The organism is Candidatus Margulisiibacteriota bacterium, assembly GCA_041658645.1.
In the GTDB taxonomy this organism is placed as follows: domain Bacteria; phylum Margulisbacteria; class WOR-1; order O2-12-FULL-45-9; family XYB2-FULL-48-7; genus JBAZZV01.
Window position 1 is genome coordinate 1 of record JBAZZV010000008.1, and the last position, 55,655, is coordinate 55,655.

At 53.8% G+C, this 55,655-nt stretch carries 63 protein-coding genes (1 of these 63 running past the window's edge); 32 read left to right on the forward strand and 31 right to left on the reverse strand.

From position 1 onward, the window contains the following. Positions 1-245: 245 nt before the first annotated feature. Positions 246-1,814 carry a glycoside hydrolase family 130 protein gene (locus WC903_07045; GenBank protein ID MFA5893693.1) on the forward strand — a complete coding sequence of 523 codons (1,569 nt, stop codon included), beginning with the start codon at positions 246-248 and terminating at the stop codon, positions 1,812-1,814. On the opposite strand, the gene WC903_07050 is transcribed toward WC903_07045, so the two are convergent. The 10 genes from WC903_07050 to trpC form a co-directional block, all read right to left on the reverse strand. Continuing rightward, entirely contained in the window at positions 1,811-2,713 is a 903-nt protein-coding gene (locus WC903_07050) for a Fic family protein (GenBank protein MFA5893694.1), read from the reverse strand. The genes WC903_07045 and WC903_07050 overlap by 4 nt on opposite strands. Before the next feature lie 78 nt (positions 2,714-2,791). After that, complete coding sequence (locus WC903_07055) at positions 2,792-5,029, reverse strand: glycosyltransferase (GenBank protein ID MFA5893695.1); 2,238 nt, start codon at positions 5,027-5,029, stop codon at positions 2,792-2,794. A gap of 153 nt (positions 5,030-5,182) precedes the next feature. Continuing rightward, positions 5,183-5,968, reverse strand: coding sequence for a hypothetical protein (locus WC903_07060; GenBank protein ID MFA5893696.1), 786 nt, complete (start codon positions 5,966-5,968; stop codon positions 5,183-5,185). A gap of 114 nt (positions 5,969-6,082) precedes the next feature. Then, on the reverse strand, positions 6,083-6,547 hold the full coding sequence (locus WC903_07065) for a hypothetical protein (protein MFA5893697.1): 465 nt from the start codon (positions 6,545-6,547) through the stop codon (positions 6,083-6,085). Positions 6,548-6,559: 12 nt separating this feature from the next. Next, positions 6,560-6,976: a hypothetical protein gene (locus tag WC903_07070; protein ID MFA5893698.1), complete on the reverse strand. Its 417-nt coding sequence runs from the start codon at positions 6,974-6,976 to the stop codon at positions 6,560-6,562. 74 nt (positions 6,977-7,050) lie between these two features. Continuing rightward, positions 7,051-7,284 carry a DUF167 domain-containing protein gene (locus WC903_07075; protein MFA5893699.1) on the reverse strand — a complete coding sequence of 78 codons (234 nt, stop codon included), beginning with the start codon at positions 7,282-7,284 and terminating at the stop codon, positions 7,051-7,053. Next, positions 7,284-7,571, reverse strand: coding sequence for a YbaB/EbfC family nucleoid-associated protein (locus tag WC903_07080; protein MFA5893700.1), 288 nt, complete (start codon positions 7,569-7,571; stop codon positions 7,284-7,286). The genes WC903_07075 and WC903_07080 overlap by 1 nt, the downstream gene beginning before the upstream one ends. Positions 7,572-7,587: 16 nt before the next feature. Then, on the reverse strand, positions 7,588-7,926 hold the full coding sequence (locus tag WC903_07085; protein ID MFA5893701.1) for a histidine triad nucleotide-binding protein: 339 nt from the start codon (positions 7,924-7,926) through the stop codon (positions 7,588-7,590). Between the two features lies 1 nt (position 7,927). After that, the gene (locus WC903_07090; GenBank protein MFA5893702.1) at positions 7,928-8,896 is read right to left on the reverse strand and encodes an NHL repeat-containing protein; all 969 of its coding nucleotides are present in this window, start codon (positions 8,894-8,896) and stop codon (positions 7,928-7,930) included. Next, entirely contained in the window at positions 8,893-9,669 is a 777-nt protein-coding gene (gene trpC / locus WC903_07095; protein ID MFA5893703.1) for an indole-3-glycerol phosphate synthase TrpC, read from the reverse strand. The genes WC903_07090 and trpC overlap by 4 nt, the downstream gene beginning before the upstream one ends. Positions 9,670-9,686: 17 nt before the next feature. Here trpC and rsmH point away from each other — a divergent pair, with 17 nt between their 5' ends. From rsmH to gltX, 3 genes are read left to right on the forward strand one after another with little or no spacing between them, the layout of a single operon-like run. Further along, a complete protein-coding gene (gene rsmH / locus WC903_07100) occupies positions 9,687-10,550 on the forward strand; it encodes a 16S rRNA (cytosine(1402)-N(4))-methyltransferase RsmH (protein ID MFA5893704.1) in 864 nt (287 codons plus the stop codon). Further along, entirely contained in the window at positions 10,547-10,834 is a 288-nt protein-coding gene (locus WC903_07105; protein MFA5893705.1) for a hypothetical protein, read from the forward strand. The genes rsmH and WC903_07105 overlap by 4 nt, the downstream gene beginning before the upstream one ends. Before the next feature lie 8 nt (positions 10,835-10,842). Then, positions 10,843-12,279 carry a glutamate--tRNA ligase gene (gltX, locus tag WC903_07110; GenBank protein ID MFA5893706.1) on the forward strand — a complete coding sequence of 479 codons (1,437 nt, stop codon included), beginning with the start codon at positions 10,843-10,845 and terminating at the stop codon, positions 12,277-12,279. A gap of 138 nt (positions 12,280-12,417) precedes the next feature. Here the strand turns inward: gltX and WC903_07115 are convergent, their stop codons facing one another. After that, positions 12,418-12,990, reverse strand: coding sequence for an NAD(P)H-dependent oxidoreductase (locus WC903_07115; GenBank protein MFA5893707.1), 573 nt, complete (start codon positions 12,988-12,990; stop codon positions 12,418-12,420). 61 nt (positions 12,991-13,051) lie between these two features. Here WC903_07115 and WC903_07120 point away from each other — a divergent pair, with 61 nt between their 5' ends. The 7 genes from WC903_07120 to WC903_07150 all read left to right on the forward strand — a co-directional run bounded on the left by WC903_07120 (position 13,052) and on the right by WC903_07150 (position 16,161). After that, positions 13,052-13,945: a VIT1/CCC1 transporter family protein gene (locus WC903_07120; protein ID MFA5893708.1), complete on the forward strand. Its 894-nt coding sequence runs from the start codon at positions 13,052-13,054 to the stop codon at positions 13,943-13,945. Positions 13,946-13,959: 14 nt separating this feature from the next. Beyond that, entirely contained in the window at positions 13,960-14,112 is a 153-nt protein-coding gene (locus WC903_07125; GenBank protein MFA5893709.1) for a YHS domain-containing protein, read from the forward strand. Between the two features lie 13 nt (positions 14,113-14,125). Beyond that, positions 14,126-14,680, forward strand: coding sequence for a zeta toxin family protein (locus WC903_07130; GenBank protein ID MFA5893710.1), 555 nt, complete (start codon positions 14,126-14,128; stop codon positions 14,678-14,680). Between the two features lie 3 nt (positions 14,681-14,683). Then, positions 14,684-14,857, forward strand: a complete 174-nt coding sequence (locus tag WC903_07135; protein MFA5893711.1) for a hypothetical protein — start codon at positions 14,684-14,686, stop codon at positions 14,855-14,857. 41 nt (positions 14,858-14,898) lie between these two features. After that, on the forward strand, positions 14,899-15,093 hold the full coding sequence (dmpI, locus tag WC903_07140; GenBank protein ID MFA5893712.1) for a 4-oxalocrotonate tautomerase DmpI: 195 nt from the start codon (positions 14,899-14,901) through the stop codon (positions 15,091-15,093). Between the two features lie 157 nt (positions 15,094-15,250). Further along, positions 15,251-15,784, forward strand: a complete 534-nt coding sequence (locus tag WC903_07145; protein ID MFA5893713.1) for an ImmA/IrrE family metallo-endopeptidase — start codon at positions 15,251-15,253, stop codon at positions 15,782-15,784. Positions 15,785-15,786: 2 nt separating this feature from the next. Continuing rightward, positions 15,787-16,161, forward strand: a complete 375-nt coding sequence (locus WC903_07150; GenBank protein ID MFA5893714.1) for a hypothetical protein — start codon at positions 15,787-15,789, stop codon at positions 16,159-16,161. Between the two features lie 279 nt (positions 16,162-16,440). Here WC903_07150 and WC903_07155 read toward each other — a convergent pair whose 3' ends face one another. The 6 genes from WC903_07155 to WC903_07180 form a co-directional block, all read right to left on the reverse strand. Continuing rightward, a complete protein-coding gene (locus WC903_07155; protein MFA5893715.1) occupies positions 16,441-18,153 on the reverse strand; it encodes a DUF262 domain-containing HNH endonuclease family protein in 1,713 nt (570 codons plus the stop codon). An 81-nt stretch (positions 18,154-18,234) separates the two neighbouring features. Next, positions 18,235-18,858 (reverse strand): nitroreductase family protein, encoded by a 624-nt coding sequence (locus tag WC903_07160; protein MFA5893716.1) that lies wholly within the window; start codon positions 18,856-18,858, stop codon positions 18,235-18,237. Beyond that, positions 18,855-19,136 (reverse strand): pyrimidine/purine nucleoside phosphorylase, encoded by a 282-nt coding sequence (locus WC903_07165; GenBank protein ID MFA5893717.1) that lies wholly within the window; start codon positions 19,134-19,136, stop codon positions 18,855-18,857. Before WC903_07165 ends, WC903_07160 begins: the two co-directional genes overlap by 4 nt. 10 nt (positions 19,137-19,146) lie before the next feature. Further along, a complete protein-coding gene (locus WC903_07170) occupies positions 19,147-19,506 on the reverse strand; it encodes a sulfite exporter TauE/SafE family protein (GenBank protein ID MFA5893718.1) in 360 nt (119 codons plus the stop codon). A gap of 1 nt (position 19,507) precedes the next feature. Continuing rightward, entirely contained in the window at positions 19,508-19,945 is a 438-nt protein-coding gene (locus WC903_07175) for a GatB/YqeY domain-containing protein (protein MFA5893719.1), read from the reverse strand. Beyond that, positions 19,938-20,117 carry a tautomerase family protein gene (locus WC903_07180; GenBank protein MFA5893720.1) on the reverse strand — a complete coding sequence of 60 codons (180 nt, stop codon included), beginning with the start codon at positions 20,115-20,117 and terminating at the stop codon, positions 19,938-19,940. The genes WC903_07175 and WC903_07180 overlap by 8 nt, the downstream gene beginning before the upstream one ends. Before the next feature lie 125 nt (positions 20,118-20,242). Between WC903_07180 and WC903_07185 the strand changes: the two genes are divergently transcribed. Beyond that, entirely contained in the window at positions 20,243-21,244 is a 1,002-nt protein-coding gene (locus WC903_07185) for a serine hydrolase (protein ID MFA5893721.1), read from the forward strand. Between the two features lie 32 nt (positions 21,245-21,276). Next, positions 21,277-21,945, forward strand: coding sequence for a hypothetical protein (locus WC903_07190; protein MFA5893722.1), 669 nt, complete (start codon positions 21,277-21,279; stop codon positions 21,943-21,945). Positions 21,946-21,948: 3 nt separating this feature from the next. Here the strand turns inward: WC903_07190 and WC903_07195 are convergent, their stop codons facing one another. Further along, positions 21,949-23,028 (reverse strand): isocitrate/isopropylmalate dehydrogenase family protein, encoded by a 1,080-nt coding sequence (locus WC903_07195; GenBank protein ID MFA5893723.1) that lies wholly within the window; start codon positions 23,026-23,028, stop codon positions 21,949-21,951. 81 nt (positions 23,029-23,109) lie between these two features. On the opposite strand from WC903_07195, the gene WC903_07200 reads away from it, so the two are divergent. The 5 genes from WC903_07200 to WC903_07220 all read left to right on the forward strand — a co-directional run bounded on the left by WC903_07200 (position 23,110) and on the right by WC903_07220 (position 28,191). Then, entirely contained in the window at positions 23,110-24,690 is a 1,581-nt protein-coding gene (locus WC903_07200; protein ID MFA5893724.1) for a hypothetical protein, read from the forward strand. Positions 24,691-24,820: 130 nt separating this feature from the next. Beyond that, on the forward strand, positions 24,821-25,756 hold the full coding sequence (locus WC903_07205; GenBank protein MFA5893725.1) for a D-alanine--D-alanine ligase: 936 nt from the start codon (positions 24,821-24,823) through the stop codon (positions 25,754-25,756). Beyond that, positions 25,740-26,483 (forward strand): FtsQ-type POTRA domain-containing protein, encoded by a 744-nt coding sequence (locus WC903_07210; protein ID MFA5893726.1) that lies wholly within the window; start codon positions 25,740-25,742, stop codon positions 26,481-26,483. The genes WC903_07205 and WC903_07210 overlap by 17 nt, the downstream gene beginning before the upstream one ends. Positions 26,484-26,530: 47 nt before the next feature. Beyond that, the gene (gene ftsZ / locus WC903_07215; protein ID MFA5893727.1) at positions 26,531-27,604 is read left to right on the forward strand and encodes a cell division protein FtsZ; all 1,074 of its coding nucleotides are present in this window, start codon (positions 26,531-26,533) and stop codon (positions 27,602-27,604) included. After that, on the forward strand, positions 27,604-28,191 hold the full coding sequence (locus WC903_07220; protein ID MFA5893728.1) for a MarC family protein: 588 nt from the start codon (positions 27,604-27,606) through the stop codon (positions 28,189-28,191). The genes ftsZ and WC903_07220 overlap by 1 nt, the downstream gene beginning before the upstream one ends. Here the strand turns inward: WC903_07220 and WC903_07225 are convergent. Then, positions 28,188-29,750, reverse strand: a complete 1,563-nt coding sequence (locus WC903_07225; GenBank protein MFA5893729.1) for a glycosyltransferase family 39 protein — start codon at positions 29,748-29,750, stop codon at positions 28,188-28,190. The genes WC903_07220 and WC903_07225 overlap by 4 nt on opposite strands. 68 nt (positions 29,751-29,818) lie before the next feature. Here WC903_07225 and WC903_07230 point away from each other — a divergent pair, with 68 nt between their 5' ends. From WC903_07230 to WC903_07265, 8 genes are all read left to right on the forward strand, one after another. Continuing rightward, the gene (locus WC903_07230) at positions 29,819-31,138 is read left to right on the forward strand and encodes an HD domain-containing protein (GenBank protein ID MFA5893730.1); all 1,320 of its coding nucleotides are present in this window, start codon (positions 29,819-29,821) and stop codon (positions 31,136-31,138) included. Continuing rightward, complete coding sequence (locus tag WC903_07235) at positions 31,131-32,183, forward strand: N-acetylmuramoyl-L-alanine amidase (GenBank protein ID MFA5893731.1); 1,053 nt, start codon at positions 31,131-31,133, stop codon at positions 32,181-32,183. The genes WC903_07230 and WC903_07235 overlap by 8 nt, the downstream gene beginning before the upstream one ends. Positions 32,184-32,187: 4 nt before the next feature. Continuing rightward, positions 32,188-33,042, forward strand: a complete 855-nt coding sequence (gene murI / locus WC903_07240) for a glutamate racemase (GenBank protein MFA5893732.1) — start codon at positions 32,188-32,190, stop codon at positions 33,040-33,042. A 43-nt stretch (positions 33,043-33,085) separates the two neighbouring features. Next, positions 33,086-33,439, forward strand: coding sequence for a 6-carboxytetrahydropterin synthase QueD (queD, locus tag WC903_07245; protein ID MFA5893733.1), 354 nt, complete (start codon positions 33,086-33,088; stop codon positions 33,437-33,439). Beyond that, the gene (dapF, locus tag WC903_07250; GenBank protein MFA5893734.1) at positions 33,423-34,220 is read left to right on the forward strand and encodes a diaminopimelate epimerase; all 798 of its coding nucleotides are present in this window, start codon (positions 33,423-33,425) and stop codon (positions 34,218-34,220) included. The genes queD and dapF overlap by 17 nt, the downstream gene beginning before the upstream one ends. Before the next feature lie 127 nt (positions 34,221-34,347). Further along, entirely contained in the window at positions 34,348-35,439 is a 1,092-nt protein-coding gene (locus tag WC903_07255; protein ID MFA5893735.1) for a DUF4116 domain-containing protein, read from the forward strand. An 86-nt stretch (positions 35,440-35,525) separates the two neighbouring features. Then, entirely contained in the window at positions 35,526-35,804 is a 279-nt protein-coding gene (locus WC903_07260; protein MFA5893736.1) for a type II toxin-antitoxin system Phd/YefM family antitoxin, read from the forward strand. A gap of 68 nt (positions 35,805-35,872) precedes the next feature. Then, the gene (locus tag WC903_07265) at positions 35,873-37,039 is read left to right on the forward strand and encodes an LL-diaminopimelate aminotransferase (GenBank protein ID MFA5893737.1); all 1,167 of its coding nucleotides are present in this window, start codon (positions 35,873-35,875) and stop codon (positions 37,037-37,039) included. Between the two features lie 130 nt (positions 37,040-37,169). Here the strand turns inward: WC903_07265 and WC903_07270 are convergent, their stop codons facing one another. Continuing rightward, entirely contained in the window at positions 37,170-37,652 is a 483-nt protein-coding gene (locus tag WC903_07270) for a hypothetical protein (GenBank protein ID MFA5893738.1), read from the reverse strand. Between the two features lie 163 nt (positions 37,653-37,815). On the opposite strand from WC903_07270, the gene ispH reads away from it, so the two are divergent. After that, positions 37,816-38,670, forward strand: coding sequence for a 4-hydroxy-3-methylbut-2-enyl diphosphate reductase (ispH, locus tag WC903_07275; GenBank protein MFA5893739.1), 855 nt, complete (start codon positions 37,816-37,818; stop codon positions 38,668-38,670). A 140-nt stretch (positions 38,671-38,810) separates the two neighbouring features. On the opposite strand, the gene WC903_07280 is transcribed toward ispH, so the two are convergent. Beyond that, the gene (locus WC903_07280) at positions 38,811-40,337 is read right to left on the reverse strand and encodes a sodium-dependent transporter (protein ID MFA5893740.1); all 1,527 of its coding nucleotides are present in this window, start codon (positions 40,335-40,337) and stop codon (positions 38,811-38,813) included. Between the two features lie 25 nt (positions 40,338-40,362). Between WC903_07280 and WC903_07285 the strand changes: the two genes are divergently transcribed. Continuing rightward, a complete protein-coding gene (locus WC903_07285) occupies positions 40,363-41,856 on the forward strand; it encodes a phosphodiester glycosidase family protein (protein MFA5893741.1) in 1,494 nt (497 codons plus the stop codon). 27 nt (positions 41,857-41,883) lie between these two features. Here the strand turns inward: WC903_07285 and WC903_07290 are convergent, their stop codons facing one another. From WC903_07290 to gmk, 10 genes are all read right to left on the reverse strand, one after another. Beyond that, on the reverse strand, positions 41,884-42,189 hold the full coding sequence (locus WC903_07290) for a thioredoxin family protein (GenBank protein ID MFA5893742.1): 306 nt from the start codon (positions 42,187-42,189) through the stop codon (positions 41,884-41,886). A gap of 3 nt (positions 42,190-42,192) precedes the next feature. Further along, a complete protein-coding gene (nrdD, locus tag WC903_07295) occupies positions 42,193-44,292 on the reverse strand; it encodes an anaerobic ribonucleoside-triphosphate reductase (protein MFA5893743.1) in 2,100 nt (699 codons plus the stop codon). Beyond that, positions 44,270-46,369 carry an anaerobic ribonucleoside-triphosphate reductase gene (nrdD, locus tag WC903_07300; GenBank protein ID MFA5893744.1) on the reverse strand — a complete coding sequence of 700 codons (2,100 nt, stop codon included), beginning with the start codon at positions 46,367-46,369 and terminating at the stop codon, positions 44,270-44,272. Before nrdD (WC903_07300) ends, nrdD (WC903_07295) begins: the two co-directional genes overlap by 23 nt. A gap of 10 nt (positions 46,370-46,379) precedes the next feature. Continuing rightward, positions 46,380-46,832, reverse strand: coding sequence for a transcriptional regulator NrdR (gene nrdR, locus WC903_07305; GenBank protein ID MFA5893745.1), 453 nt, complete (start codon positions 46,830-46,832; stop codon positions 46,380-46,382). A gap of 62 nt (positions 46,833-46,894) precedes the next feature. Beyond that, positions 46,895-47,842: a methionyl-tRNA formyltransferase gene (gene fmt / locus WC903_07310; protein ID MFA5893746.1), complete on the reverse strand. Its 948-nt coding sequence runs from the start codon at positions 47,840-47,842 to the stop codon at positions 46,895-46,897. Next, complete coding sequence (gene def / locus WC903_07315) at positions 47,839-48,330, reverse strand: peptide deformylase (GenBank protein MFA5893747.1); 492 nt, start codon at positions 48,328-48,330, stop codon at positions 47,839-47,841. Before def ends, fmt begins: the two co-directional genes overlap by 4 nt. Before the next feature lie 27 nt (positions 48,331-48,357). Then, positions 48,358-50,352 carry a primosomal protein N' gene (priA, locus tag WC903_07320; protein MFA5893748.1) on the reverse strand — a complete coding sequence of 665 codons (1,995 nt, stop codon included), beginning with the start codon at positions 50,350-50,352 and terminating at the stop codon, positions 48,358-48,360. Between the two features lie 332 nt (positions 50,353-50,684). Next, positions 50,685-51,911, reverse strand: a complete 1,227-nt coding sequence (coaBC, locus tag WC903_07325) for a bifunctional phosphopantothenoylcysteine decarboxylase/phosphopantothenate--cysteine ligase CoaBC (GenBank protein MFA5893749.1) — start codon at positions 51,909-51,911, stop codon at positions 50,685-50,687. A gap of 61 nt (positions 51,912-51,972) precedes the next feature. Then, positions 51,973-52,296 (reverse strand): DNA-directed RNA polymerase subunit omega, encoded by a 324-nt coding sequence (gene rpoZ / locus WC903_07330; protein ID MFA5893750.1) that lies wholly within the window; start codon positions 52,294-52,296, stop codon positions 51,973-51,975. Next, entirely contained in the window at positions 52,293-52,904 is a 612-nt protein-coding gene (gene gmk / locus WC903_07335) for a guanylate kinase (protein ID MFA5893751.1), read from the reverse strand. The genes rpoZ and gmk overlap by 4 nt, the downstream gene beginning before the upstream one ends. Before the next feature lie 83 nt (positions 52,905-52,987). Here gmk and WC903_07340 point away from each other — a divergent pair, with 83 nt between their 5' ends. From WC903_07340 to WC903_07355, 4 genes are all read left to right on the forward strand, one after another. After that, complete coding sequence (locus WC903_07340) at positions 52,988-54,079, forward strand: hypothetical protein (GenBank protein ID MFA5893752.1); 1,092 nt, start codon at positions 52,988-52,990, stop codon at positions 54,077-54,079. Between the two features lie 12 nt (positions 54,080-54,091). Next, the gene (locus WC903_07345) at positions 54,092-54,862 is read left to right on the forward strand and encodes a hypothetical protein (GenBank protein MFA5893753.1); all 771 of its coding nucleotides are present in this window, start codon (positions 54,092-54,094) and stop codon (positions 54,860-54,862) included. Positions 54,863-54,941: 79 nt separating this feature from the next. After that, on the forward strand, positions 54,942-55,295 hold the full coding sequence (locus WC903_07350) for a hypothetical protein (GenBank protein ID MFA5893754.1): 354 nt from the start codon (positions 54,942-54,944) through the stop codon (positions 55,293-55,295). After that, positions 55,295-55,655: the start of a translocation/assembly module TamB domain-containing protein gene (locus WC903_07355; GenBank protein ID MFA5893755.1), read on the forward strand. 4,535 nt of this gene lie beyond the right edge of the window; the window shows 361 of its 4,896 coding nt (coding positions 1-361); its start codon is at positions 55,295-55,297; the stop codon falls past the right edge of the window. Before WC903_07350 ends, WC903_07355 begins: the two co-directional genes overlap by 1 nt.

Sequence of the window (55,655 nt, forward strand, 5' to 3'; positions counted from 1 at the left end):
CCTGTGTGCCTAGGTAGACTATATAGGGATGGTGCTGAACGGCCCGGGAAAGACGCACTATAATTGCCCAATATAAATGAATTCCAGGATAGGTTTTAGCCGATGATAGATGTCCCGCCAGGCTTCAGCCATAGGTCTTTATAAAGTAGGTTTTAGGCACGAATTAATTATAACATGCCTTTTCTCCTAACCTTCTTTTAGCGCTGATTGCTTTTTGGCCGCATAAAGTTTAGTATTACACCACCATGACCAAAGAGTCACCCGCCCCTTTTGGCAAAAACGCCGAGATTTTGATCGCCAATAAGCAGCTGGGCAAACCCGCGCTCCATGATCCGGTCATTATTTCGCGCTTGTTCAAGCGCATCACCAACAAAACCTTGAAAAACATCCGCCCGGACCAGCGCCGGGTCATTACCCGCCCTTTCCGTCCCGGCAGTGAAGCCCACACTATTAATATCGTCAATCGCCTCCTGGCGCTGGACGAACCCAAGGTTAAAGTACTGCTCCAGCAAACCCTCCAAGAGTTTGCGCACCGCCACAAGAATATTAAGTCTGTCTTGCTGAATAATTACCAGCGGATCGCCGGATACATTCAGGAGCCGGCGGCGCTATCAGACGAAAGAAAGCTCTTGCTCGGCTCTTGTTTTACGATGGAATACTCGATCGAATCGGCCGCCCTGTTCAATCCTTCGATCGTCATCTATCCCAAGCAGAACCAGATAAAGAAGGGGCAAACGCGCGTTATTTTTAGCTTCCGCGCGACCGGCGAAGGCCATATCTCCTCGATCGTTTTCCGCAGCGCCCTGATCGACCGGGATAATTCAATATTTCTGGAGCCGGTCAGCCCATTTATAGGCACACCCGAGATCGTCTTGAACGCAACCTACGACCGGGAACTTTTTAAGGCCAAACTGGAGGAGATGGGCCAGTTCAGCGAAGCGGCTAAGGCCATCCACCAGCCTTTACCGGCCAGCTTCACGCCGGACGAAATGAATCGGGCGATCAACGGCGTCCGTGACAGCGGCACCTTTACCCCCGCCGACCTGGATGACACCATCGGCCACATCCGCTGGCTGACGGAATCCAATTATGAGGTCTTTTTCCCGCACGGGCAGTTGATCTCGGAACGGGTGATCTTTCCCCTGTCGCAAAATGAAAGCAATGGGGTGGAAGACGCGCGCTTTGTCCGCTTTGTGGATGAGGACGGCAGCATCACCTACTACGCGACCTATACCGCCTATAACGGCCGGGGAATCCTGCCGCAATTGATCGAAACCAAGGACTTCCACCGTTTTAAGGTCTCGACCCTGAACGGCCCCATGGCCCGCAACAAAGGAATGGCCCTTTTCCCGCGCAAGATCAACGGACAATATGCCATGATCACGCGGACCGACGGGGAAAGCCTCTACTTAAGTTATTCCAATAATATCCATTTCTGGTATGAAGGGGTAAAAATCGAAACGCCGGCCAACAGCTGGGAGCTGGTCCAGATCGGCAATTGCGGCTCACCGCTCGAAACCAAAAAAGGGTGGATCATGCTGACGCACGGCGTGGGGCCGATGCGTAAATACTGCATCGGCGTGGCGCTTTTGGACCTGAAAGATCCCTCGAAGATCATCGGGCGGCTCACAGAGCCGCTGCTTATGCCGCGGGAAGAAGAGCGCGAAGGCTACGTGCCGAACGTGGTCTACAGCTGCGGCTCCATCATCCTCAACGGCGAATTGATCATCCCTTACGCCATTTCCGACTCGGAATCGCACGTGGCCAGCATCCCGGTGGACGAACTGCTGGAGAAACTGCTGAAGAAGCGCTAAGCCGCAAACAGCAGATTGTATCCTTTAATAACGCTGTCGCAAACCATCTGGGTTAAATTCTTAAAATCCCCCAGATCTCCCTTGCTTAACGCCAGGTAATACTTATACCTGTCCTCTATTTCGATGATCGCCGGCGGATATCCTCGGCTTAAAAGCTGGGTGTTCATGATGATACGGCCGACGCGCCCGTTCCCATCAAAAAACGGGTGGATACTTTCGAATTCATAATGATCACGGCTGATCTTTCTTATTATCTCTTTGCCATAATTATTCAAATCCTTGGCTAAAAAGCGCATTTTTAGCGGAACCAGTTGAGCCGCAGGTAGCGGTTTTTCCGTGTTCGTCAGATTAACATACCCGGTGCGGTATTTACCGGGAAGTTTATTGTTAAAATTATACATGACGATCGAATGGATCTTAAGAATAAAATCCTCCGTGATCTTAAAGCCAGGCTTAATAACCTCCAGCATATATAGCAAGGCATTGTGATGGTTAACCGCTTCTAAAACCTCAAATAATTCCTTCCCTTTCACTTTTTTCCCTTCTACCGCCATGGCTGTTTCTTTTAAGGTCATACGGCTGCCTTCTATCGCGTTTGAATTGTAAGTCATTGATATGAAGAATTTTTCTCTTATCAGGGGATCTTTTTTCAGGAGCTTGATCGGATCAGGAATATTTTTCCTTATCTTTTCAACCCAATCGGTAATATCAATATGCGCTTTAAAAAGCTCGTCAATATCTTTTGATTGGGAAGAATGGGGATTTACCCCTTTATCAAGCCACCGGTAAACGGTCTTATAGCTAACTTCAAGCGCTTTGGCCAGTTCGCTCCGGTTAAGGCCCGCTTCTTTTATCAGCCTGTTTAATTTATCTTTATCGCTGATCGTGTATTTCGGCATATATAATATTATAGGACATATGTCCTATAATATCAATGGCTATTATTGGGCCATATGTCCTATCGCGAGCCGGGCCTTTTAAGCCACACTGGCGAGCTCATATTCTTCGATCATGGCCAGCAGCGCCATGAGAAAAGAAACGGTGCTCTCGCCGCCCTGGTTCAGACTGACCCCCTCCGGCAGCAAGCCGTCGGCGCACCCCTTGGTCTCGTGATCGTACAAAGACATCCCCATGTCGTTCTCACCAAGGAACCAGCCGAAGGCCTGGCGCATCTTCTTTAAATATTCTTTATCTCCGGTCACCCGGTAAGCCGACTGATAAGCCAGGACCATGGCTGCGGCATCAATGGGCTGCTGGTCATATTTGGCCTTGACCCCGCCTCTTTTATACCAGCCGCGGGAGCCGACGATCGACAGTCGTCCATTGTGAGTAATTGTCTTTTCTAAGAACTCTAATGTTTCCTGGGCAACCTTTAAGTATTTTTCCTCGCGGAGAATGGAATAGGTCTGGAACAGGGCCATCGGCATGATCCCGTTATCGTAACAGATGATATCCTCGAACCAGCGCCAATTGTCGTCCGAAACATCTTTGTACAGATCCAATAAATAGTCGGCGCATTCACGCAGTTTGGCGGTCACGCTCTCATCCCCTTGGTAACAGCGCAGATAGGAGACCAACCCCAGCATGGCCAGGGCTTTGCCGCGCAGGTTCAAGCCGTGGACGTGAGGCAAGGCCTTCTGGAAACACTCATAAGCCAGGGAGCGATAGGCATTGCGCGGCGGCCGCCAGATGATATAGCCGAGCGCCCAGAGCGCCCGGCCGACCGCGTCGTCTGACCCGGTCTCGTCCAGGAAGTGGCGCTGGTAATCAATAAAATTACGGAAGCGCCCGTCGGGGGTTTGCATAAAATGGGTAAAGCTGAAATAGGTGGAGATCAGCTCCTTGGCGTCCTCGCCGCGCAAAAGGAAAAAAGCCCAGGCGCACAACATCAGCGCGCGGGAGTTGTCATCCAGGCAATAACCGGTCTGCCGGTCGGGGACGATATACTTGGCATGCTGGATCAGCCCCGTATCATCGGTCAAACGCTTTAAGTGCGCCAGGTCAAAGGGCGGTTCGCGCAACAGCAGGGCGGGGGTTTTTAGCGTTAACGATCTTTTGGTCGCGGTGGCCGCTGTTTGCTTGAATATTCCCAGATACTTTTCCGCGACTTTTTCCCAACGCATCTGCCGCCCAAATTTATAGGTTTTATCGCGCAGCAGTTTTAACGTCGCCTGGTTCGACAACAGGTCGCGCAGGGCCGCGGCCAGCGCCGCGCTGTCCCCAAAGTTGATCAATCGTCCCCGGCCTTCGGCCAGCAGCTCTTTGGCGTGCCAGTAAGGGGTAGAGATGATGGCGGTCCCCGCCCCGACCGCATAGGAGAGCGTCCCGCTGACGATTTGGGCCTCATTCAAATAAGGGGTAATATATATGTCCGCCGCCATCAGCCAGGCATAGAGCTCCTCCAGGCTGACAAAACGGTCATCAAAGATCACCTGCTCCTGCAGACCCAGCTTATCAACCAGCGCGATCAGTCCCGCCCGGTATTTTTCGCCATATTCCTTCAGGACGTTGGGGTGGGTTTTTCCCAGCACGATATAAATTAATTTAGGAAAGTCCTGGACCAGCTTGGGGAGAGCGTTTATGACCGTCTCGATCCCTTTGTTCGGGCTAAGCAATCCAAAGGTCAACAGGGTCTGTTTCCCTTCCACCTGGAAACGTTTTTTGTAGTGGCCGTTATCCAGCGAGGAAAAATCGGGCGTGCCGTGATAAAGGGTCCTGATCTTCTCGGCCGGCACGGCGTAAACATCCTGCAATAAAGTAACGGCCAGTTTACTCATCACCACCAGATAATTGGCCCGCTGAGCCATCTCCTGGATGATCTTTTTCTGGTTGGGGGTCGGATTTTTGAGCACCGTGTGCAGGACCACGACCACCGGCACGCTAAGGCTGGAGATCAGGGAGAGGATGTAAATGCCATCCCAGCCGCCGTAGATCCCGTATTCGTGCTGGACGCAGACCACATCGGCATTACTGGCATTGATAAAATTGGCCGCTTCAAAATAATCTTTCTGTTGGGTTTGCCGCAGAGTGAAGGCCACTCGACGCGGATAAGCGTAGCCTTGGTCGGTGTCGTTGACGGCGAGCGCGAAGACATTCGACCGGGGAGAGAGGAGTTTAGCGGTCGCCTCGCACAGATCGGTCGTAAAAGTGGCGATCCCGCACAGGCGCGGGGAATAATTACCGACAAAAGCGATATTGAGCTTCGGTTTCAACATAACCTCTAACTTTACCCGTTATCGTTCAGAGTTGCAACCTGCCTGCTCCGGGGAGCGCCGCTCGAGAATAGCGGAAGCAGAAGAAAAGAAACGGGGACCAACCCGTTTAAAGTATCCATGTTCCCTTTAAAAAGAATTAGGTCCCCGCTTTTGCTACAGAGCGATCGGCTGGCAAACTGAGAGACTGATACCCTTGGAAGTGACGGTGTTCGAGCGGACAACACTGTATCCGATCTCAAATCCGGTCTTCCCTAATCCCAGGCCTAAGTCAGCAGTGATGCCAAAGTAGACATCGCCGCCGATCTTACCGCTGGTCTTCCCGTTGCCGTAGACAACGTAGTTCAATCCGCCGGTAAGGTAGCTCTCTTGACCACCCATCCACTGCGGCAAGTTGATAACGCCGCCGCCGTAGACTGGGACAGCCTTTAAGCCTCCTCCGCCCATGACATAACCTGTACCAACCTTGAACTTCACGGCATTGGCCGACAGGCCAACCATGGGCCCAAGACCGATAAAGTCATCCAACACCAGGTTGCCCATCGCCCCGATGGAACCGGAGAGCGATCCCTTTCCAGTGCTGATATACAGACCGGAGAGAGAAGTGTTGAGCCCCATTCCGAACAATCCAGCGGAAGCGGCCGGCTTAACGACGACCGGAGCTGGCGGAACAGGAGCGACTGCCTGTGGTGGCGGTGGTGGCGCGACTTCCAGCGAAGCTTTCAGCTTGTTCCAGCGAGCCAGGGTCGCGGATTTTTCGCCTTTCAGCATAGTGACTTTTGCACTCTGCTTAGCCTTCCGCGCTTTGATGATCTTTGCGTCGATCACCTTCAGATAATCCCTAACCGCTTGCTTTTCCTCATCGATCGTCCGGCCAAAAGCAACGCTGGAGACTGAAGCCATGAAGGCCATGACCACAAATAATATAATAACTTTCTTCATTAATTTTCACCTCCTTTTTGTTTAGATTTTAACCCAAGTAAATTATAGCCCTGACAACTGCAATGTCAAGCCCAATCAAGGGGACATTCTGGCCGAAGGCGCGGGTTTTAATGTTTAATGCTTGCGGCCGCGGCCTTCATTTTTCCTGCCCTGCCCTTTCAACTGCCCGCCCTGCTTTTTCGACTGCCCGTAATTATTTTTCCACTCCCCGTAATTGATGTGCCGCTCATTCTTATAGACCGTACGGTAATTCTTCGGCACTTTGAACAAATATCCGGGAACATAGCTGCGTTGCACGATCCCCCACGGCCCCCGGTACTGGCTTGACCGGTACCAGCGATCGCCTCGCGGCGACCACCAGTAACCGTTATAGAAAAAGACGTCAAAACTGACACCCGGCACAAAATAGATGCCGGTCTGCGGCATCATGACCACCGCCGGAGGCGCCGACACGACTATAGGCGGCGGACCTATATTAACGTTGACATTGACCTCCGCCTGGGCCGTTGCCGCGAGCCCGATAACCAGGAGCGCGAAGATCAAAACAGGTCCAAATAAACCGCCAAGACTTTTACTCATGTTCATCCCCCCTTAAAAGAAATATCCCGCCTGAAACTGCAGTCGGCCGGACTTGACCACGTCTATACCAACTTCCAGGAACAAAGGAGTCACCTCGAGGAACCGTTCAAAAACAAGGGAAATATATGGGCCGGCCGACGTCTGATCGCCCAGATATCCCACCAAGCCGCCGCTCATAAACATCGGGGAGCCGCCCCTTATATTGGTCAGGAACCATTTTCCGCCAACAAAGAGAATACCCGGCGTATTTGACGTATTGGCTTCAAAACCAAATCTTAACGCCGCTCCGTTCGTGAGGCCGCTTTCCGCCATTAGCCCCAGCGCCACGCCGTCCCTTATCCCGCCGATAACAGCCGGTTGAAACGCTAGACTGCTCGATCCCAAAAGAAGGACCATAAACGCGACCACGGAAATTATCTTGTTTTTCATATTCTCTCCTTATTAACTATATAAACTATATTATGTAAAGTATGCGCCGCGTCCCTGGCCTGTCAAGCCCTTACCTAAAGTTTGGGGCGGGGGGGGGCGTACTCGACGATCTTATCCCGGCTCTTGGCGCCGCGAATGATCGTTAAGGCCGAACGTTTGACGCCAAGATGCTCCGCCAGAAATTCGAGCAAGGCCTTATTGGCCTTCCCCTCGATGGCCGGCGCGGTCAGGTAAACTTTGAGGCGGCCGGGTTCCTCTACCGCTTTATTCCGTTTGGCGTTGGGGACGACCCGAATATTTAACCGCATTACATTCCGGGGAGCTGCAAGCCGCCGGTCAGCTTCGACATCTTTTTGGCCATGTCTTCTTTGGCGGTTTTCAGGCCGCGATTGACCGCGTCTTTGACCGATGATTCGATCCGGCGCTGATCGGTCATTTCCGCGGGAATAGACAGTTCCCTGATCTCCATCTCGCCGTTGATCACGACTTTAACGCCGTTCGCTTCGGACTCATACCTGGCCCGTGACATTTCGTCTTTCAACTGCTTCGCCTGTTTCATCATCTCCGCCATTTTTCCTAATTTACCAAAGTCCATATTTTCTCCTCCTTCGTTACCCCGGGGGCCAGTTAAAATCCCGCCCGCCGAGCAAGTGAACGTGTAAATGGTCGACCGCCTGGCCGGCGGCGCGGCCGTTATTGATGACCGTCCGGAACCCTTTTGCCACCAGACCTTTCTCCCTGGCCAGTTGATTAACTATCCGGAAAACCTCGGCCAGGATAGCATGGTCCGTGACACTGGCCAGCGCCGAAATATGTTCTTTGGGGATGACCAGGATATGGGTCGGCGCCTGCGGCGCGATATCGTTGAAGGCCAGCACTTTATCGTCTTCGTAAACCACACTGGCCGGGACCTGTTTGCCAACTATTTTGCAAAAGAGACAGTCAGGCATGCTAATAGCTCACTTTCAGCTCGACGATCCGGTGGTTGCCGGAGTCGGCAACGTACAATTTTCCCTGGTTCCCAACGCATAAGCCGATCGGGTTATTGAATTCGCCCCGCCCCAGCCCTTTCCGGCCAAAAGAGAGGACAAATTTACCCTGCCGGGTAAAAACCGCGATCCGGTTATTACCGCTATCGCTGATGTAGATCAACTTATTATCCAGCGCGATCCCCTGCGGCAGCAAGAGCTCGCCCGGCCCGCTCCCGCCCCGGCCGAACGAGAAGAGCGGGCGGCCGTCATCCGAGAACTTCTGGACCCGGTTGTTCCCGGTATCAACGACAAAGACGCTTCGGTCACGGTCAACAGCGACATCGGTCGGGCGGTTAAGGAAGCCCGGCCCGACGCCGAACCCGCCGATCAAACCGAGGAAATTTCCCGACTCATCAAACTTGAGGATCCGGTCATTGCCGCTGTCGGCGACATAAAAGTTCCCCAGCGGATCAACGTCGAGCCCGGCCGGGTCTTGCAGGAGGCGGTAACCGTATTCGCCGGTCGCCACGTAGTTAAGGAAGTTGCCGCGGATATCGAAGAGCTGGACCCGGTCGTTATCCTTCTCGGCGACATAAAGGCGGTAATTAAAGTCGACCGCGATCCCGGTCGGAGTGTTGAATTTGCCGGCCTCCGCGCCAAAGCCGCCGAATTGGGAGACGAACCCGCCACTCCTATCGAGCCGCTCCACCCGATTATTCCCGGTATCGGTGATGAACATATCCCCCAGTCCTGTTTCCAGATTGCCGACCAGCGGCACCTTAACATCCTGGGGGAAATAGAATTGCCGTTCGCCCGAACCAGGGAGGCCGTAATCCCGCGAGTATTCAACGGTCGGATTGATGACCTCGGTCGTCGTGGGCAATTCCCCCATCGCCAGGACTCCGGAACAGAGAACGACCACTCCAACCAGCGCGAGCAACTTTCTCATCCCAGCAACTCCTTTATTTTGGCTGCGATATCGCCGCTCCGGAGGAGGCTTTCACCGACCAGGAGCCCGGAGACCCCTTTCGCCCGCAAACTACTGGCCTCTTCACCCGTTTTGATCCCGCTTTCGGCAATGACGACCCGCGCCCGCAATTCCGGGAACTTGTCCAGCAAGCGGTGGCTGGTTTGGAGGTCAACGGCTAGCGTGTCCAAATCGCGGTTGTTCAGGCCAATGATCTCGGCGTCGGACTTCAGCGCCCGCTCCACTTCAGGCTCGTCATGGGCCTCGACCAAACAGCTTAGCTGAAGGGTGCGGGCCAGGTCAAGATATTCCGCTAATTGAGCGTCGGAGAGCAACCGGACGATCAGGAGGATGGCATCGGCCCCGGCGACCCTCGACTCATAGATCTGCGCGGCATCGATAATAAAGTCCTTGCGCAGGACCGGGATAGTGGTCGGGTCTTTCACCTCTTTCAAATGCCCGAGCTTTCCCCCAAAATACTTTTCATCGGTCAGGACCGAGAGCGCCCCCGCCCCCGCTTCTTCATACTGCTTGGCCAGGAAGACCGGTTCGAATTTTTCGACGATGACACCGGCCGACGGTGAGGCTTTTTTCACTTCGGCGATCAAGGCAAATTTACCCCGGCCAAACGGCCGGGCAAAGTCGCGCGGCGGGGGGAGGGCCTGGCAGGCTTTTTTGACTTTCTCGACGTTCAGGTGGGCCTGGAGGGCCGCCACTTCACGATGTTTACTAGCCACGATCTCTGCAAGGAGCATAGTGTTATAATACTAACATGACAGCTACCCCCTATCAACACACTCCGGTCATGGCCCGAGAGGTCGTGGAACTCCTCGCCCCAGCCGACGGCAAAACGATCGTTGATTGCACCCTGGGCGGCGGGGGACATACTTACAACCTCAAACTTCAAACTTCAAACCTCAAAATCATTGGGTTTGACCAAGATACGGAGGCGATCACAGCCGCCAAAGAGAAGCTAAAACAGTTCGACGGCATCACTTATATTCACGACAACTTCTCCCAGCTCAAGAAATACCTGAAAGAGCCGGTCGACGGCTTCCTCTTCGATCTCGGGGTCTCTTCTTACCAGATCAACACGCCGGCCCGCGGTTTTAGCCTGCAGCATGACGGGCCGCTCGACATGCGGATGGACCCGGGCGGGGCGATGACCGCGGCCGACCTAGCCAATCATTATTCGCTCGAGGAGCTGACCCAGATCATCGGGGAATACGGGGAAGAACGGTTTGCCGGCCGGATCGCCCGGTCGATCGTCAAATCCCGCCCGCTCTCGACCACCGGCCAATTAAAAGAGCTGATAGAAAAAGCGATCCCGACCTGGCGCAAACGCGAATCGGTCACCCGGGTCTTCCAGGGACTTCGGATCGCGGTCAATGACGAGCTGAATGTGCTAAAGTCCGCCCTATCCGATTCAATCGCCCTGTTAAAACCGGGCGGCCGGATCGTCGTCATCGCCTACCATTCGCTGGAGGACCGGATCGCCAAACACACTTTCCGCGAGGCCGCCCAAGATGGTAAACTTAAAGTGTTGACCAAAAGACCACTGGCCGCGACTGAAGCGGAAAGAGAGGAGAACCCGCGCGCCCGGAGCGCCAAACTGCGGGCCGCCGAAAAGTTATGAACCGAAATAAAGATTTCCGCCTGGCTGTTTCGACCCTCCTCGTCTTTCTTTTGCTCGCCGGGGTCCACCTCTTCATTTACGCCCAGAACATCAACCTGACCTACCGGATCAACGACCAAAAGATCAAGCTGAACGAGACGATCAGCCGCCGGCGCCAGCTCGACAGCCAGGCCGCCCGGGGCGAGGACCTGCCGCTGATCGAAAAGAAAGCCCAGGCGCTCGGCCTGGTCTATCCCGAAAAGGTCCATTACATCATCGTCTCCCGCGAAGCCGGCGTGTTATAATCCTGGTTATGGTACGCGTACGTTTTGCCCCTTCGCCCACCGGCAATCTGCACATCGGCGGCGCCCGCACCGCCCTTTTCAACTGGCTCTTCGCCCGCCACCACGGGGGGAAGTTCATCCTCCGGATCGAGGATACGGACCAGGAACGCTCGACCGCCGAAGCGGTCAAGGCGATCCTCCACGGGCTGGACTGGCTCGGGCTGGACTGGGACGAAGGGCCGAGTGTCGCCGGTCCTCACGGCCCCTACTACCAGACCGAACGGCTCGCCCTGCACCAAAAACATGCCGATCAGTTAGTCAAAGAGGGCAAAGCTTACTATTGCTTTTGTACGCCCGAGGAGCTGAAGAAAAAACGGGAAGAGGCTGAAGCACGCAAAGAAGCGCCGCGCTATGACGGCCACTGCCGCAAGCTCGCCGAAGACGAGATCAAGCAAAAACTGGCCGCCGGCCAACCGCGCGTCATCCGTTTCCTGATGACCCCGGTCGGGGAGACGGTCGTTGATGATATGGTCCGCGGCCCGGTCACCTTCAAGAACGAGGTGCTCGATGATTTCGTCATCTTGAAGTCCGACGGTTTTCCGACCTATAACTTCGCCTGCGTCATTGACGACCACCTGATGGAGATCTCCCACGTCATCCGCGGTGATGACCACCTCTCCAACACCCCGCGACAGATCTTGCTCTACCAGGCATTCGGCTGGAGCCTCCCTCGCTTTGCCCATATCCCGATGATCCTCGGCAGGGACCGGGCCAGGCTGTCCAAGCGCCACGGGGCGACCTCGGTCGTCGACTATGGCGCGATGGGTTATCTCCCCGAAGCGATGCTCAATTACATCGCCAAGCTCGGCTGGGGACATGGCGACCAAGAGGTCTTCACCCGCCTGGAGCTGATCGAAAAGTTCGGGCTCGACGGCGTCACCAAGAACCCGGCAATTTTCGATCTGGACAAGCTCAACTGGCTCAACGGCCAGTATATCCGGAAGATCTTACCCGAGCGGCTGGTCGATCTCTGCGAAGGGCTGCTGCTCGACGCCTACGGCAAAATTGAATTAGAGTATCTGAAAAAAGTTGTCCTCGTTTTCCAGGACCGGCTCGTCCTGATCAAGGATATCGTCGAGTTATCGTCCTACTTTTTCCGGGACGAATTTGACTATGACCCGAAAGGGGTCGAGAAGCACTTTAAAACACCGCACGCCAAGCAAATCCTGACCACGCTAAAAGGGCGCCTGGAAAAACTCGAGCCGTTCACCAAAGAAAACATCGAGCCGATCTTTAAAGGTTTAGCCGAGGAAATGAAGGTTAAACTCGGAGTAATAATCCACCCCTGCCGCCTCGCCCTCTCCGGCCGCTCCGAAACCCCGCCGATGTATGATGTGGTGGAGATAATCGGAAAAGAAAAGGTCATTGCCAGACTAGCAAAGGCTATCGCTACGCTGCCGTCTTAACCTCAAACCTCCAACATCCAACTTCAAAACAAAAGGCAATTAACAAATCATAAATACCAAAATATTTAGTATTTAATTTTTGATATTTTGGATTTGTTTTGAAGTTTGAGGTTTGAAGTTGGATGTTAGGCCGTCGCTCTATCGAACGCTCTGCAAGGCCTTTGTCCACCAGGCCATCTGGTCGAGAAAAGTGTTCGCGAACGGCTTCATCGGCTCAAAGAGAGCGTTAAAGTCCCCCTCTTTTTGGGCCAACCCCGCCCGAAAGATATCGATCGGGACCTGCAAGGCCGCTTCGATCGGGACCAGCCGGAGTTCGATCGCCACCTGCCGCAACTGCTGGACCGAGCGCGTCCCCATGGCACTGCCATAGCTGACAAAACCGACCGGTTTCTTCCCCCACTCGACGGCGACCGTATCGAGCGCGTTTTTCAGCACTCCCGGATAACCGTGATTGTATTCCGGGGTCACTATAATGTAGCCGTCCCCTTCTCCGATCTTGTTCGCCCACCGTTTGGCGATCTCGCTGGAATAATTTCCCTTGAGCATCGCCGGCGGAAGCGCTTCGTCATAGAAAGGAAGGGGGTAATCGCGCAGATCGAGGAGTTCAAATTCAAAATCAGTCCTCGTCTTGGCCAGCTCGAATAACCAACGGGCCGGTTTCTCGCTGAAGCGGTTCTGTCTGGTGCTTCCCATGATGATCTGTATTTTCATAGTGCCCGGATTATACCTAACGCCATTCAATGTTGCAACAACAAGGGGTATAATGTGGGCCATGAACAATAATTCCCCGTCAACCGGACAGCTCGGCCGCAAAACCATTGGGCTTCTGCTGAATTTTCAAAAGAACGAGATCAGCGAGCATCTTATTTACGCTCGGCTTTCCGCCTTGGCCAAGACCGACAACAATCGTTCAATTATTGCTAAAATATCCGCCGACGAGCTCCGGCATTATAATGTATATAAAAGCTACACCAAACAGGATGTTAAACCGAACCGTTTTAAAATCTGGTGGTATCTTTTCCTCGCCCGGATATTTGGCATCACTTTTAGTATCAAGCTGATGGAGAACGGCGAAAAAGGGGCGCAGGAAGTTTATCGGCGGATGATCGGCATTCTTCCCGAGATCGAGCAGATAATCAAGGACGAGAGCGGTCACGAGAACGAGCTGGTCAAGCTGATCGACGAGGAGAAGCTGAAATATATCGGCGCGGTGGTGCTGGGGATGAATGACGCGCTGGTCGAGCTGACCGGCACCCTCGCCGGCCTGACCTTTGCCCTGCAGAACGGAAAACTAGTCGGCGTCGCCGGGCTGATCACCGGCGTCGCGGCCGCGCTCTCCATGGCCGCTTCGGAATATCTCTCCGCCAAGGTCGACGGCCACATGAACCCCCTCCGGGCGTCGTTTTACACCGGGCTGACCTATTTTATCGTCGTCTCTTTTCTCGTCCTCCCATTCTTATTGCTGAATAGCCCATTCATCGCTATCCTCTTCACGCTTCTGACCGCCGTCATCATGATCGGGCTCTTTAATTATTATTATTCGGTGGTCAAAGAGGTGGCCTTCCCCCGCCGCTTCGCCGAAATGCTGGCCATAAGTCTCGGTGTCGCCTTTTTAAGCTTCGTGATCGGCTTGATCATTAGGCAGTTCTTGGGAATAGATGTCTAAAAGGAGGCTTTAACATGGCAATTGATCTCGTTTGCGGCATGACGGTAGACGAAAAGACGGCTAAATGGATCGCGGAATATAAAGGGCAAAAGTACTATTTTTGTAATAAGCCCGATATGGAAGCGTTCAAGAAGGAGCCGGAGAAGTATATTTCGAAGACCGAATAAAAGAAATAAAAGTATGGATAAAAGAACTAAACGTTTCATAGTTTTGGCCGGCGCCAATGGCACAGGCAAAACAACTGTGGCGAATGAATTGCTTAAAGAATATTCGCTTGAATTCTTGAATGCTGACCTGATCGCGATTAAAGCCAAAAGCAGAATAAGTGCGGGAAAAATGTTCATTAAAATAATGGACAAAGCGATCGATAGAAAAGCGTCCATCGCGGCAGAGTCCACCCTATCAGGCAGCTCTCTTGCAAAAACGGTCAAAAAAGTTAAAAGACTTGGTTATCGCGTTTCAATTATATATATTTTTGTGGATAATCCCAAAGTCGCGCTCGAGCGGATAAAAGTCAGGGTAGAAGCCGGGGGCCACGATGTTCCAAAAGAGGATGTTATTAGGCGATTTTATCGAAGCAAAGAGAATTTTTGGCGTATCTATAAAGATATTGCGGATGAATGGACAATACTCTATAATGGCATGGAGAGGCTTGTTCCAGTGGCCGCCGGAGGAAAGTCGGGCTTTGAGATCATGGATGACAGCCTGTTCAATCTTTTTAAAAAGGGCAAATAACCAATGACAAGCAAAACTCTTGAATTTTTCCTCGAAATGCTCCGAATTGGTAATCGCGCGGTTAAAATAGCTCAAGATAAGAACCGCAAAAAAGGCATTGCTAACGTTTACGTGAAGCATGAAAAGATCTACTTTGAACTGCCCAACGGGAAAATAACCACAGTCAGCCCCTTTTGATAAAAGCAGCTTTTTAACCAGTTTAAGGAGGTAGTATTTCTATGCCAAGCGCGGAAATTACCGGACCGAAGATCGAGAGTGTGGAACTAAAGCGGGCGCTGGTCAAGGAAGTGACGGATGCGATGGAAAAGGCTTATAAATTCCCTCGCCAGGCCTACGTCGTCACGATCACCGAAACCTCGCCGGAGAATGTGGGAGTTGGCGGGGTTTTGATAGCGGATAGGCAGAAGAAGTAGGGAAGTCATTAGCTAGGACGATTAACCTCGTCTGCTGTATGACTGTCGATGAAGGTGGTTGGAATACGTAATTAGTCTTGAATACTCTCTGCGTACTTATGCGTTTTCTTTTCACACATATCACTTTGATGTATAATAACAATAAAGGGGCTTCAACATGGCATCATTAGCTGAAATTTCCACAGAAGCGGAAGAAATAGCTTGTAAATATAACCCCGATGGCTTATCACCCTTCCCCTTTGAGAATATTCTACAAGACAAATCAGATCTAAAAATACTTGATTCCTATAAATTGCCTGAAAATGTGTCTGGCGCGATTGTTTTAAATAATGATGTTAATAAATATTTAATATTAGTAAATAAACAAAAGCCAGTTACTAGACAATATTTTACTACCGCGCATGAAATTGGTCATTATTTTCTACATAAAGAACAAATCAAAAGCAGCAACATTATTGTTGATTATGAAGATTTACTCGATAGCAATAGCGCCCTCTTTAGAGCGGATTCTATAACAACTAATCAGATTGAAAGAGAAGCAAACAATTTTGCCGCAGTACTTCTTATGCCGGAGAAATTAGTGCGAACAGTGTGGGCAAAACTCAATAACATAGAAGAATGCGCGAAAGTTTTTAATGTTTCTGTAATAGCAATGAGCATCCGATTGGGGAAGTTGGGCCTGGCAATATAATAATGGCTAAATTAAACGATAGTAAGATCAATGATCTCATAAAACAATATGCTACTGAATTAATAGGAACATCGCATATAAGGATTCCTAGTTATGGCATTAAACCCGAACCCGTCGAAGATAAGGCAGCTTATCGGCACAAAGAGCTTGAGAACGAATCTTTTGCGCAAGATATTCATCTTAAAAGGATAACACTTATTATATTGTTTTGTTTTCTAGCCATAGAAACAATCGTGGTTTTTGTTTTTACTGGCCTCCAGGCAACAAAACTATTTATTCTTGAGGAGTGGAGCTTTAAGCTACTACTTATTTCCACAATTGTTCAAATTACTATTATGCTAAACGTTGCCGTTAAACATTTATTCCCTAATAAATAATCGTCACAATTTAATATTTTCTTCCCCTCCATTTAAATGTTCGATAAGAGGCTAATGTTACAGATACAGATAATATTCATATTTTCTGTGTTTCACACTGTCACCGAAAACCCGCCGGAGAATGTCGGGGTTGGCGGAGAGCTAATATCTGATAGAGGTAAGAAGTAATCCCCCGCTGTCTGGACCCAAACATATAAAAACATCAAATTATGCGGCGTCGCAGACTCTATTTAATAAAAGCAATTTAGTAATATACCTACTGTTTATATGAAGAAGCGCTTATGATATTTTCCATATATTATTATATGCCTCGTCTGCCATAATATTCGTTCTTTCTCCTATTGTTTCCCCATTCCATATTTTGGTTTTTTCCAAATATTCATCTAAAGGATATTTGCTTTTTTTAAGCATTTTTACTTTATCCTTGAAGCTTTTACTTTTCAGTTGCTCGCTATTTGCCTCTTTAGTAACCAAAATTAAATTCCCCAACTTGCCACATACTTGTTCAGGTAAGCCATCAGAAATCAAGCGCTGAGAAGCGAGGTGCTCAATTGTTGTCTTTTCCTTATCTATTGGCAATGCATTAAAATAGTTGATATGGTATTTTGTTAATATATATTTTACAATCTGCTTCTGCTTAGTCATTGATTCAGTATAATATATTTCATTAAAAGCAATTCTAAATTCATCTATACTGGGGATTCTTTCCCTCAATTTCGCCTTAAAGTCGCGGAGCAATCTGACCTTCTCTTCTGATGTTTTGGCGTTATCAACATCTATTGCCGCCTTAACATACATAGCAGATATTCCGCCTGATGAGCGCGTTGAAGTTACCGCAGTAAAAATAAAATGAAAATTCTCTATTGCTGTAAATATATCTTGAACGTTTTTTATTTTCAAACTTTTTGCTCGATATGAACGCAGGACTGATAATATCAGGGGCACTTGTTGCTTTACTTTAAATACTTGCAACGCATTTAAAGAAGCTTTTATTGCGCCCTCTTCTTGGCTCCATTTTATGTAACCAGTCTCATGTATTTGGCGATAATAATCTGCATTAAGATAAAGATCATCCAAGAATGCTTGAACTTCAGGCCCTTTAATTACTAACCTAATCTCCTTAAAAAGCATTTTTGATGGCAAATAGCTATATTTTGAAAGCCAATAGTGATGAATATAGGTATCAACATCTATTTCCGCAGACGATCCATTGATAACATCTTTTATCTTTTCCCAGGTCATTTTTGCGCTATCAACATCTGTTGTCTCTGGCCTAATATTTTTTGTAATAAAGTTCCTAAGTAAATCCGATATTGTTAAATCTTTACCTCTTGTATTTAGAGTTTCAAATATGATGTATGCGTCATCCTCTTGTTTTAGCTTAATAAATATCAGTTTTAGAGATAATATTTTATCTCTAATAGAAGTCAGCAACTTCTCAATTTCTGACTTGCATCTTTCCGCTCCCATAGAAGGGGTACCCTTAACTGCCACGATTGAATCGCGTATCAATTTGGTCAATAGTTCGTAAGCATTTTTAATATTAATTTCTTCCGGCTTAACGGAAATGGGTTCGCCGCTGCTTTTATACTTAAGAATGTTTTCTTGAAAATAAGGGTATGAGGTTTCGGTCTTCAAAACAAATTGTTTTTGATTTTTGTTGTTTACTTTTTCTATAATATTTTGAGTACCGAGGGCGTACTCATTAAACGATTCTTCCTCAAATACGTTACGCAATGCACAAAGCAACATTATAATTGAAGTCAGGCGCTGTTGCCCATCAACAACATTCAAATATCCATTATTGCCTGGGAACACCACCATTGATCCAATAAAATAATCGTCATTAGACTTTCTATCAGCGATCGAATCATTCCAAAAATCCATAATATTTTCTTGATCCCAAGAATAAGGCCTTTGGAATCTTGGAATGCAATAATAATTTGATGCCAATAACTCATCGACGGTCTTATCAATTGATTTAATTTCCATTGTATTACTCCTTATTTAAATTAGGACTGTGCCACTACAATCTGTCCAACAGGCCAAATCTTCTATGCAACTTCTACCCCCTTAAATACTTCCTCGTTCCACCCATCCAACCGTCTGTGCAAACAGGACCCGTTGATTCGAGTTCAACTTCAACTTTTCAGCCAAAGCCCCCTTCTGACAGTTATGGAACCAGGCCGTTAGACCTTGCGAGGCGGCGTAGGCGGCAAGGTTTCCCGCGATCCAGCCGGTATCAACATAATAATACGACTTTTGGACCTCCTCGTCCTTCAACCCCGGCTCCATATACCCCTTCGAATGGGTCAATTTATCGAGATCGACCACGTAAATGATCCGCGCCGGAGCGTTGGCGCCGAGATTCCCCTGCCCTTTATTGATCGCCAGAGGACGGAGGTCGCCGGAGACGACTGGAGTGAGCTGATGTGGGATCGCTTCATAGAGATAAACCCCGTCTTCCAGCGCGACATAAAGGTCGATCTCCTGCGAGTTGCTCGCCGAGCCGGCCGTTCGCCCGGGAATGCCAAAAGGACCTTTTTTCCGGTTAACGCCATCTGCCGCCCAGGGGAGATTGGATAGGAGCTGGAGGGAAAGCTTTTTGCCGCTGATCTCGCGAACCGTCTTTCTTGCTTTCAGCGCCGCCAGGACGCTTTTTTTACCGAGCTCCTTGGGAGCGGGAAGCTTGATCATAAATACTCGCAAAGATAAGCGGCGTCCGCGATGACTTTCACCTGGAATTTTGAATTGGCCGGGACCTCGAACTTAGAGTCCTCGGAAAAGACCTGCCAATCGTTCTTTCCGGGGAGTTTAACGGTCATCGAACCCGAAATGACGTTCATTCTTTCCTTGCCCTCGGTCCCGAACTCGTAATCGCCGGTCTCCATCACGCCGACCGTCTCCCGGCCATCGAGCGAATTGATCGTCAGCGATTTGACCTGACCGCCAAAATATTCATTTACCTTGACCATGTTTTGCTCCTTAACTAAAAAAGATCATCTGCAACCCGATCACCAGGAGATACGCCCCAAACATCTTTTTAAGGAAGGCATCGGGCAAGGGTTGGGCGAAGTGGGCGCCGATGTAGCCGCCGATCAGGAAACCGAGCGCCATCAACAGCGCGAACTTCCAGTTAATATTTCCCGCCTGGTGGTACTTCAGCACAGCCAAAATACCGACCGGTAACAGTAAAGCAGCCAGCGAGGTTCCCTGGGCCATGTGCTGGGTCATACTATAGAGGAGGACGAGAGCGGGGATCAGGATCGTCGCCCCGCCGACACCGAGGAGGCCGCTTAGCGTCCCGGCCGCCAGGCCGACGGCGATCAGGCCCGCCAATTCCATTTTACTTTAGAAGTTCCCGGACAAACTGGCTGACGATCTTGCCGTCCGCCCCCGGGGCCTTGGCCAGGACCGCCTTCATGACGTTCCCCATCTCTTTGATCGAAACAGCGCCAGTCTCCGTGATCGCTTGTTGCACCAACCCTTTGATCTCGTCCGGGGTTAGCTCTTTGGGGAGATACGACTGGACGATCGCCAGCTCTTTCTCCGCTTGGGCAACTTCGACCGCGCGGCCGACTTTCTTAAACTCCTCGATCGACTCCTTGATATCCTTGCCGTACTTGGTCACGATCTTGATCACGTCCGCTTCCGGCAGATCGCCGCGGGCGTTAACGTAGAGGACCTTGCTCTTCATCATCCGGATAACGGAGAGACGGAGCTCGTCCCTGGCCTTCATCGCGGCGATCAGATCGGCATTAAGCTTGGCAAATAATTCAGCCACCTTGTTTTCCTCCTTGACCCCAATTTTCTTTCGGAATATCTTCCAGCACGACAATGACCACCTCGGGCGGGCATTTAACCGTCTCGCAAACCGTCTTGGTCACGTTCTCGATCAGTTTCTTTTTCAGCTCGGCGTCCCGCCCGGCCCATAAACTTATTTTGACTATCGGCATGAAGAAATTATAGCATATGTTATAATAAAAAAATGATGCACGGGCCGAAACAGCTTTCGCTTGACCCCTATCCCCCGTCCCCTTCCCCCTTAATAAGGGGGAAGGGGAGAGAGGGGTTAGGGGTAATGACTTTGCTCTGCTTAATCCTCCTCGCCTCAACAGCTCGAGCCGACCTGGCCGCTCGCGTCCAGCGGCTGACCGCCCCTTACGGTAATAAGGTCGGTTTTACTTTCCTCGACCTCAAAAGCGGCCGGCAGTTAAGCGTTAACGGCTCCCGGGAATATCCCGCCGCTTCGGTCGCCAAGGTCCCGGTCATGGCTTGCGCCCTTCATCTCTCCGACCTGGGCCAGCTCAACCTTAAAAAGAAGGTCCTCTTTCGGGAGAGCGACAAGCTCGAGGGGGCCGGCGTCCTCCGCTGGATCCCCGCCGGCCAGGAATATACCCTCTGGAACCTGCTCCGGCTAATGATCACTCTCTCCGACAATACGGCGACCCGCCTCGCTGTTTTGTCGGTCGGCACGACCGAGATCAATTCATATGTAAAAGAGCTCGGCCTGCGCCAAACCCGGGTCATCGACCCGACCATGCTGGTCGAACCGCCGGCCACGAATAATAATCTGACCACCCCCGACGAAATGGCGAAAGTCGTCGCCGCGATCTATTGCCGCCGCGGGTTTACCAAAGGGGCGGCCAAACAGATGATCACCTGGATGAATTACCAGCGCTACCGCTGGGGGATCTGGCGCGGCGTCCCCCCCGGGACCTACGTCGCCAATAAAACCGGCCAGCTGGAGGGGATCCTGAACGACGTCGGGATCGTTTACACCAAAAAAGGGGATTATATTCTCTCGATCTTTACCTGGGGTTTCCCGAAAGTTCGCGAAGCGCGAATCTTAATTAATGAGCTCTCCCGCGCGGCTTATGAAGAATATACCGGCGAAAAAGTGCTCGATCCCCGACCGGCGAAACGGGCGGCTATCGTCAGGCGCAACGGACGCCCGGTGAAAAAAACTGCGCTCAAAAGGAGAGCCTTCAAGAAGCGAACGATCAAACGACCCTCAGTGCGCCGCACAGCGGCAAAGCCCCGGGCGCGCCGTCACCATCCGGCCCGCAAACAAATCGGCTGAAACTTTTTTGCCCAGCCTGACGATAATAAGGCATGTCAGGTCAACTTATTCACGTTTCGTCATTATGCCGGGCCCTGCCCGCCCGCAACAGCGAATTCTCCAGGGTCAGGGAGGCTATCAACCGCAACCAGGGTCGGATGATGGCGGTGGTTCACCCCTGGTTTTCCGACCTGCACATTTATGATCAAGAATCCCCGCCCAGCGGGATCATCAGGCGGATCGGGAAAGCCGTCAGCGAATTGTACCGTGAAGAAAATTTGTATGACTCCATCAGGATCGATATCCCGCGACCGGTCTATCTCAATTATTGCGACCGCGTCAGGACGAGATTGGAAACTCTCGATTGGCCGCTTTTGATCTTGATCGGACGGGGCGACGAGGCCGCCACCAGGGCGAGATTGAGCTCGATCAAGCTAAGATCGCGCTTGGCCATCGAGGTGCCGACCAGAAAAAATGATCCCGAACCCGACTGGCCGGACGAGCCGGACTCGGCGACTGCCTGGTCGAGGCTGACCGAAGCTGTCAGCCGGCTCGGCGTCTTCAAGTTGTGGGTCATGGGCGAGCTTGGCTATGTTAATGGAAAACAAAAGCGGGCAGGCTGTGTTTTTGGAGCGATGGAACTGCTTGATCAGCGAGGGATCACTGTCAGAACCGATCCGGAACTGATCTTTCCGGGGACCGACTGGTGTTCCGGAGATTAGGAGCTAGAGGGCAGCGATGATCGCGTCAGCCATCTGTGAAGTCCCGACAGCTGTTGGGTCGTTCCGGTCGGGTTTCAAGTCATAAGTTACGCTCTTCCCCTCGGCGATAACGTTAGCCACCGCGGCATCCAAGCGTTGCGCGGCTTCTTTCTCCCCCAGATAATTAAGCATCAGCACGGCGGACAAGATCATCGCCACCGGATTGACTTTGTTCTGGCCGGTATATTTCGGCGCGGAACCGTGGATCGCTTCAAAGACGGCGATCCCCTCGCCTAAATTTGCCCCCGGGGCGATCCCCAGGCCGCCGATCAGGCCGGCGCAAAGGTCGGACAAGATGTCGCCGTAGAGGTTCGGCAGGCAGAGGACATCGTAGAGCTCCGGTTTTTGGACCAACTGCATACACATATTGTCGATCAGCCGCTCTTCATACTCGATCTTCCCCGCGTACTCCTTGGCCACTTCCTGGGCCGCCTTGAAGAAGAGCCCGTCGGTGAATTTCATGATGTTCGCTTTGGAAATAGCGGTAACTTTTTTGCGGCCGTGCTTGACGGCGTATTCAAACGCAAACTTGGCAATCCGTTTGGACCCGCTAATCGAGATCGGCTTGATGGAAATCCCCGAATCGGGCTTGATCTTCTTTTTGGCGAGCTTTTCGATCTCCGCGATCAAAGTTTTAGTCTCGGGCTTCCCCTCTTCAAATTCAATGCCGGCATAGAGGTCTTCGGTGTTTTCTCTGACGATGACCAGATCGATGTCGGCGTATCTTGAGCGGACCCCTTTATAAGACCTGGTGGGCCGTAAACAGGCGTAAAGATCAAGTTCCTTGCGGATGGCGACATTGACCGAGCGGAAACCGGTCCCGATCGGCGTGGTCAGCGGTCCCTTGAGGGCAACCTTGTTCTTCCGGATCGAAGCTAATGTGGATTCCGGCAGAGGCGTCCCGTATTTACCGATGACATCGGCCCCCGCTTCGGCGATCTCCCAGTCGATCTTGACCCCGGTCGCGTCAACACAGCGCCGCGCCGCGTCCGAAACTTCCGGCCCGATCCCGTCGCCGGGAATTAAAGTTATCTTGTAAACCATGTGAAATTTCCCTGCCTTTTGTCGATAATATTATAACAGATCAGCTAATAAATCAAACCGGAGATAGCCAGAAGGATAAAAATGAATATAGGTAAAATATTTTTAAGACAATTTGCCGCTCCGGCCTCAATTGCTTTGGCGGCGGCAGGCTGTTCCCCATCAACTATTTCCAGGCCTGATTATCAACCGAAGGCACAGATGTCGGGAAGCGGAGTTGTTTTATCCGGCTCGTTGCCTCAAATATTTCGCCAACTAATTGAAAACCAAAAAATCTTATTTACAAATTGTGGGCCCAAAACACTTTTTTCCCCTTCTGGTAAAAATTTTATATATTGTTGGAAATTAGCTCGAGATATTACAATAATTGCGGAAAATAATAGGAGAATAACTTTTCGAACGGGAACAGAAATGCGCTTCCATGGGCCTTTATTGCCATCAAACAATTCGATTTCGCATGATTTTGATAATGCTGAATTAAAGGGGGAATTGGCATTCGACATCTCTTTGCCTATAGCTGGCAATTCCCTGGCCATAAAAACCGGAGAGGCAGTATATTGGTCCGCTAAGAATGGAATTTCCGGAATCATCAGGTTGCCCCTTGAAGATCAAACATTTAATATTAACCAACAAAAAATAATTTTTAAAGGATACACAGAATTTTATTACACTGAACCATTATCTAACTTATCAGGGACATTAGCGCAGAACGCAGATATTTTAATTAATAACCAGAGAGTTCCATTTAAAGGCGGAGAATTTTTTCAAGTTATTCTTTCGGGTTATTTTGGAACATTAGCAGGAGATACGGAACTTGTAATTAACGGCCAGAGAATCTCTTTTAAGGGCGGAAAAAATACTTTTGTGGATTCTTCCGGCTGTGAAGGGACGTTAGCAAAGGACACGGAACTTATAATTAATAATCAGAAAGTTATTTTTAAGGATGGGACCGGCATTGAAATTAGAAAAAGTGGCGTTCCAGTGAAGGGGACCCTTCTTTCCGACGCAAATATTGATGGGAGATGGTACCAGGGGGACAAAGAGATCCGCCTCTATCCCTCCGGCCGTGTCAAAAAAGGAATCCTGGCGCGACCCATTAACGAGGCTGGCTTCGCCTTTGGAGCGGGGCAAACCATCTGCTGCGCAGAGGATGGCAGGTTGGAAATAAACTGGCAGCCGCTTTTCCCAAATTCAAAAATGCTTGTTCCTATGATGTGTGCTATTAATTATTATTCTGGGACAGACTACTCTGTGACAGAATCTACCTTGGTTAAAGGGCTAATGATCCCGGTGGAGGAAATCCTGGGGGATATTCCCGATTGGGAAAAACTTGTTCCAAAGCAACAAGCTAAAGTAAAACTTGCTCTGCCGCGCAACGCAAGACCAATAAAAACCGAAATAAAGCTGACCGATCTCACCCGCACGCTTCAAAGACAAAAAGAATTGTACCTTCCTCCAAATACAGTTCGTATATCTTTTGACCGTAAAGGGAATCCCGCTCATATAGAGGTCGTTGAAGATCTAATAATCGAGGGGCAAATAACAATTTTAAAAGGTGGTCTCGGGTCTGCTCTTCCGTTTGAAGTTATCCCGCCCGTTTTTCGTAGAATCCTATTCTCAAAAATGGATGAAATATTGATCCAAGCAAATCCTTCCTACAAATAATCTTCTAATCTTCGGAATAATTCTTTTTAGATATTTTCATATGCCCTTCGTGTTCTTTGTGTCTTCGTGTCTTTGTGGTAAAATTAGTAAGATTTAACCACCAAGTCACAAAGGCACGAAGTTCACAAAGATGAAAAACCTTAAAAGCAAAAAGATCGCTGTTCTTTGCGGCGGACGTTCGGGAGAGAGAGAAGTCTCCCTCCGCTCGGGCAAGCGGGTTTTTGAATCGCTGAAGAAACAGAAATTCAACGTCACGATGTTCGATCTCTCCGACGACCTCGTCACCCAGTTGAAGAAAAAGAAGATCGACCTCGTCTATATCGCCCTCCATGGCAAATACGGCGAGGACGGGACGGTCCAGGGCCTGCTCGAGATCGCCAATATCCCCTACACCGGCTCCAAAGTGCTGGCGTCAGCCCTGGCCATGAACAAGCTGGCGGCAAAAAAAATCCTTGAAGCCTCGGGGCTCCCTACCCCGCGCTATTTTGAGATCGACTCGAATTCCGAGGTCCGGCCGCAAGCCGACAAGCTCAAACGGGTCTTCCCCTTTCCGCTCGTCGTCAAACCGGTCTCCGAGGGATCAAGTCTTGGCGTCTCGCTGGTCAAAAAAGAGGACGACCTGGAGCGGGTCCTCGCCAAGACCGTCCATGATTATCATCACGTTTTTGTCGAGGAATTCATCAAGGGACGCGAGATCACGGTCGGCGTGATCGGCCGGGAGGACGACCTGCAGGCCCTGCCGGTCCTCGAGCTCGTTCCGCGCCATGACTTCTACGACTTTGAGGCCAAATACACTTCGGGATTGACCGAATTTATTCTCCCGGCCCGGCTGCCTAAACCGCTTTATAAGCGGGTCCAGGAGATCGCCCTCGCCGCCCACCGCGCCCTCGGTTGTTACGGCGTTTCGCGGGTCGACATGATCGTTTCCCGCGACCATATTCCCTACGTCACCGAGCTCAATTCTATCCCGGGGATGACCGAGCAGTCCGACCTGCCGGCCGAAGCCAAAGCGGCCGGCCTCTCCTTCGACGAATTGGTGGTCAAGATACTTGAAAGCGCGTACTAAAAAAAAGCGCTCGTTCCGCTTTAAACTTTTCCTCTTCCTGGCCGGAGCCGTTCTGTTTAGCCTGGCTACATATTATATCCTGGCCCTGCCGATCTGGCGGATCCAGGATGTCGTCGTCAACGGCGCCAATCTCCTCTCCGCCGAGGAGGTCCGCGACCTCTCCGGCGTCCCCGTGGCCGAGAACCTCTTTCTGACCAGCTTCGCCCGGGTCCGCGACAACTTGAAAAAGATCACCGCCATCAAGGAGTTCCATATCTACCGGATCCCGCCGGCCACCGTCCTGATCCGGATCAGTGAACGCCGGCCCTTTGCCGTCCTCCTCCTCAACGGCCGCTCGGCGATCATCGACCGCGAGGGATACATCCTGAACCGTAGCGCCAACCTGACCTTCAACATCCCGAAGATGACGGAACTGCCGGTCTTCTCCGCCCGGGGGACAGCCGAAGGGGAACAGGTCGATCCCCGGGCCGCCGAGCTGGCCGGCCAGGTGATCGGTGAGCTCTCCCCCATGCTTGGCGCCCGCAATCTCCATGCCGAGATCAGCGATTACGAAAAGATCAATTTTCTCCTCGACGACCTCCTCCGCGTCAAGCTCGGCCGCAATGAAGAGATCAAGCGGAAGCTGGCGGTCTTTCGAGCGCTCCTCCCGGCGGTCGAGGGAAACTGGCCGGCGGTAGAGTATATCGACGTCCGCTATCCCGATAATCCCGTCATAAAATATAAGTAAGTCCGGACAGTTGATTTTATCGGAACCTGTGTTAAAATAAAGGGACAATGCACTCAGCAAATAACGGCCAGGGTTTCGCGACGATCAAAGTTTTCGGCGTCGGCGGCGGCGGGACCAACGCGGTCAACCGGATGATCAGCGGCGGCGTCAAGGGCGTTGAATTCTGGGGTTGTAATACCGACCTGCAGGCGCTTAATGTCTCCCTGGCCGACCATAAGCTGCAACTCGGACTGAAGCTGACTCGCGGCTTAGGGGCCGGCTCGAACCCCGAAGTCGGCCAGAAAGCGGCCGAAGAGAGCCGCGACGACATCCGCCTCGCCCTGGAAGGGGCCGATATGGTCTTCCTGACCGCCGGCATGGGAGGAGGCACCGGCACCGGCGCTTCGCCGGTCATCGCCGAGATCGCCAAAGAGCTCGGCTGCCTGACCGTCGGCGTCGTGACCAAGCCGTTCCGTTTTGAGGGACCGGTCCGCATTTCCCAGGCGGAATCGGGGATCGCCCTCCTCAAGGAAAAAGTCGACGCCCTCATTGTCATTCCCAACGACAAGCTTTTGCAAGTAGTCGAGAGAAAAACCTCCATTATCGAGGCCTTTAAGATCGCCGATGACGTCCTCCGCCAGGGGGTCAAAGGGATCTCCGACCTGATCATCGTGCCGGGGCTCATCAACCTGGACTTCGCCGACGTCCGGACCATCATGTTCGAGGCCGGCTCCGCGATGATGGGGATCGGCACCGGCTCCGGCGAGAATCGCGCCACCGAAGCGGCCGAAGCGGCCATCTCCTCCCCGCTCCTGGAAGAGACGATCACCGGCGCCAAAGGGATCATCTTCAACGTCACCGGCGGTTCCGACCTCACCCTCTACGAGGTCAACGAAGCGGCCGAGGTCATCTACAACGCCGGCGACCCCGATGCCAACATCATCTTCGGCGCGACCATTGACGAAAAACTGCAGGGTGACGTGGTCGTCACGGTCATCGCCACCGGCTTTAAACCGACCGCCAATCGCGAGCGGGAAGCGCTCCCCTTCCGCCATGGGGCGCGGGTCGGCCAGGCCGCGAACAGCCCGGCCCCGGCCGCGGGGAAAGATAATACCTTCGACCTGCCGCCGTTCATGCGCTAATGGAAGCTTTTTTCTTCCCGTTCCTTAAATCGGTCGTCGCCCTCTTCATCATCACCGATTCGCCCGGGAACCTCCCCTTTTTCCTCGGCCTGACCGAAGGGGAAACGCTGGCCAACAAGCGCCGGATATTTGCCAACGCCATCCTGACCGGTTTTATTTTACTGATCGTTTTTGTGGCGGTCGGCCTGGGGATACTGGAGCTCTTCAACGTCACCCTCAACGACTTCAAGATCGCCGGCGGGATACTCCTCCTCTGGATCGCTATCGAGATCATGATGCGCGGGCGGATCAACGTGGAACACAAGGAAGATATCGGGGTCGTGCCGCTCGGCTGTCCTCTCCTCGTCGGCCCCGGGGCGATCACCACTGCGCTGGTCCTGTTGAAGTTATACGGTTACGCGGTCGTCTTGAGCTCAATCGTCGCTTGCTTCGCCCTGATCTGGCTGGTCCTCCATTACGCCGACGCGATCTATAAAATATTGGGGAAAAACGGCTCGCTGATCCTGACGAAAATAGCTTCTATCCTCATCGCGGCGATCGCCGTGCAGTTCATCCGCGAAGGCATCCTGGCGATCTTCCGCCCCTAACGGCTGACTTTTTCGTAGATCTTGGCGGTCAAACCGAGACTGCTGAAGGTCCGGAAAGAATTCTCCCGCACTTCACCCGCTTCCAGCTTCGACGAGAGGAACGCCTTCCAGCGCAAGGTAGCGTCATCGATCACTTCGGCCTGGTACGGGCTGCCGGGATCAAGCTCGACCGCCAGAAAATACTGGCCGTTGCGGAAAAGCTCGTCCTCACCCAGGACCGGATCGGTCAGGACCGGAGCGTTCCAATCCCAAAAATGGAAAGCAAGCCCCTCGGGATTAAGGTACTGGAGATTGATCGAAGCGGCGAGCGCGTGCCGTGGCGCCACCCCCAGCTTAAAGAAATGGAGGACCTGGAGCATTTTTTCTCCCGGCCGGGAGGGGGCGTATGATTTAACCAACAACGGCAGTGAGACCAAGGCCGGGACCAGTGCGACCACCGCCAGCAAGCGAGCGTACTTTGGCCAGCGTTCGGCAACATGGAAGACCGCCGCCGCCCCGACCAGGAAAATGAACGGCAGAATAATGTACATGAGTTGCGGCGCCTTCCCCCCGATGGTCAGCGTCAACAGGAGGATGACCGTCCAGATGAAAGTATACAGCTTGTTGACCTGGCGGTAGCCGCGGGCGGCCAGCGGGCAGACCAGCGCGATCAGCAGAAGCAACCCGATCCAGGGCGAGAACGAGACCTGGGTCAGGATGATCTTCGGGTAATAGATCAAGGCCTGGCCCATACCGAGGCTCGGCTCCCCGCCGCCATAACGGAAGAGCGCCTGCAGCAGGAGCATGATCTTACGCGAGAAAGAGGCGGTCAGGAACCAGGTGGCGATAAAGACCAGCAAAACCCCCAAGATGATCAACTTCCGGTACATCCACCAGAGAAAATGGAGCGCCGACTTTTCCCCCTCCCGGCTCAACTTGACCCCCTGAACGAACAGCGGCTCAAGCTTCATAAGGGTCGCGACCACAAAAGCCGGGATCATCAGATAAGCGTAGAGATAGTTGGTATAGATCGAGAGGCCGATCAGGACGCCGAGGATCAAGTATTCGTAAGCGAGCTTCCGCTCTTCGCAAATGGAATAAAAATAAAAGACCGCCAAAAAGATCAGCGCCCCCAACCCTTCGAGCGTGTTCTGGGTCGAGTAAAGGAGCATCAAGGGAGAAGTGAGGGCCAGGCCGACCGCTAAGACGCCGATCTCCCAGCCGCGCTTCTCCGAAAAGCGGAGTGCCGAGAAGTACATTAAAAGGAGCGTCGCCCCAAATATCACCAGGCTAAGAAAACGGGTCGTGACGTAACTGACGCCAAGAGTAAGGTAGACGAGGGCCAAAACCCAGGAGTGTAAGAAAGGCCAGTACATCTGGCGTTGGGTGTCATACCAGAAAGCGCCCAGGTCGGCCGCCTTGATATCTTTGTTGATCCAGAGCGCGTAGAGCGCGTGTTGGGCCTCTTCACGGCTAAAACTATCTCCCCCCAACACCTGGGTCAAGAAGAGACACCCGCCTCCCACCAAGAACAATAAAAGGACCGCGACCAAACCTTTTTGCCAACCGGCTGTTTGCATCGTGCGTATTATATTATACCCTCCTCACCTTTACAATACTTCTCTCGTGCGGTAAACTAACTTTCGCCATGTTTACCGTGAAAAAAGGCGCCGCCGAAATAATCCAGCGGCTAAAAACCGGCGGTTTCCGGGCTTACCTGGTCGGCGGATCGTTGCGCGATCTCCTGCTGGGGAAAACCCCGGAAGAATGGGACATCACAACTAACGCCCGGCCGGCCGAAGTGACCGCGCTCTTTCCAAAAGTCATCCCGACCGGGATCCTTTACGGCACGGTCACGGTCCTCCTGCCGGACGGCCCCTACGAAGTGACGACCTTTCGGGCCGATGAAAAATATGTCGATGGCCGCCACCCCTCGAACGTCCGTTTTACCAACGACCTCCAGGCCGACCTGGCCCGGCGCGATTTCACCGTCAACGCCCTGGCCTATGACCCGGAAACGAAGGAACTATTCGATGACTTTGCCGGCCAGGCAGATCTAAATATGAAAATCATTCGCGCTGTCGGCGACCCGCTCGCCCGCTTTTCAGAAGACGGTCTCCGTCCGGTCCGCGCCTGCCGCTTCGCGGCAACCCTTGGCTTTACGATCGACGGGCCAACCTTCGACGCTATCCGGCCAACCTTAGCCGTAGTGCGCCAGGTCGCGCCGGAACGGCTCCACGATGAGCTGGTCAAACTGCTGAAAGCGGAGAAGCCCTCCCTCGGCCTGGAATATATGAGAGAGAGTGGACTGCTCGACCTGATCTTGCCGGAGCTGGCCACCTGTTATGGTGTCGCCCAGCCGCCGGAGTATCATAAGTACGACGTCTACTGGCACTCACTCTATGCCTGTGACGCCGCGCCAAAAAACAACCTGACGGTCAGGCTGGCCGCCCTCCTTCACGATATCGGTAAACCGGCCTGCAAGGTTGACGACACTTTTTATCGCCACGACCAGACCGGCGCGGAACTGGCCGCCACTTTCCTGCGGCGGCTAAAGTTCAGTAACGCCGAGAGCGGAGCGGTCGTTAACCTCATCACCAACCATATGTTCAACTACGAGTCCGGCTGGAGCGACGCGGCGGTCCGCCGCTTTATCCGCCGGGCCGGGCTGGACAATCTCCCCAACCTCTTCGCCCTCCGCCGGGCGGATACGGCCGCCATGGAACAGGAACTTGGGGCGGCTTATCTTAACGAGTTGCAGGGCCGGATCGACCGGATAGTGGCTGATGAGAACGCCCTCCACGTTGCTGACCTGAAAATCGACGGCCAAGCGATCATGCTCGCCTTGAATATTCCGCCCGGGCCAAAAGTCGGGCAAATACTCAACGCCCTGCTCGAAAAGGTCCTCGACGACCCGCAACTCAACGACCGCGAAACGCTCCTCAAAATGATCAAGGCCGATGCGTAAGTATCTCCTATTAATTTCCGCTGTCTACTGTCTACTGTCTACTGTCTCGTATGCTGATCTGGCGACGATCGATCGGCTCGACCACATGCGCGATCGCGGGTACGACTATCTCGACATCTACACCAGCGGCTGGACAACGGGGCGCGGACTGCTTTTGGAAAATAAGCTCTATATCGATTTCCCCGAGACCCGGCTGGCGAAAAACTTGACGGTAAAGCATAAGCCGTCGAAACGGGTCCTGAATATCCAGGCCACGCAGAAGAACGCGCGGACCGCCCGGGTCATTATTACCCTGAAACGGGAGATCGATTACGATTTGGTCAATGTTTTCGGCCGCGGCAAAGCGGTCGTGGAGATCGGCGACCGGGCCGATGGGGCGACAGCCAAACAATTCGCTTGGGAATCGGCCAACGCCCGAAAGCGGGCCTCCCCGCTCAAACCGCGCAAATTTACCCCGGCCCCCAGCCCTCCCGCGGAAAAAGTTAGCCAGCCCCGATCACTGCAGGGCAGAACGGTCATCCTCGATCCCGGCCACGGCGGAGATGACCCCGGCGCGTCCTCCTGCGACGGCCAGCCGGAAAAGAAGCTGACCCTAGCGACCGCCCAGGAGACGGCCGAACTGCTGCGCGCGGCGGGGGCAACGGTCTACTTGACCCGTGACGAGGACCGGCGTTCGAACCTCTCGGATGTCGTTGAGTTCGCTAACCGGAGCCGCGCTGACATTTTCCTCTCCATCCATTATAATTCAACTTATAATCGCGGCATCGCCGGGACGGAAAGCTATTACTACAATCCGGGGAGCCGTCAGTTCGCGGAAAAGATGCACGAGGCGTTGGTCCGCGGGCTCGACCGGAAAGACCGGGGGCTCCATCGGGTTAAGTTCTATACGGTCAACCATACCCGGATGCCGGCGGTTTTACTCGAGCCGGCTTATCTCTCCAACGGCGATGAGTCTAGCTTGGCCAACTCCGCCGCTTTCCGGTCAAAAGTCGCGGCCAGTATCATGAAAGGGGTTAAAAACTATTTCGGAAGTAACACTGATTAAAAAAGTGGCCGCCGAGCGGATCGCGCCCAAAGCGGCCGATAAACCGGAGACCAAAAAAGTTACCCCGGCCTCGCCGATCGGGATCTTTGATTCAGGAGTGGGCGGGTTGACCGTCTTGCGCGAGATCATCCGCCAACTGCCGCACGAGGATGTCGTCTACCTGGCCGATACCGCCCGCCTCCCCTACGGCGGCCGCTCGCCCGAAGAGATCGTCAAGTTCAACGAAGAGATCATCCCATATTTAATAGGCGAAGGGGTCAAGCTGATCGTCATGGCCTGCGGCACCTCCTCGGCCATCGCCTATCCGGTCCTGAAAGATAAATATAAGGTCCACTTGGTCAGCTTGGTCGAGCCGGGAGCGCGCTCCGCCCTGGCCGCGACCCGGAGCCGGGTCATCGGCCTCTTCGCCACGGCTGGCACCGTCAATTCCCACGCCTACCAGACCATGCTCCACTCGCTCGACAACGACGTAGTCGTCCACGCCCGCGCCTGTCCCCTCTTTGTCCCGCTGATCGAAGGTGGCTTTATTGAGGCGGAGGAGACCAGGAAGGTCGTCAAAGAGTATCTCAAACCACTGCTCAAGGAAAATATCGACACCTTGATCCTCGGCTGTACCCACTACCCCCACCTGGCCCGGGTCATCCAGGAAATAGCCGGCCCAAACGTCACCCTGGTCGACCCGGCCGCGGCAACCGTCCTCGAGACAAAGAAACTGCTCGATAAAGCGGGGACCATTAAAGATAATTCCCACCAGCCAAAATACGATTATCTCGTCACCGGCTCCCCGATCCAGTTCCAGGACCTCGGCTCCCGCCTTCTTGGAAAACCAATCAACCGCGTCCGTCAAGTAGTGTTATAATACAGTTGTTTGAAGTTTGATGTTGGAGATTTGAGGTTGTTTTATGTATGAATTAATGGTCGAAGACAGTTTTGACGCCGCTCACGCGCTACGGGGCTATGAGGGTTCCTGCGAAAATCTCCATGGGCACACCTGGAAAGTCCAGGTCTTTCTCAAGGGGAACAAACTCAACAAGATCGGCTTGTTCGAAGATTTCCGGAACATCAAACAACGGTTAAGGATGGTGCTCAATGCCTTTGATCATAAATTGATCAACGACATCCCGCCGTTCGACAAAAAGAACCCGACGTCAGAGCACCTGGCCGAAACCATTTACAAGCAGATGAAAAAGAGCTTTAAACGCCTGGCCAAAGTTACGGTCTGGGAGTCACCAACAACCAATGCCACCTACTCTTAATTTTACCAAAATGCACGGCCTCGGCAACGACTTCGTCTTAATTGACAGCCGGAAAACCGACTTGGCCGGCGTCGACTTGAAAGATCTGGCCGCCAAGCTCTGTGACCGGCATTTTGGCGTCGGGGCCGACGGCCTGCTGATCGTCTGGCCGTCAAAGATCGCCCATTACCGGATGCAGGTCATCAATTCCGACGGCAGTGAAGCCGAAATGTGCGGCAACGGGATCCGCTGTTTCGCCCGATATGTCTATGAAACTGACCAACTGAAAGAAGAAGTGATCTCGGTCGAAACCCTCGCCGGGACCCTGTTGCCGGCCGTGATCTTGGAGAATGGCCGCTTGATCGCTGTTGAAGTCGACATGGGCTTACCCAAGGATGAGGGGGAAGTCAAACTGCACGGCAAAACCTTCCGCCAGATCTCGATGGGGAACCCCCACGCCGTAACCTTCGTCAACGACTTCAACGAGATCGACCTGGGAGAGCTCGGGCCGTTGATCGAGCATAACGGCCACTTCCCCAACCGGACCAATGTCGAGTTTGTTAAAGTGCTCGGTCAGGATAAGATCGAAGTGGTCGTTTGGGAACGGGGCGCGGGAGAAACACTGGCTTGCGGCACGGGCGCCTGCGCCGCGGTCGTCGCCGCCGTCCTGGCCGGCCAGACCGGCCGGCGGGTACTGGTCCAGCTCCCCGGCGGGAACCTCGATATCGAATGGGCCGAAGATAATCATGTCCTGATGCGCGGCCCGGCGGAAAAAGTGTTTGAAGGAAAGTATTCTCTGTAACCCAGCCGCTTGCGACTAAACCTACTGCTATCATCCACGAAAGAACCACTTTAAATGAAATAATCCTTTCAATTTGTCGATATATATAGAGAGAAGATCTGATATAGATAGGGTTAAGAATCTCTTTATGAACACATCAAGAATTGGAATGTCCGTTAGATATATGTACCGTCGAATCGGTCAGGCACTGCTTTTGTCTTCCGCGCTGGCCGGTTGCGGAACGACTTTTAGGATCAATCAAGCAAATTGGGGGCCGCGAATTGATTCGGTTGGAACAGAAGAATCCATTCTTTCTTCGATAAGCAGAAACTGGCACGAGTACGAACGCCTGGATGAACAACAAAAAACCGACCACGAGATCGCCCTGGCGGCAATAAGTCAAAATCGAGAAGCTTTTCACCTTTTTCCAAATAAATTAAAATCGGACAAGAATTTCCTTTGTGCTTGTTTTGAGGCGAATCCCAGCGTTTACCCAATGATCCCCTCCCCACCGACGGAAATGACGGACAAATATAATAAGCTTGCTTCTGATCTGGGCCAACTGGGCATCATTCACGGCGAGAGATTCATTAATTTAAGTATCAAGGAAATCCAGGAAATAATAAATAACCGGACTGATCTAACGCCGGATGGCAGACGCTTGGCAGTTATAGTCTTCCCGGATAAGGATGGGAATGGAGCCTTTAAAAAGCCTCCAATCGCGGAGCTGATGGAAAGAGGCTACCGAGTCGTTTATTATGAAATTAAGCAAGATAATGAGCTGATCCAGGCTGTTACAGAAAACGGACAACGCCAAAAGATCGATCTACTGTTCATTGGCGGACATGGGGACAGAACTCATGTTGCTTTTGGCGGAGCGGATCCAGCCAAGGGCCTGAAGTCATACGATGAATCATTGTATCTCGACCTTTCCGATCTCGCTAAGTTGCGGCCGTTAACAGGTTACTTAAAGGACAAAGAAAGCGTTATTATTCTTTACAGTTGCTCGACCGGCGAAGGCATGGATAAAGAGACCAATATAGCTAATATGCTTAAAATTATTTTCTCAAAAAGTTATATCTACTCTCCCACGATTTCTGTCGAGCTGGACTCGCTGTTTTTTGATGAAAATAATAGGGTGGACGGCGCATTATGGAAAGCCCCGTCAAGTGAATACCCTAAGGCAATTAATGTTTGGGGTGTTGGCATCATTAAAACTTACATGATCTCTCCCCATTGACCTAACTCCTGATGCGCGGCCCGTTAATTGACACAATAGTACAACATCTTGTACAATTGACACATTACCAACAAGAGGAGTAAGTCATGAAAAACAAATTAAAAGAAACAACTATCCCCATCTCCGAGGCCAGGGCTGATTTGCCGGGGATTGTGGGAAAAGTCAAGAAGTTTCATAACCACTATTTTATTACCCGCCGGGGCAAGACCGAAGCAGTTATCATGAGCGCGGAAGAGTTTGAGGGCTGGGGTGAAACCCTGGATATCCTTTCAAATTCAGCGGAAATGAGCGCTTTAACCAGAGCGGAAAAGCAGATGAAACAGGGGAAAGGCAAAAGCCTGAATGAGATCGTCGAGGGGAAATAGTACAGAAAGCGAAATGAAAAACATGAGATTTGGATTCTTTATATACGACATAGAAAGGATGTTTACAGATGAGGAGAGCCAAACGCCTTGATTTAATCCCGCCCTACCTTTTCGTCAAGATCGAAGAGAAAAAGGACGAGTTGGTTAAAAAAGGCGTTGACGTTATCGACTTCGGCATCGGCGACCCGGACCTGCCGACCCCGGCGCATATCATAAAAAGAATGCGCGAGGTCCTCGACACCAAAGAAGCGTCCAATTACCCGACCTCGAAAGGTGAGCCTGCTTTCCGCCAAGCGGTAGCCGATTGGTACAAGCAACGCTTTAACGTTGACCTTGATCCGGGAAGTGAGGTCTGCTGTTTGATCGGCTCAAAAGAAGGTTTAGCTCATCTCCCCCTATGTTTCATCGATCCGGGTGACGTCGCCCTCATCCCGGACCCCTCCTACCCGGTCTACAAGATATGCACTACCCTGGCCGGCGGTGAACCGTACCTGTTGCCGCTGACCGCGGAGAATAAATTCATCCCCGACCTGGATAAGATCCCGGCTGACGTGCTGAAAAAAGCTAAACTGTTTTTTATTAACTACCCTAATAACCCGACCGGAGCGGTTTGCGACCGGGTATTCCTGGAGAAAGCGGTCGCTTTTGCCAAGCAGAACGACCTATTATTGGTCTCCGACCTCGCCTACTCCGAAATGGGTTACGACGGCTACAGGCCCAACAGCGTCCTCGAAATTCCCGGCGCCAAAGATGTGGCGATCGAGTTCCATTCGCTCTCGAAGACTTATAACATGACCGGCTGGCGGATCGGTATGGCCGTTGGCAATAAAGGGGCAGTCGGGGCACTGGCGACGATCAAGTCAAACCTCGACAGCGGCGCTTTCAAGGCGGTCCAGTTCGCGGCCATCGAAGCTTTATCCGGCCCGCAAAACTCCGTCGCTGACAACCGCAAAGTCTTTGAGGAAAGGCGGAATGTTTTGATCGACGGTTTAAATTCGCTCGGTTGGAAGCTAGCGCGGCCAAAAGCAACCTTCTACATGTGGGTCCCGGTCCCCAAAGGTGAAACCTCGGCCTCATTCACCGAAAAGCTGCTCGATAAATGCGGCATCCTGGTCGTTCCGGGTAGTGGTTATGGTAAAGCCGGTGAGGGTTATATCCGGATGGCGATCACTTTACCGAAAGAGCGGATCGCCGAAGCGATTGAACGGATAAAAAAGGCCGGCATCAGCTTCTAATCCTTTATTCCCCCAACAAAAAACCCCGGAACAGGCTCCGGGGTTCGTTTGTTCGACAGTCGGAAAAGGTATGGCGTTCTCTTCCATATATATATCGGCAGGTTTAGCCGGGAATTTCACTTTATTTTTCTTAATAATACTTCAACAAATACTGGGAGCCGCGATAATCGGCGCGGATGTTTTCCGGCAGGAGAAAAACGTGAAAAGCGGTTTCACGTTTCGGCGCGACCGTCGTTCCGCCATTGGCGATCACCGGCAGCTCCAGCTCCGCTAGACTGATCTCCGACAGAGTCATCCGGGCATTTTTGGCGATCAGCATGTTCAGCCGTCTTTCGGCTTCCTTGTAATCGGCAAAATCGATACCGGTCAAATCATGAAGGGTCAGAATCTCCTTGAGCCAGGGCGCCTTTTTGAACTGCTCGATAAGCTCGGCATCCAGAGCCACTCTTTGAGCGATTAAAAATCGGTAATTTCTTTCAAAACGGGCGCTGCGGAACGGACCGGTCATGACCGCTTCTTCACACTTCACTTTACACTTCCCCGCGGCATCGACCTCGACCCTGAAGACTTCGATCTTAACTTCCTGGGGGCGGCCGGACGCTCCAGGCCCCATGGCATAACAAAGCCCTCGCCCTTTAAACATGCCTTCCGGTCTGATGCGGCCAATCAAATTAGTTCTATCCACAAATAATCACTCCCAATTAATGATCTATCTTTTTATCTGCGGTAATCTCCGGGAATTTCACTTTGTCCGTTAATTGCATTATAATGAATTTATGGAAATCCTGATCGCCGGACATTCCGGTTTTTGCGAGGGGGTTGAGCGGGCCTTTAAGATCGCCGTTGATACCGCGAAGGCCGGCCAGCCGGTCTTTATGCTCGGCAATCTCGTCCACAACAAGCAGGTGGTCGAGAAACTGAAAAACCAGGGGGTTAAAACCGTCTCCTCCGTGGCCGAAATACCCGCCAACAGCCGCGGCAGCCTGCTGATCTCCGCCCACGGCGTGGCACCCGAGATTTACCAGGAGGCTGAAAGCAAAAAACTGAAGATCATTGATACCACCTGCCCCTGGGTAAAAAAAGCTCAAAAGATCGCCCGGGAGCTGGCGGCCGAAGGCCGTCCGGTGATCATCGTCGGCGATAAAGGACACCCGGAAGTCGAAGCGCTGGTCGGTTGGAGCGGCGGCCGGGGAATAGTGGTCGAACAAACCGCCGAGCTTGATAAATTGGCGCTTAACCCGGGCGATAAAGTCGGGATCATCGCCCAAACCACCCAGGCGGAAAAACATTTTAGCGCCATGGTCACAGCGCTAAAGAATAAACTCAAAGATGTCAAAGAATTTGACACGATCTGCGGCGCTACTTCCAAACGCCAGGCGGCGGCAATCGAACTGGCCAGGCAAGTCAACCTCATGCTGGTCATCGGCGACAGCATGAGCGCCAACACCAAACGGCTGACGGAGCTTTGTTCGGAAACCGGCACCACCACGCATCAGATCGAAACCGCCGCGGGGCTGGATAAAAACTGGTTAACTGGAAAAAAGAAGGTCGGCGTTACGGCCGGAGCCTCCACCCCGGAATGGGTGATCGCGGAAGTGATCGAGAAACTAAAAAGTAGAGGCGGTCTTTAGACCGCCATTCCCATTTTGGCGACCTAAAGGTCGCCGCTACAATTCATCTTCCGGCTCCTTAAGCACCCGCCAGAAGCAGTAGAGATTGAGGCCGATGATCAAGCCCCAGGAGGCCGCTATAAATACCCAGCCAAAAATATTCATTCGATCTCCCCTGCCTTTTTCTTCCGGTACCAGGCGATCCGGACCAGAAAGGCGATCGCCGCGAAGAGGAGCACTAAGCCCAGCCTGGTAGCCAGCACGTAAGGACGGTTGGCTTCCGGCACACCGTGCATCATGATCACCGGCCAGCCTTGTTGCCAGAACCATGAGCCAAGAATAAGGAAGAGGAAGGCCGGGGTGACGTACTTAATGATCGGGCGGTAGAAGCCGGGGATCGTCATTTCCGCGCCGCGATGCATCTCGTCCCACGCCTTGTCCATCCCAAAGACCCAAACGAACAAGACCGTTTCGATCGTGCCGAAGAGGACCAGCGCGAAGGTCCCGCCCCAGAAATCGAGCTCATCAACCACCCCATTCGCCAGGAAAAAGATCGGGAATTGGCAGAGCAAGAATAAGATCGCGCCCAGTCTCAAGACCGCCCGTTTCCGGGCCAGGTCAAACTCGTCGGAAATAAAGGCGACTGCCGGCTCGGCCAGCGAGACCGACGAAGTGATCCCCGCCAGAAAAAGGAGGACGAACCAGAGGAGCGCGAAGATGGCGCCAAACTGGAGCTGGCCAAAGATCAGCGGCATCGTCACAAAGCCGAGGTTAAAAGCGCCGCTGGCCGCCGCTTGCGCTGCTCCGGCCGCTCCCAGGAAAACGAACGCCGCCGGGATAACGATCGAACCGCCCAAGACGACCTCGGCCAACTCGTTAGTTGACGCGGCGGTCAGCCCGGAGAGGACGACATCATCACCGTGCTTCAGGTAACTGGCATAGGTCAGAATAACCCCGATCCCGACGCTTAAAGTAAAAAAGATCTGTCCCGCCGCCGCCATCCAGACCTTGGCGCTCCACAGGACCGACCAATCAGGGTTCCAGAGAAAACCCAGCCCGTCCACGATATGTGGGATCATCATGATCCGACCCGCCAAGATGATGCCGAAAAGGAACAAGATCGGCAGGGCGATCTTGCAAAGCAATTCGATCCCGCCTCGTACGCCGCGGTAGAGAAAATAAAAATTAAGCGCGAAAGTTATCAGGAAAAAGGCGTAGGCGGTCCAGAGGTTGCTGCCGGGGGCCAGTCCCTGATAGGCGGCCAAGAATCCTTTCATCGCCTCCGGGGTGACCGTGGCCAACAGTTGTCCGGTCAGGGCAAAAAAGGCATAGCCGAGCAACCACGATTCAATGTAGGTGTAATAGATAAAGATGACGACCGGACCAAATATCCCGATCACTCCCAGATATTTGACGATCCGGTGCTGGGAGAGCCGGTTGAGGATGAACGGAGCGCTCCCGTGACCGAACAATCCGCCGTGGCGGCCGATCGCCCACTCGATCCACATCAAGGGGATGCCGAGCAAGAGAAAAGAGATAAAGTAGGGGATCATAAAAGCGCCGCCGCCGTTCTGCGCCGCCTGGACCGGGAAACGGAGAAAATTACCGAGCCCGACCGCCGAACCGGCCACGGCCATTATTATCCCGAGTTTCGTCCCCCACTGCGGCCGCGATTTACCTTCCGCCATTGTGTTGCTATAATACATCTGGACAATGACTTTTTCAATATATCATCGGACGCTGGCCGGTTTTCTTTTGCTCCTGGCGCTGGCGGCGCCGGCCGGCGCCGAACAATTGACCCGGGTCCGCCTCGGCTATTTCCCGGACAAGATCAGGATCGTCCTTGATTTTGACGCCACTTTTACTTATTCGCTCGATGAATCGAAAGAAAAGATCATCATCAACCTCCCCAAGGTCGAGGCGTCCGGAGACATCCAGAATTATATCGAGATCAGCGACCTGATCGTCCGCTACCTCGAGGTTGAGCGGGAGAGTGAGGGGCTCAAGATCTCGATCCCCCTGACCGAGCCGATCCCCTACAATATTTTTTATCTCAACGACTCCCCGCGGCTGGTCATCGATTTCAACCGGGATTTTACCAATCTCCTTTCGGGCGGGACGGTCATCGACGGGGTGGAATGGCTCAAGGCCTCGAAAGGGACCCAGAACGGCCGGATCACGGCCAACATCTTGAAAATCGACCTGAACAAGGCGGAAGTCTCCCCCGCCCTCGCCCGCAAAGACAAGCCGAACCTCTTCGACTCGTTCATTAACGTCTTCAATCCGTGGAAGACGGCCGATCCCGACAAGCATTTCTTCCGCGCCCGGGTCAGCTCAATCGCCGAAGACCAGGGGGCGGTCGCCGCGGTCAACGGGACCTACTTTGCCTACACCGGCAAGCCGCTCGGCACCCTGCTGGTCAACAAGGAGCTGGTCGCCACCCCGATCCACGACCGGACCGCCTTGATCCTGACCGACGACCATCAGGCGATCATCGATAACATCCTGCTCGATTGCTACTTCCGGGCCCCCAACGGCGTGCGCTACAACATCACCGGGGTCAACCAAGGTCGCGGCAAAGAAGCGGTCGTCCTCTACACTCCGGCCTGGGGCGAGAGGACCGGCACCGGCCGTGACGGCCTGGAACTGACCGTCGTCGGCAATGTCGTCCGGGACGTCCTGGTCGGCAATTCGGCTATTCCACCCGACGGTTATATCATCTCGCTGAGCGGGCCGGCGGTCCAGTTCCTGACCGACAATGTCCAAACCGGTAACAAGCTCGATGTCCATATCAAGGTCATCCCCTACTCCACCTCACCGGGGACGATCAATGACCTGATCTCGGGGGGGCCGCGCCTGGTCAAGAACGGGCTCGTCTACGTTTCTAAAAATGAGGAACAATTCAAGTCGGATATAGCCAAAGGACGCGCCGCTCGCACGGCGGTCGGGGTGACCAAAGAGAATAAATTACTGCTGGTAACGGTCGACGGTCTCCCCCGGCAAAAAGAGGCGCGCGATGACAAGAGCAGTATCGGGATGACCCTGGAGGAATTGGCGGAGTTTATGATCAACCTGGGGGCGGTCGAGGCGATGAACCTCGACGGCGGCGGCTCGACCACCATGTGGATCGACGGGCGGGTGGTGAACCGACCGGCTAACGGCGGCGAGACCGCCGTCAGCAACGCCCTGGTCGTCCGCCCCCGCTAATTAGCGGGACCGCTAATAGCGGAGCCGCTAATTGACCGCGCTGGCCTGCGGCGCCCCGGTGCTGTCGCTGAAATATTCTTTGAATTCTTCGGACAGCGGCACTACCCCGTCCCAGCGCCTCACAATGTCGCTCCCCCGCTCGATCACGGTCGAGGGGATCTTGGTCACGCTGTAAAAAGCCCCTTCCGCCATCCCGTCGACAGTCTCCATGTCAAAGAACGCCAGCTTGATCTGCGCCGGGTCAATGTTCCAGCGGCTGAAAAATGTCTCGAACTTCTTCATCGTCGTCTTGCAAAACTCGCAGCCTGGTTTGCCAAAAACTTTAATTTCCATGATCTAGACCTCCTTGGTTTTATGACGGTCGCGCAACTCGGCGATCTTTCCCTTGTTCCACCCCGGGATCCGCGAAAAATAGCCGGTGATCCGGGTGATCCCTTCGATCTCGCCAGAGGAACAGTACGGGCAGCGCTCGTGCAGGCCGCGGGCCGTCCGGCCGCAGTCCGAACAGGCGGTAAATTCCGGCGAGAAGGCGATCTGCGCGCTCTCGGTCTGCCGGAAGGTCTTGATGACAAAATTGGCGACCGACTCGGCGCTCGGCCGGCTCTCTCCCAGCCAGACGTGGGTCAGCGCCCCGGCATCGATCAGCGGGTGGAACAACCCTTCCTGTTTGACCCGGTCGATCGCGTTCATCGGCACGGCAACGTTAAAGTAAGTTGAGTTGGTGTAATAGATCTCCGACGTCCCCGGTTTACCTTTAATGACCGACTCCGCCTGCCGCGGAAAATGCTCCAGGTCGAGCCGGGCAAAACGGTAGGCAGTTGATTCGGCCGGGGTCTGTTCCAAGACGAAATGGAGGTCGTACTTTTCCGACAGTTCCTGGCATTTTACTTTCATGAAGGCGATGATCTTGAGCCCCAGCTTGAGCGCTTCGTTGTCCGCGTGCAGTTCCCGGCCCAAATGGTATTGGACCATCTCGTTCAGGCCCAGGATGCCGACCAGATGGGTGACCCGGCGCAGGCGGAGATAGGTCTCGCCGTCGCGCTTCGTCGCCAGGAGGGAGAGCGGCCCGTTCGGCCCCTCGCGCAGCAACTCTTCCACGAAGTCCCGTTTCTCCCGGTGCGCCTGGCAGGCGACCTCCAGCTTCTCACCGATGACCTGGAACAGTTTGGCGTCATCCTTTTCGGCCAGGTAAGCGATCCGCGGCAGATTGACGGTCACGTTCTGGATGGCCGAATAGCGCATCCGCCACGGCTCTTTCGCGTCCTGGAGGTCGGAGTAGTCCAGTTTAAAGGAGAGCCGGCAGCATTCCGAGATCTTGGCCGTTTCGCCCCGGTCAAAAACAAAATAAGTGTTCCCTTTTTCCGCCGCCACTTCGCAGATCAACTTTAGAAATTCCTCATGACCGGGAGTAAGAAAGAATTTCTCGGTCAGGTGGACCAGCGGTTTGGGGAAGAAGAACGGGCGCCCCGCCCCATCACCTTCGAGATAGACCTCAAACATCGCCGTGGCAAAGGCTTGCGCCGGCAACAGGTAATCGGCGTATTTTTTACCGGTATATTCCCCGCCGGGACCGATCGCCGGAACAGCTTCAAAATGTTTCGGCACTTCCCAGTAGATGTTCAGATCGGAAAATAAGCCCTGCCCGCCGCGGGCCACGGCCACCGAAGCGAAATCGTAGATCAGCTTGCGGGCCAGTTTTTTGACCGCTTCAGGAGTAAGGCCTTCCAGGTAAGGGGCGAGAAAAAGGTTGACCGCGTCCCAACCGATCGCCCCGGCAAAAAAACCGTGGAGGGCGACCGAGAACTTGACCAACTGGGAGATCAGTTCGTCCGCGTCTTGGGCCGGTTTTTCCGTTCGTCCGGCGTCCGGCAGGTCGAGACCGAACTTTTTAATGTACTCGAGCGACTGGCCGCTGCAGTAGGGCCGGTCGGAAAAGCCGAGATCGTGGAGATGGATCTCGCCCGACATGTGGGCGTCGGCCACCGGCAGGGAAAAGACATTGAGCAAGGCGAACTCTTTCTTGATGTTCTCGGCCAGGGTCAGGTTGGTCGCTTCCGGCGAATGAGGGGTGTTGGCATTCTCTTTATTCTTGTGAAAGATGATCCGGCGGACGTCGTAGACCGGCACGCCGAGCCGGGTATGTTTGCGCCGGGCGTCCTCCAAGCCGTACTCCAGCAGCTTGACGTCGACCAGCTCGCGGACCAGCGGCGCGGTAATGTTCTTGACCGACATCGCCTTGATCTGCTTCTCCACCTCGATGGCGATGATCCCGGCGATCTCCCGGTTGAGCCCGGTCTCGAGGCTCAAGGCCTCGACGATCCGCTCCCGGTCCCAGGCGACGATGTCGTCGGTCGAGGTCCGGACAAAGATTGACAGGTCGGTCGCCTCTTCGGCCGCCGGGTCCGGCGCGCGGCTAATGGTGGCTAAAGTGCTCATTGTTCCGGTACCTGTCTTTGAGTTCGCCGATCTTCCCCTTGTTCCAGCCGGTGATCCGGGAGAAATAGCCGGTGATCCGAGTGATCCCCTCAATATCGCCGGATTGGCAGTGCGGGCAGGTTTCGCGCAGGCCGCGGGTGATCCGGCCGCAGGCGTTGCAGGAAGTGAACTCCGGAGAGAAAGCGATCTGGGCGTTCTCGGTGTGGCGGAAGGTCTTGACGACGAAATTGGCGATCGATTCGGCGCTCGGCTTGCTCTCGCCCAGCCAGACGTGGGTCAGCGCGCCGGCATCGATCAGCGGATGGAAGAGCCCTTCCTGCTTCACCCGTTCGACCGGGTTCATCGGCACGGAAACATTGAAGTAGGTCGAGTTGGTATAGTAGATCTCGTTGCTTCCCTTCACGCCCTTAACGACGCGCTCGGAAAACTTGGGATAATGCTCACGGTCCAGCTTGGCAAAGCGGTAGGCGGTCGACTCGGCCGGGGTCTGCTCCAGGACAAAGTGCATATTGTAGCGCTTGGTCAGCTCTTCGCACTTGAGCCTCATGAAGGAGATGACCTTGAGACCGAATTTCAACGCCTCCGTGTTTTCGTGCAATTCCCGGCCGAGATGCGCCTGGACCAGCTCGTTCAGCCCGAGGATCCCGACCAGGTAACTGACGCGCCACATCCTAAGATACGGCTGGCCGTCGCGCTGCATGGTCAGCAGCGAGAGCGGGCCCTTCTGGCCGGCCGCCAGGATGTCACAGATGAACTTCTTTTTCTGGATATGGGCGCGGGCGACCATCTCCAGCGACTGGTCGATCATTTCGAACAGCCGGCTGGTCGAACCGCTCGCCTTGAAGGCCAGGCGCGGCAGGTTGATCGTCACGTTCTGCAGCGCCGAGTAGCGCATCCGCCACGGCTCTTTAGCGTCGTCGAGGTCGGACTGCTCCAGCTTGAAAGAGAGGCGGCAGCATTCGGATATTTTGGCCGTATCGCCGCGATCGAAGACAAAATAGGTGTTCCCCATGTCGGCCGCGACCGCCGAGATATGGTTGAGGAACTCTTCGTGGCGCGACGTTTTGAAGAACTTTTCCGTTATGTGGACGAGCGGCTTGGGGAAGAAGAAGGGGCGCCCCGAACCGTCGCCTTTGGCATAGACGTCAAACAGCGCCCAGGCAAAGCGCTGCGACTCGCCGAGATAATCACCGTATTTCTTACCGGTGTACTCTCCCCCCGGGCCGATCGCCGGGACATCTTCAAAATGTTTCGGCACTTCCCAGTAAATGTTGATATCGGAGAAGATCGCCTGTCCGCCGCGGGCCACCGCCTGCTGGCTGTACTCGTAGATCATCATCTGGGCGATCTGTTTGATCTCGGCATCGGACATGCCGGTGAGGAATGGGGCGAAAAATAGATTGACCGCGTCCCAGCCGATCGCTCCGGCAAAGACCCCCTGAAGGGCCGCGGAGAACTTGACCATCTGAGCGAGGAGGACCTCGGCATGCTTGGCCGGTTTGGCGATCGCCAGGGCATTGGGCAGGTCGAGGCCGAACTTCTTGACGTATTCAACCGACTGGCCGCTGCAATACGGCCGGTCGATAAAGCCGAGGTCGTGGAGATGGAGGTCGCCGCGCATATGGGCGTCGGCGATATCCTGGGTGAAAACATCAAGCAGGGCGAACTCTTTCTTGATATTCTCGGCCAGGGTCAGGTTGGTCGCTTCCGGCCCGTGGGGGACGTTGGCGTTCTCCTTGTTCGGGTTAAAGATGATATTTCTTACATCATATAGGGGAGAACCGAGCCGGGTGTGCCGGCGGCGCGCCTCTTCCAGGCCGAACTCGAGTAACTTCACGTCAACCAACTCTCGAATAAGAGGCGACGTAACGTTCTTGAGCTTCAGCCCCTTGAGCTGGGCCTCGACCTCGATCCCGATTTCCTCGGCCAGTTCCCGGTTCAGTTCCGTCTCGCGCACCAGCGCGTCGACGATCTTCCCCCGGTCCCACCCGACAATGTCGTCACCTGAAGTCCTCACGAACAAGGCCTGGTCGGTCGAATCGGTCCTCTTTTCCTGATCTGCTAATAATTGGGTCATTTTATGCCTCCTAACTTGCCGTTAATTCTTTTACTTCTTTTAAAAACTCCGAAACATGCTCGAACTTCCGGTAGACCGAAGCAAAGCGGATGTAGGCGACCTTGTCGTGGGCCTGAAGCCGCTCCATCAGCCAATCCCCGATCTTCGAACTCATCACTTCCCGCCCCGCTTCGCGGTGGAGCTCCCGCTCCAATTCATCGACCAGCGCCTCGATCGTCTCGGCCGAGACCGGCCGTTTCTCGCAGGCGCGCAGGAGGCCTTTGATCAGCTTCTCCCGGCTAAACTGCTCGCGCCGGCCGTCGCGCTTAATCACCAGCAAAGGCCGCTCTTCTATCCTCTCGTAAGAGGTAAAACGGCCGCGACAGGAGCCGCACTCGCGCCGGCGGCGGATCGTCTCACCGTCATCGGTTTCGCGCGATTCCAGCACCTTATCTTCAACATTATCACAGAACGGGCATTTCATACATTTAGGGTGGAGGTAAAATCTAACACACCACACCTGGTGTGTCAACACCTTTTTTTCCCTTAATTGGGAAGGGTTTCGCCGGTTTTTACGTCGTGGCCGTGGGAGAAATCCGAGGCTTTAAGCGCTTTGCCTGCCGCCAACTGGAGCTGTTTTATCAGGATATTCCCCTCTCCGGTGGCGACGATAAAGCCCTCACCCTTCAACAACGAAACGATCGTCCCCGGCAAATGGGCCGCGGTCGAAAGATCAAGGCCGGCCAGCTCTGAAACGAGCAACTTTAATCTCTGCCCGTGGAAAAAAGTGTGGGCCGCCGGCCAGGGGTAGAGCCCTCTGATCCGGTCATGGATCTCGCGGGCGCTTTTTTTCCAATCGATCTCGCCGCTCTCCTTGGTTAGCGTCGGCGCGTAAGTGGCGGCGGCCTCATCTTGCGGTTCGCCCGGGGCCCTACCGTCGGCGATCGCCGGCAATGTTTTAACTAGCAATTCCTCGCCCGCCGTGAACAGCCGAGCCGAGAGGGTGGCCGCGTTGTCGTTGTCTTCGATAACCACCGGTTGCTGGGCGAGGATCGGTCCGGTATCAAGGCCGGCGGTCAGGCGAAAGATCGTCAGCCCGGTCACTTTCTCCCCTTTGAGCAGGGCCCACTGGATCGGCGCCGCACCACGGTACTTGGGTAAGAGCGAAGCGTGGAGATTGATAAACCCGTGCCGGGGAATATCAAGGACGGTTTGCGGCAGGATCTGCCCGTAGGCAACGACGATCGCCAGGTCCGGTTTAAGGTTCATCAGCCAAGCCTGAAAGTCAGGGTTAGACTTAACCCGCTCCGGTTGAGAGAGCGGCCACTTATGCTGGAGGGCCAGCTCTTTGACCGGAGAAAATGCCGACTTGAGCCCCCGCCCCTTCGGCCTGTCGGGCTGGGTCACCACGCCGACTATTTCGACCCCCCTGGCGGGTAAGGACGCCAATATCTTTGCCGCCGGCTCAGGCGTGCCGAAAAAGACTATCTTCAAATCAGTTCCTCTTTCTTCTCATTGCGGCGCGGCACATATTTAATAGTTGCTGGGTTTTTGACCCGGTCGATAAAGACGAACCCGTCCAGGTGGTCGATCTCGTGCTGGAAAACGGTCGCCAGCAACCCTTCCGCCGTCACGACGATCTCCTGGCCGTCGCGGTCGAGCCCCCGAACCTCGACCTCGGCGGCCCGCTCGACCGGCGCTTCCACGCCAGGCAAGGAGAGACAACCTTCGGTAAAAATTTGGTGGCCGGACTTTTTCAGTAGCTCCGGATTGACCAGGGCGATCGGCCCGGGACCGACATCGACCACGATCACTCTCAAACTCTTCCCCACCTGGGGAGCCGCCAAGCCGACCCCGGGTGCTAAGTGCATGATCAAGGTCATCTCATCGATCAATTTAACGATCGCCGGGGTGAGCTTCTTGACCGGCTTCGCCTTCAGGCGGAGTTTTGGATTGGGGAACTTTAATATTTTCCGGGCCATGAAAACATTATACTCCTGACCGGCCAATCAGAGCAATCCCGCCGGGTCGACGTCAACCGTCACCCGGACTTCTTCCGGGACGGCTAATTTGGCCAGCGACTCCCGGACCGCCTGCCGGAGAACGACGAGGTCGGCCCCTTTTAACAATAAACGGAAACGCCACTCGCCGCGCAGCCGCTCGATCGGCGCCGCGGCTGGCCCGAGCACTCCCCCGGAGAGCCGCTTCCGTAAAAAAGCGGTCAACTCTTCGGCTATTCCGGCCGCCGCCTCTTTTTCTTTGGCGCTGACAATGATCGCGACCAAATGGGAGAAGGGGGGATATAAAAGCTCGTGCCGGTTGGCCAACTCCTGTTCGTAGAACTCCCGGTAATTATGTTTGGCCGCCGCCTGGATGGCGTAATGGCCGGGATTATAACTCTGGATGATAACCTTACCCGGAAGGTGATGCCGCCCAGCCCGTCCGGCCACCTGGGTCAAGAGCTGGAAAGTGTGTTCCGAGGCGCGAAAATCAGGGAGGTGCAGGGCAGTATCAGCCGAGACGACGCCGATCAGCGTAACCTTGGCGATATCGAGTCCCTTGGCGACCATCTGCGTCCCGATCAGGATATCGGCCTGGCCGGAAGCGAAAGTGGCAAAGAAAGCGTCGTGCGAGCCGCGCGGGCCGGTCGTGTCGCGGTCGTAACGGAGGAGCCGCGCCGCCGGAAAAAGCTTGGCCACTTCTTCTTCGATCCGCTGGGTCCCCGAACCGAAATAACGGAGGGTTCCGCTGTTACAGCGCGGACAGAGCGGCGGCGTTTCGCGGCTGTAGTCACAGCGGCCGCAGCGGAGCCGGCGGTCATTGGTATGGTAGACAAGCGCCACCGAGCAGTGCGGGCATTCCAAAGTTAAGCCGCACTCGCGGCAGATGACAAAAGTAAAATAGCCGAGCCGGTTCAGGAAGAGGATCGCCTGCTCGCCGTTAGCCAGGGTCTTGGCCAGTTCATTTTTTAACACGGCGGAGAGGAGCCCGAAATTTTTCCGCTTCATCTCTTCACGCAGATCAACCACTTCGACCGGCGGGAGGGGCCGGTCATCGATCCGCCGCGGCAGCTCGAGCCGCTCGATCTCTCCGGTTTCAGAACGGTAGAAAGTTTCCAGGGACGGGGTCGCCGAGCCGAGAATAACGACCGCGCCGTGTATCTCCGCCAGTTTTTCGGCCGCTGCGCGGGCCTGGTAGCGCGGGCTTTTATCCGACTTGTAACTGTTCTCGTACTCTTCGTCGAGGATGATCAGGCCGATATCCGGCAAAGGAGCGAAGAGCGCCGAGCGGGCCCCCAGGACAATGGGTGCTTCGCCGGCGGCGACCCGCGCCCAGGTCAGGCGCCGCTCTTTGAGGGTCAGTTCGCTGTGGATGACCGCGATCCCGTCGCCAAAACGAGCGCAGAAACGCTCGACCAGTTGCGGCGTCAAGGCGATCTCGGGAACGAGGGTGATCGTCCCCCGCCCTTGCTTCAAGGCGGCCTCGATCGCCCGGAGATAAACTTCTGTTTTTCCCGACCCGGTCACCCCAAAAAGGAGGAACTTTTCGGTTTTACCAGCGGCGATCGCCTCATTGATCTTAGCAACTGCGTTAGCTTGCGCCGGAGTCAACTCGAACCCCGATCCACGAACCACGATCCCCGATCCCCTCTTCGCCTCCGTTGCCTTCCGCCCCTTCCCGCTCTTTAACATCCCCGGCGGTAGCAGCAACTTCAAAGCGGTCACAAAAAAGGAGAAATAATATTCCGCCAGCCACTGGGCAAAGGCGAGCGCTTTCTCGCTGAAGAGAGGGTTTCCTTCGGCCACTTTAACAATCTCTTTCAGATTGGGAAACTCACTTTTTTCTACGAAGCCGATAACATAACCGACCTCCTGCCGCCGGCCAAAGGGGATGACGACCTGTGAACCGAGCTTGATCGTTTCGCGCAGCTGGTCCGGAACGAGGTAGTGGTAGGGCTTGTCGATCTCGCTGGTCACGATAGAGAGGACAACTTCGGCGATCATGTCGGCATTATAACATTATTCAGCCCTCTTCCCATTTGCAGACCCCTAACCCCTCTTCTCCCCTTCCCCCTTAATAAGGGGGAAGGGGATGGGGGATAGGGGTAAAGGAAGGTCTATTGAAGGCGGTTCTACAAAACTAATGCCCGCAGCTGCCGCAGGTGCCCGAGCCGCAGGAGGAACAACCGCTGCCGTGGCTGGACTGTCCACCACCAACGCTAGCAAAGGTGTGAAAAACTCTTTGGGTATTAGCTGAATGACAAAATTCACATTTAACAGCGGGTTTTTCATTCATCCCGTGTTTAACTTCGGTGGTCTGGCCGCACTGATTACACTTATAATCGTAGAATGGCATCGAGTATCCTGTGGGCGATCTCTTTTTTGGCCATTTCCGGCAACTCTTGCACTCCGCCGGACCGGTCGAGCAAAGTAACTTTAGAGCGGTCCGCCTCGAAGGCGGCCACGTCGTTAACGACGATCAGGTCAAGGTTTTTCCCGTCAAGTTTTTCCCGGGCGTTGTCCAAATGCTGGTCCGTCTCCGCCGCGAAACCGACCAGGCAGGTCCCGTTCTTCCGCTTGGCCAGCTCTCCCAGGATATCGGTCGTTCTCGCCAATTCTAAAGTGTAGGTAGGTTTATCCTTCTTCAGCTTCTGCCAGAAGGTTATTTTCGGGCGATAATCGGCCACCGCGGCCGCCATGACAATGACATTTTGCCCGGACATATGCTCTTTGACCGCCGCCAGCATCTCCTTGGCGCTCTCCACCTCGACCACCTTGACCCCAGTTGGCGCGTTTAGGGAAACCGGGCCGGAGACTAACACGACTTCCGCTCCGCGCGCTCTGGCCGCTTCGGCCAGGGCATAACCCATCTTGCCCGACGAGCGATTAGAAATATAGCGGACTGGGTCGATCGATTCCCTCGTCCCGCCGGCCGTCACCAGGAACCGCTTCCCAGCCAGATCCTGCGCTACCGGTCGGACCGGTTGCGCAGCCGGAGCTGGCGTCTTCGCAGGCAAACTTCCGATCAACCCGACCACTTTTTCCACTATCTCGGCCGGCTCCGACATCTTGCCGATATCTTCCACCCCGCAGGCTAACTTCCCCTCGAGCGGCCCAATAAACTCATAACCGAGCGAAGTTAATTTTTTAACATTCTCTATGACGAGCGGGTTGCGCCACATTTCGCCGTTCATCGCCGGAGCAATGATCTTTTTCCCGGTGGCGGCCAGGACAAAAGTGGTCAAGGCGTCGTCGGCAATCCCGTGGGCGATCTTGCCGATGACATTAGCCGTGCAGGGGGCAACAATGATCGCATCCGCCCGCTGGGCGAGAGCAATATGGGGAACCGGGGAAGCAGCCACTTCCTCCGCAAAGAGGTCGGTAATGACCGGATTAGTGGAGAGAGTGCGGAAGGTCAACGGGGCGACAAGCTTGGTCGCTTCCTTGGTCATTACGACCCAAACCTCGGCCCCCAGCTTGGTCAAGCGCGAGACCAGCTCGCACGACTTGTAAGCCGCGATGCCGCCGGTCACGCCAACGATAATGGTCTTTCCGTTTAACATGATTTGGTTCCCCCTCTCCCTCTGGGAGAGGGGTTAGGGGTGAGGGCTGGAGGCTGCTTCTTTACTTTTTCTTCTTTTCTTTCTTCTTGGCTGGGGCGGCCTTTTTCGGCGCCTTGGCCAAGCGTCCCAAGTCGGCCGGGGCGTCTTCATCGTCCCTGACCAGCAGTTCCTGGGCCTTTTTGATCGGCCCGGTCAGGACTTTGATCTTGATCTTGTCAGCGGCGATCTCGCGCAAGGCGGTGATCACCGGGTTGGTCGGGTCAAAATTATCGATGTAGGGGAGTGATCCTTCCGCCACCTGTTTGGCGCGGCCGGCGGCCGCGTTCACCAGTAAAAATTTATTCTTCGCCTTGGTCAGTAAGTTGTCGATGGATAATTCAGTCAATTTAATAACGTCCTTTCTTTTTCAACATTAATAATGGCCTTGATCTTTTCCGAGGCCGATTCAACTTTGTCGTTGACCACGATGTAATCGTACTTTTCCATCACCTGGAGCTCGGCAATGGCCGCCCGCAATCGGTAATTGACCACCTCCTCATCCTCGGTCTTCCGTTTTTTCAGGCGGAAGGCCAGGATGTCGACCGACGGCGGGATCAGGAAAATGAAGACCGCGGCCGCCTTCAGTTTCCCTTCTTCGACGAAACGCTTGATCGAGGCCGCCCCCTGGACATCGACTTCCAGCACGACGGTCTCGCCCTTGGCCAGTTGCTCGTCGATTAACTTGCGCGGCGTGCCGTAATAACTGCCGTGCACCTTGGCCCATTCGAGGAACCGGTCCTGTTTGACGCGAGCGTCAAACTCCTCCTGGGTCACAAAGAAATAATGCTGGCCGTGTGTTTCGCCCGGCCGCGGCACCCGGGTAGTCGAGGAGATCGACATCGTCAGGTCGGGGTTAGTTTTCAGCAACCGCCGCACGACCGTGGACTTTCCAACCCCGGAAGGGCCGGAAATAACCACCAGTAAACCCCGTTTCCGCCTGGCTCTTTTTGGCATTAACATAATGATTTTAGCACACCTTGCTTGACAATTCAACCTCCCGTGCTAAAATCAGTCCACATTTTTCTAGGAGGTATATTATGAAAAAGGCGATCTCTGTGTTCATGTTCCTATTGCTCTGTGTTTCACTCTCCCAGGCCCAAATGCTGATCGGCGGACGGGCGGCCGGCATGGGCGGCGCCGGCGTGGCCTCAACCGACGATATCTCCGCAGCTTATTATAACCCGGCCGCGCTGATGAGAAGCGAAGTACTCCTTACTGATATTAAAGTTGATCTCGGCGCCTCTTATTCCGACCTCACCAGCCTTTCCAACGCTCTCACTAATGCCTCCAGTCCGGCCAAGTTCATGCTGGATAATTATGCAAGTAACTTGAATTTCAACGGCAACCTCTCCGGACTCGTTGGCATCAACCTCCGAAAGATCGGCTTGAGCGTCATACCAATCTTTTCTGCCCAGGTTGCAAAACCGGCTAATTCATTCAATGGCTATGTAATTGCGGGTGGCCATTATGACGGAGTACTGACCCTGGGTTCGACTTTCTCGGTCCCTTACCTGCCGGCTGCGCTTGATGTCGGCGTTAATCTCAAATCGTTGAACGGCGTGGCAGGACAGATAACTGCCGTCGCAGGCACCCCGCCGACCACCGGCTCGGGCAACCAGGATTACGGGACCGGCTCGGGCACAGGATTTGACCTGGGCGTTTTGACATCTTTTGACGTTCCTTTTGTTTCAAAGGTCGCGGTCGGCGCGACTATGCGCAACCTCTCTTCGAGTTACACGTTAAAAATGACCAGACAGGTCGCTACCATGGATGCTACAGCTGGCACGACCACGCTGGGCCCGGTTCAAAACCTGCCCGACCAGATCGTTAACCTGGACAGCTCAACCGCTATCGGCGCCTATGCGACCATTCCGGTCGTCGGGGTTGGTGTCGCGGCCGATATCGAAATAACCAAGACCGATACCAATACTCACCTCGGCCTTGAATATCCCCTGCTTTTCGGCGTGATCGTCTTGAGGGCCGGCCTTGCTTCCGGGCCGAACCTTTCTTTGACGACGGTCGGCGCCGAAGTCAATCTGAAAATTCTTAGATTAGGGCTTGTCACAATCGCTGATGCAAAAAACACCGGCTTAACCAATACGGTCGCTGACATTACGTTCGGATTGTAAAGGAGATAGAAAATGCAAAAAAGTTTTGTTACCCTAGGTTTGATCGCGCTTTCCGGGTTAATGCTCCTGACCGGCTGCCAGACAGCCACGTCCCCGGCCGCCACCTCGATCCCAACCACAGCCGCGGCTCAAAGTATTGGTCTTCTCTGTAAAGATGGCCTGGCGATCGATAACGGCATCATAGGGATATTTTCTTCCGCCCTCTCTGCCAACGGGGTCAAAGCGGCCACGGTCACCGACATCACCTACGGTTCGGACGGCTGGTGGTCGGCAACCAACACCTACACCACAGAAGCAGGGGGAGTGCTCTATAGTTTTGACTATTCCTATAAGTTTCGGGTTTGGAACAGCGCCGGCACAGAGATTGTCACGCAAGGCGCCCTTGACGCTGCGGACGATACTAATATCAGCACGCTCGAGATGGTGGTGACCTTCGCCTACGGCTCTGGCAGCACGACCAGCACCTATAAGTTCGGGCTTAGCACCAGCGACCCAATGACAATTTCCGGGTATGGTTCAACCAGCAAGACCATCGACGGCACCATCTCCTATGCCGGCAGCTACAACTCGGAAAGTTATGAGGTCACGATCACTTATAACACCCTGACCATGAGCAGCAGCGGTTACCCGTCAGGCTCGGTCACCTGGGAGATGAAGACCAACGGCACCACTGTTTATGCCGGCACGATCACCTACGACGGCACCAGATACGCCACCTGCACCTTCAGCACCGGCGGATCAGGTAGCTACACAATAGACCTGCTAGACGGCTCAGTTTCTTAACTCGCTTCTCTCGTTATTTAAAGCAAGGCGGCCCGGAGGCCGCCTTGCTTTTTTCTCGTCTATCCTCTATATTTAAAGCATGTGGCAGCTCTGGGGAACGCTCGCCTGCGCGGCTTTTGGCGGCTCGATCTTCCTCCATTATTTAAAGAATTTCTTATTAAAAGAGGAAGCTACCCTGACCTTCGATTGGGACGGGGTGATCGAGCGCGCCCTCATCGCCTATTGTTTTGCCACGGGGCGCTGGCTTTGGGCCGTCCCACTGATCATCATCGTCAAGATCATTTACCGCCTCGCCCTCCTCGGTTTTTCCTCCCGCTGGTTGCGGAGTAACGAGCCGGGAGCCGTCAGCCAAAAAGTCAATCTGAAGACCGAACTGGCGCTCGACCTTTTCCTCTCCCCGCTTTTTGCCATTGTCGTCGGGGTCGTCTTTTAATGAAACGGGCCGGACTGCTCTCTCTCCTCCTCGTTCTGGTCGGCCTGACCTGCGGCTTCTCGGTCAAGGATTGGGGCCGTTCTGTTTATGACGGGATAAAAACCGAAGCGGAAAAAAGTTTTTCCGCCATGTTCAACACGCCGGTCAAGATCGAGAGCGCCGGCGGCATCATCGTCGGCCGGATCGAGCTGAACGGCGTCACGATCTCCGGTCTCGGCCGGGCCGAACAGATCGTCCTGACCTATAACCCGCTCAAGTACGCCTTCTACAAGGGAGACATGGTCCCGGCGCTGACCAAGCTGACCGTCGTTAACGGTAATTTTAAGATCGTCCGCGATCGCCACGGCAACTTGAGCTTGA

Bases quoted from the DNA above. Each gene is read 5' to 3' on its own strand.
- nrdR (MFA5893745.1), bottom strand. From the start codon at position 46,832: ATGAAATGCCCGTTCTGTGATAATGTTGAAGATAAGGTGCTGGAATCG.
- nrdD (MFA5893744.1), bottom strand. From the start codon at position 46,369: ATGACCCAATTATTAGCAGATCAGGAAAAGAGGACCGATTCGACCGAC.
- WC903_07185 (MFA5893721.1), top strand. From the start codon at position 20,243: ATGACTTTGCTCTGCTTAATCCTCCTCGCCTCAACAGCTCGAGCCGAC.
- def (MFA5893747.1), bottom strand. From the start codon at position 48,330: ATGGCCCGGAAAATATTAAAGTTCCCCAATCCAAAACTCCGCCTGAAG.
- WC903_07285 (MFA5893741.1), top strand. From the start codon at position 40,363: ATGACTTTTTCAATATATCATCGGACGCTGGCCGGTTTTCTTTTGCTC.
- WC903_07145 (MFA5893713.1), top strand. From the start codon at position 15,251: ATGGCATCATTAGCTGAAATTTCCACAGAAGCGGAAGAAATAGCTTGT.
- WC903_07050 (MFA5893694.1), bottom strand. From the start codon at position 2,713: ATGCCGAAATACACGATCAGCGATAAAGATAAATTAAACAGGCTGATA.
- WC903_07090 (MFA5893702.1), bottom strand. From the start codon at position 8,896: ATGAGAAAGTTGCTCGCGCTGGTTGGAGTGGTCGTTCTCTGTTCCGGA.
- WC903_07230 (MFA5893730.1), top strand. From the start codon at position 29,819: ATGTTTACCGTGAAAAAAGGCGCCGCCGAAATAATCCAGCGGCTAAAA.
- WC903_07200 (MFA5893724.1), top strand. From the start codon at position 23,110: ATGAATATAGGTAAAATATTTTTAAGACAATTTGCCGCTCCGGCCTCA.
- WC903_07265 (MFA5893737.1), top strand. From the start codon at position 35,873: ATGAGGAGAGCCAAACGCCTTGATTTAATCCCGCCCTACCTTTTCGTC.
- priA (MFA5893748.1), bottom strand. From the start codon at position 50,352: ATGATCGCCGAAGTTGTCCTCTCTATCGTGACCAGCGAGATCGACAAG.
- dmpI (MFA5893712.1), top strand. From the start codon at position 14,899: ATGCCAAGCGCGGAAATTACCGGACCGAAGATCGAGAGTGTGGAACTA.
- dapF (MFA5893734.1), top strand. From the start codon at position 33,423: ATGCCACCTACTCTTAATTTTACCAAAATGCACGGCCTCGGCAACGAC.
- WC903_07060 (MFA5893696.1), bottom strand. From the start codon at position 5,968: ATGAAGAAAGTTATTATATTATTTGTGGTCATGGCCTTCATGGCTTCA.
- WC903_07125 (MFA5893709.1), top strand. From the start codon at position 13,960: ATGGCAATTGATCTCGTTTGCGGCATGACGGTAGACGAAAAGACGGCT.
- WC903_07190 (MFA5893722.1), top strand. From the start codon at position 21,277: ATGTCAGGTCAACTTATTCACGTTTCGTCATTATGCCGGGCCCTGCCC.
- queD (MFA5893733.1), top strand. From the start codon at position 33,086: ATGTATGAATTAATGGTCGAAGACAGTTTTGACGCCGCTCACGCGCTA.
- WC903_07350 (MFA5893754.1), top strand. From the start codon at position 54,942: ATGTGGCAGCTCTGGGGAACGCTCGCCTGCGCGGCTTTTGGCGGCTCG.
- WC903_07150 (MFA5893714.1), top strand. From the start codon at position 15,787: ATGGCTAAATTAAACGATAGTAAGATCAATGATCTCATAAAACAATAT.
- coaBC (MFA5893749.1), bottom strand. From the start codon at position 51,911: ATGTTAAACGGAAAGACCATTATCGTTGGCGTGACCGGCGGCATCGCG.
- WC903_07155 (MFA5893715.1), bottom strand. From the start codon at position 18,153: ATGGAAATTAAATCAATTGATAAGACCGTCGATGAGTTATTGGCATCA.
- WC903_07205 (MFA5893725.1), top strand. From the start codon at position 24,821: ATGAAAAACCTTAAAAGCAAAAAGATCGCTGTTCTTTGCGGCGGACGT.
- WC903_07170 (MFA5893718.1), bottom strand. From the start codon at position 19,506: ATGGAATTGGCGGGCCTGATCGCCGTCGGCCTGGCGGCCGGGACGCTA.
- gltX (MFA5893706.1), top strand. From the start codon at position 10,843: ATGGTACGCGTACGTTTTGCCCCTTCGCCCACCGGCAATCTGCACATC.
- WC903_07340 (MFA5893752.1), top strand. From the start codon at position 52,988: ATGAAAAAGGCGATCTCTGTGTTCATGTTCCTATTGCTCTGTGTTTCA.
- ispH (MFA5893739.1), top strand. From the start codon at position 37,816: ATGGAAATCCTGATCGCCGGACATTCCGGTTTTTGCGAGGGGGTTGAG.
- WC903_07045 (MFA5893693.1), top strand. From the start codon at position 246: ATGACCAAAGAGTCACCCGCCCCTTTTGGCAAAAACGCCGAGATTTTG.
- WC903_07180 (MFA5893720.1), bottom strand. From the start codon at position 20,117: ATGCCGATAGTCAAAATAAGTTTATGGGCCGGGCGGGACGCCGAGCTG.
- WC903_07220 (MFA5893728.1), top strand. From the start codon at position 27,604: ATGGAAGCTTTTTTCTTCCCGTTCCTTAAATCGGTCGTCGCCCTCTTC.
- nrdD (MFA5893743.1), bottom strand. From the start codon at position 44,292: ATGAGCACTTTAGCCACCATTAGCCGCGCGCCGGACCCGGCGGCCGAA.
- WC903_07130 (MFA5893710.1), top strand. From the start codon at position 14,126: ATGGATAAAAGAACTAAACGTTTCATAGTTTTGGCCGGCGCCAATGGC.
- WC903_07195 (MFA5893723.1), bottom strand. From the start codon at position 23,028: ATGGTTTACAAGATAACTTTAATTCCCGGCGACGGGATCGGGCCGGAA.
- WC903_07055 (MFA5893695.1), bottom strand. From the start codon at position 5,029: ATGTTGAAACCGAAGCTCAATATCGCTTTTGTCGGTAATTATTCCCCG.
- WC903_07075 (MFA5893699.1), bottom strand. From the start codon at position 7,284: ATGCGGTTAAATATTCGGGTCGTCCCCAACGCCAAACGGAATAAAGCG.
- trpC (MFA5893703.1), bottom strand. From the start codon at position 9,669: ATGCTCCTTGCAGAGATCGTGGCTAGTAAACATCGTGAAGTGGCGGCC.
- WC903_07120 (MFA5893708.1), top strand. From the start codon at position 13,052: ATGAACAATAATTCCCCGTCAACCGGACAGCTCGGCCGCAAAACCATT.
- WC903_07065 (MFA5893697.1), bottom strand. From the start codon at position 6,547: ATGAGTAAAAGTCTTGGCGGTTTATTTGGACCTGTTTTGATCTTCGCG.
- rsmH (MFA5893704.1), top strand. From the start codon at position 9,687: ATGACAGCTACCCCCTATCAACACACTCCGGTCATGGCCCGAGAGGTC.
- WC903_07280 (MFA5893740.1), bottom strand. From the start codon at position 40,337: ATGGCGGAAGGTAAATCGCGGCCGCAGTGGGGGACGAAACTCGGGATA.
- WC903_07080 (MFA5893700.1), bottom strand. From the start codon at position 7,571: ATGGACTTTGGTAAATTAGGAAAAATGGCGGAGATGATGAAACAGGCG.
- WC903_07085 (MFA5893701.1), bottom strand. From the start codon at position 7,926: ATGCCTGACTGTCTCTTTTGCAAAATAGTTGGCAAACAGGTCCCGGCC.
- WC903_07270 (MFA5893738.1), bottom strand. From the start codon at position 37,652: ATGGGGCCTGGAGCGTCCGGCCGCCCCCAGGAAGTTAAGATCGAAGTC.
- WC903_07290 (MFA5893742.1), bottom strand. From the start codon at position 42,189: ATGGAAATTAAAGTTTTTGGCAAACCAGGCTGCGAGTTTTGCAAGACG.
- WC903_07235 (MFA5893731.1), top strand. From the start codon at position 31,131: ATGCGTAAGTATCTCCTATTAATTTCCGCTGTCTACTGTCTACTGTCT.
- WC903_07255 (MFA5893735.1), top strand. From the start codon at position 34,348: ATGAACACATCAAGAATTGGAATGTCCGTTAGATATATGTACCGTCGA.
- WC903_07225 (MFA5893729.1), bottom strand. From the start codon at position 29,750: ATGCAAACAGCCGGTTGGCAAAAAGGTTTGGTCGCGGTCCTTTTATTG.
- WC903_07165 (MFA5893717.1), bottom strand. From the start codon at position 19,136: ATGGTCAAGGTAAATGAATATTTTGGCGGTCAGGTCAAATCGCTGACG.
- ftsZ (MFA5893727.1), top strand. From the start codon at position 26,531: ATGCACTCAGCAAATAACGGCCAGGGTTTCGCGACGATCAAAGTTTTC.
- WC903_07135 (MFA5893711.1), top strand. From the start codon at position 14,684: ATGACAAGCAAAACTCTTGAATTTTTCCTCGAAATGCTCCGAATTGGT.
- WC903_07105 (MFA5893705.1), top strand. From the start codon at position 10,547: ATGAACCGAAATAAAGATTTCCGCCTGGCTGTTTCGACCCTCCTCGTC.
- WC903_07160 (MFA5893716.1), bottom strand. From the start codon at position 18,858: ATGATCAAGCTTCCCGCTCCCAAGGAGCTCGGTAAAAAAAGCGTCCTG.
- WC903_07115 (MFA5893707.1), bottom strand. From the start codon at position 12,990: ATGAAAATACAGATCATCATGGGAAGCACCAGACAGAACCGCTTCAGC.
- WC903_07070 (MFA5893698.1), bottom strand. From the start codon at position 6,976: ATGAAAAACAAGATAATTTCCGTGGTCGCGTTTATGGTCCTTCTTTTG.
- gmk (MFA5893751.1), bottom strand. From the start codon at position 52,904: ATGCCAAAAAGAGCCAGGCGGAAACGGGGTTTACTGGTGGTTATTTCC.
- WC903_07260 (MFA5893736.1), top strand. From the start codon at position 35,526: ATGAAAAACAAATTAAAAGAAACAACTATCCCCATCTCCGAGGCCAGG.
- WC903_07345 (MFA5893753.1), top strand. From the start codon at position 54,092: ATGCAAAAAAGTTTTGTTACCCTAGGTTTGATCGCGCTTTCCGGGTTA.